Source organism: Nocardioides sambongensis (genome assembly GCF_006494815.1).
Lineage (GTDB): Bacteria > Actinomycetota > Actinomycetes > Propionibacteriales > Nocardioidaceae > Nocardioides > Nocardioides sambongensis.
The window spans coordinates 2,399,937-2,457,394 of sequence record NZ_CP041091.1 but is presented as its reverse complement, the minus strand read 5'-3'; the positions used below and the strand labels follow the sequence as shown (position 1 = coordinate 2,457,394).

Genomic DNA, 57,458 nt, shown 5'->3' with positions numbered 1-57,458 from the left:
GTAGGCGAAGTTGACGTCGCCCTGGTAGGAGACCATCGCCCCCTGCTTGGCCATGAACGGCTCGGTGATCCGCACCCGCAGGAGGCGGTTGTTCTGCAGTACGGCGCCCTCGCCGCCGACCTCGCTGTAGCGACCGTCGATCAGGTCGCCGGTGATCCCGCCGAACTCGGCGGACGGGACCGCGGCGCCGGGCTGTGCCGGGTGGTGCTGCGGAGCCGCCTGCGGAGGTGCCGCCTGCTGCGGCGTGTAGGCGGGCGGCTGCGCGCTCGCCGGCGCCTGGGCGACATAGGCCCGGGTCACGGCCTGCTCGGCGGGCTGCTCGGCGGGCTGCTCGGCGGGCTGGGCCGCGGCCGGGTGCGCGACCTGGGTCATCCCAGCGAAGGGCGCGTCCGCAGGCTCCTCGGCCGGAGCGTCGTCGGCCAGGGCGTCGTCGGCCAGAGCGTCGTCGCCCGGGGAGTCATCGGCCTGGGCGTCGGTCGGGGCGTCGTCGCTCAGCAGGTCGCCGGAGGAGGACTCGTCGGTCGCCGCCCCGGTGTCGGCCGCAGCCTCGGTGCCGCCGGACTCAGCGCCCGCTCCCGGGCCGAGCAGCGGGTCCGCGCTCACCTCACCGTTGTCGGCGACGTGGTCGGTCCACTGGGACCCGTCCCAGTAGCGCATCTCGTGGCGGCCGGTCGGGTCCGGGTGCCAGGCGGCAGGGTTCATCGTCGTACCTTCCTCGGGTGGGGTGCGCGGACGCGCGCTGTCCATCGTTGCAGGGTGCCCAGCACCGGCGGAAGCAATCCACGGGCGGAAGGCATCCGGCGCCGACCCGAGTGATCGGGTCTCCCGTGCGGAGGTGACCGGATCGCTACGATCGGGGGGTGGTCGATTGGAAGCGCGGGGTCCGCAAGGTGCTGTATCCCGCCTACGAGGCGCGCATGGTGCGGCGCCTGCCGGACAGTCTGCCGCAGCACGTCGGTGTGATGCTCGACGGAAATCGGCGGTGGGCCAAGGCCGTGGGCCGGGACACCGCGCACGGCCACCGCGCCGGGGCCGCCAACATCGAGCCGCTGCTGACCTGGTGCGACGAGATCGGCATCCAGGTGGTCACCCTGTGGCTGCTCTCCACCGACAACCTCAACCGCCCGGCCGCGGAGCTCGAGCCGCTGCTGGACATCATCGGCGACGCCGTCGATTCCCTCGCCGACCAGCAGCGTTGGCGGCTGCACCCGGTGGGTGCGCTCGACCTGCTGCCGGCCGCCACCGCCGAGCGGCTCAAGGCCGCCGCGGACCGGACCAGCGAGATCGACGGGATCCTGGTCAACATCGCGGTCGGCTACGGCGGACGCCGGGAGATCGCGGACGCGGTCCGCTCGCTGATCAACGAGGCGGCCGCGAAGGGGACCTCGATGAGCGAGCTGGCCGAATCGATCGACGTGGAGGCGATCTCCGAGCACCTCTACACCAAGGGCCAGCCGGACCCGGACCTGGTGATCCGCACCTCCGGCGAGCAGCGGCTCGGCGGGTTCCTGCTCTGGCAGAGCGCGAAGTCGGAGTTCTACTTCTGCGAGGCGTACTGGCCGGACTTCCGCCGGGTCGACTTCCTGCGCGCCATCCGCGCCTACGCCCAGCGCGAGCGCCGCTTCGGAGCCTGATCCGGGCGTCCCCGGCGAAGCCAGGGATCGGGATCAGTACGCCCCGCGGTGGCTCAGCACGGCGCCGACCGTGCGCGCCACGATCCGTGCGTCGAGGCGCAGCGACCAGTTGTCCACGTAGGCCAGGTCCAGCCGGACCGACTCCTCCCAGCTGAGGTCGGAGCGACCGGAGACCTGCCACAGGCCGGTCAGCCCGGGCTTGACCGCGAGCCGCCGGCGTGGGTCGTGCTCGTACTGCGCCACCTCCTGCGGCAGCGCCGGCCGCGGGCCGACCAGCGACATGTCGCCACGGACCACGTTGATCAGCTGAGGCAGCTCGTCCAACGAGTAGCGCCGCAGCACCGCGCCCACCCGGGTCACCCGGGGGTCGCAGCGCATCTTGAACAGCACGCCCGATCCCTCGTCGCGGTCGCTGAGACTCGACTTCTCCCGCTCCGCGGTGGTGCTCATGGTGCGGTACTTCAGCATCACGAACTCCCGCCCGTTGCGGCCCACCCGGACCTGGCGGAACAGCGCTGGGCCGGTCGAGTCCCTCCGTACGGCGACGGCGAGTCCGACCAGCACCGGCAGCATCGCCAGCAGGGCCAGCGTCGCCAGCGCCCGCTCGCCGAGGTCCTTGGCGACCCGGACCAGTCCTCGCTCCGGAAGCGAGCGCACGTGCAGCAGGCGCAGGCCGGCCACGCGGGTCAGGGCGGTGCGTGCCGGGTCCGTGTCCAGCAGGCCGGTGCCCAGGAAGAGCTGTGTGCCGGACGGCTCCAGTGCCCAGCCCAGGCGCTGCACCTCGCGCGGGTCCGCCCCGGTCCCGGGCACCACGAGGACGGCGTCCGCGGCGCTCGTCCGGGCCAGGTCGGTGATCGACGACCAGCCGTGCTGCACCGGAAGCCCGGCGAGACCTTCGGCCTGGTGGGGGGTGAGGCCGGCGGGGTCGAGGGGCTGCGGATCGAGGCTGCACACCGCGACCGGGGCGAACGTGTGGGGGGCACGGGCCAGCTCGTCGAGCGTGGCCGCCACCTGCGCCGCGGAGCCGGCCACGAGCACGCGCTGCGGTCGCGGCGGGATGCGCTCGGTGAGCGCCCCGACGGCCGAGACGGCGGTGAGCGTCGCGGTCAGGGCGACCAGCAGCGCGGGCTGCACCGGATGGCCCAGCAGGGACTCCACCCGGCTGCCGAGCAGCGCCTGGAGCACCCAGCAGCCCAGACCGTAGACGGCACCGGCGCGGACCACGCTGCGTGCCTGGAGGCGAGCAGTGCCGGGGACGTTGCGCAGTCGCCGGCGCCCGGTCAGGTCCAGCACGACGGGCCAGCTGACCGCGACGGCGACCGCCATGACCGGGTCGATCGAGCCGGCGGCGAGAGCCAGCAGCAGCAGACCCAGGGCGACCGCGGTCGCATCGGGGAGCCGGTGACGAGCGCGCTCGGCGACGGCGACCAGGGCCGACCAGCCGGTGGTGGTGCCGCGGTGCCGGCGGGCGCCGGGGACGAGGAGCTCGCCGGCCGCACCGCCCAGTGCGGCGTTGACGTCACCGGTCACGTCGCCAGGCAGCATGTCGCTGCTCGACGGGAACGTCAGCGTCGGCGTCGTCATCCTTCAATCCCCCGGGTCCGTCGGTCGTTGTTCCACCTTCGGCGGCCACCGCGCTGCCTTGCATGCCGCATTTGAGGCAACCGCGCAGGGTCGCCAGGGCGCCGGGCGCCGGCGCCTTCACCGGACCACCTCCGGCGTCGCACGCTGCTGCTGGGCGGCCAGCCACTGCTGCCCGCGGTCCCGGCGCAGCTCGCGCCACATGTCCCGCCCCAGGTCCCGGTCGAGGTGCACCACGCTCTGCCCCCGGACGTACCCGAATCCGGTGACGGGTGCGGTGAGGAAGGTGATGTCGGCGCTGCGCAGGTCGCGCAGCGAGAGCGCGAACGAGGCGATCTCGCGCAACGACCAGGTCTCGTCGACCGACACGTGCTGGAGCAGGTCCTGCACCACCTCGCCGAGCATGGCGGGGTTGGACCGCATCTCGGTGTGGAGCAGCGACCGGACCATGGTGCGGACGACGGCCTGTTGGCGACGTACCCGGTCCAGGTCGCCCTCGGGCAGGCCGTAGCGCTGACCGACGTAGTCCAGCGCATCCTCGCCGTCGAGGTGGTGTTCTCCCGCGCGCCACACCCGGTCGCGGGCCCGGTCCCGCACGGTGGCCGGGACCGTCACGTCGATGCCGCCGGCCTGATCGACGAGCGCGGCGAACCCGGTCCAGTCGACGAGTGCGACGTGGTCGATGCGGGTGCCGGTGAGGTCTTCGATGGTCTCCACCGTCAGCGGCAGCCCGCCCCACGAGTAGGACGCATTGACCTTCGCACGACCGTGGCCCGGGACCTGCACCCAGCTGTCCCGCGGGATCGAGACCACCTGCACGGTGCGCCGGTCGGCGCTCACATGGACCACCATCAGCGTGTCCGCACGCTGCTCGCCGGGGAGCCAGGACTCCGCGAGCGCGTCGGTCCCTGTGGTCGCCACGTCCGAGCGTCGGTCGGTGCCGACGAGCAGGATGTTCATCGCCTCGCCCGCCGTGCCTTCCGCCCGCGGTGGACGGTCGGTGAGCCCGGCGAAGGCCGGCTCGGTGCGGTGCACCTCGGGGACCCGGCTGTGCGCCCAGGCAAGTCCGGTGGCAAGGCCGCCGGCGGCCACCGCGGCGCAGACCATCATCCCGAGCAGGGCGGTGAGGTCGTGGCGGGCGTCGTGACTGAGCATGCGACGAGGGTCGGGTCGCCGTCCGGACCTGCGGACCGGGTTCGGGTGGGGTTACCCAGAAGTGGTCACCGGACCGGTCGGCGCAGCGGGCGGGGAGCCGCGGGGGCTCCCCGATATCGGTGATCGCGGGCCGCCGGGGGGTCGGCCGCGTGATTCCGGGGTCGATGCTGAGCCGGTCGGGCCGGGCGAAGGAGGCGATGGTGATCGCACGCACGGCCCGACGTCCATCGAGAAGGGACGACCATGATGGATTCCGAGCCTTGTGAGGCGCACGCATGAAGCGCATCCACGTGATGCAGTCATGGCTCGGGGAGGAGGAGATCGAGGCCGTCCGGGAGGTCCTGGAGTCCGGGTGGGTGGCCCAGGGGCCGCGCGTGGCCGAGTTCGAGGAGCAGTTCGCCGAGGCCCAGCAGATCAACCACGCGGTGGCCACCTCCAGCTGCACCGCCGCCTTGCACCTGGCGCTCGTGGTCGCCGGGGTCCCACCGGACGCGGACGTGGTGGTGCCGTCGTACTCGTTCATCGCGACCGCGAACGCCCCGACCTACCTGGGTGCGCGTCCGGTCTTCTGCGATGTCGACCCGGTCACCGGCAACGTCACCGCCGAGACCGTGGAGGCGGTGCTGACGCCGCGGACGGCCGCGGTGATCGCGGTTGACCAGGGGGGTGTCCCGGTCGACCTCGCGCCGTTGCGCGCGCTGTGCGACCCGATGGCGATCCCGGTGATCGAGGACGCCGCCTGCGCGGCCGGCTCCCTCTACGAGGGGCAGCCGGTCGGCGCCAAGGCCGAGGCGGCGGCCTGGTCGTTCCATCCGCACAAGATCCTCACCACCGGTGAGGGCGGGATGCTCACCACCAGCAACGCGGCATGGGCGGTGCGCTCGCGTCGGCTGCGCGAGCACGCACTGTCGAGCTCCGCCGGCGATCGGCACGGGGCGACGTCGACCGGGGCCGAGGAGTATCCGGAGATCGGCTTCAACTACCGGATGACCGACCTCCAGGCCGCCGTCGGCCTGGTCCAGCTCGGCCGCCTCGAGCAGGTGGTACGACGCCGCCGCGAGCTCGCCGCGGTCTACTCGGCGTCGATCGCCGGCATCCCCGGGCTGCGGGCGGTGGCCGATCCTCCGCACGGTCGCACCAATTTCCAGTCGTTCTGGGTCGAGGTGGGGGAGGAGTATCCGCTGAGCCGCGACCAGCTGCTGGCGACCCTGGCCGAGGTCGGCGTCTCGGCGCGGCGCGGGATCATGGCGGCGCACCTGGAGCCGGCCTACGCCGCCCCGGGCGGCCCACCGCTGCCGGCCACCGAGCACCTGACCCGGACGACGTTGATCCTGCCGCTGTTCCATCAGATGCTCCCGGCGCAGCAGCGTCGGGTGATCGACGTGCTGCACGCCCCGCTCGACATCCGGCGCCGGCGCGCTGCCTCGCGCTGAGCGCGGTCGCTCCACTCGAATGACCCCCAAATCTGGCGACGAGTGGCCCGCGCCCGTTGCGGTTGCGTTCTGACAGGCGAGAAAGGCCGAACGACCAGTACCGTTGACTCTGACGGTGCCGGCCGACCGGAGTCGTGTTCCGCCTCGGCGATGGAGCGGAGGGCGTTGTGTTCGACCCACCGCTCCGTCGCGCGCCGTCCGCAGCCGACCCGAGGTCGCCGTACCACGCGAGCCAGCACACGCGACAGGCGCCGAGGAGGCACGTCGTGGAGCCCGACGGGCCCGCCGGACGCGACGTGCCCGACGGGCCCGAGGAACGCGACGAGACCGAGGAGCCCGAGCCTGCGGTCGTCGTCTCCGACCAGGCCCTCCTGGCCGAGGCGATCGCCGCCGGGCTGAGCAGCTGTGGGCTGGCCGCGGTGCCGCTGGCCTGGCCTCCTGCGCGCGCCGAGGTCGACGCGGTCCCGGGTCGTCGGCCGGCGGTCGGGGTGGCCCTGTTCGAGAGCGACCGCTCGGACGTGCTGGGTCACGTGCGGGAGGTGGTCGCCGCCGTCGGCGACCTCCGCTGGATCGTGCTGACCGCCGTTCCCGCCGGCCCGCTGTGGGGGGCCTATCTGGAGGCCGGCGCGACCGCGGTGCTGGCGCGCAGCAGCTCGTTGGATGAGGTGGCCCAGGCCGTGCGGGCGGCGGCCGTCGGCATCGAGCCCCCGGGGGTGGACGTCGCGGGCTGGCGGGGCGCCTGGTCCCGGGTGCACGACGAGCAGCGAGCGATCCACGTGACGCTCGCCTCGCTGACCCCCTCCGAGCGCGAGGTGCTGGACCTCCTCTTCCTCGGGCGCAGCGTGCCGGAGGTCGCCGAGGTCCGGGGGGTCACCGTCTCGACCGTGCGCCACCAGGTGCGGTCGGTCCTGCTCAAGCTCGACGTGACCTCACAACTGGCCGCGGTCGCCCGGTACGCCGCGCTGCGGGAGATCGCCGAGGACGACGCCGGCCGGACCTGAGTCCCACCCCTGGTGGGGGCGTGACCACCCGGTCCGCCTGCGCCGTCCTCGCCTGCCTCAGAGTGCGCCCTGCTCCGAGGGGGGCGACCAGCCGACCTGGCGGGCCAGTCCGACCGCGGCCAGCTGGGAGGAGACCTCCAGCTTGGCCAGGATCGCCTTCACCTGGGTCCGCACGGTCGCCTCCGAGACCACGCTGCTGCGGGCGATCTCGCGCACCTGGTGACCTGCCACCAGCTGGCCGAGCACCTCCCGCTCCCGGGGCGTGAGCCGGTCCAGCCGGTCACGGATGTCCTGCTCGGCCTTGCGGTGCTCGGACCACAGACCGATCAGCTCCTCCCGCTCGGCGGCGTCCATCACCGGCAGCCCCTGACAGATCTTGCGGACCACGGAGAGGATCTCGTTGAGCGGCTGGGTCTTCGGGATCGCCTTGCGGGCGCCCTGGCGGATGCAGTCCCCCCAGCGCGACCGGTCGGTGGATGCGGTCAGGACCACGACGTTGGCGCCGTTGCGAGCGATCGGGTTGATCAGCCGCACCCCGTCGCCGAGCGGACCCAGGTCGAGGTCCAGCAGGACGACCCGGGGCTGGTAGCGGCTCACCGCTGCCAGCACCTGCGCCGGCGTCGTGCTCGCCGCGGGCACCCGTCGTACGTCGTAGCCCTCCATGGTGAGGCTGAGCTCGATCGACTCCGCGAACAGCACGTGGTCGTCGATGATCAACACTCGCTGGCGGCCGTTGGCCCCCCTCACGAGAGGGCACCCGTGGGTCCGGGTGCCACGGCGGGAGACTCACTGCGCTGCGCGGGTCCGTGCGCCGGCGTCAGCCGGACCACGAACCGGGCACCGCTGGTGCCGCGGACCAGGTCCAACCGTCCGCCGGAAGCGGCGACCCGCTGCCGCGCCAGGCACAGGCCGAGTCCCTGACCGCCGGACTCCTCGCCGCGGCCCTCCCAGGAGAAGCCGCGCTCGGCGATGCTCGCCGGCACCCCCGGGCCGTCGTCGCTGACGACGATCTTCGCGATGCCGTCGGTCTCCTCGGCCTCGATGGTGGTGGTGGCGCCCGGAGCGTGCTTGCGGGAGTTGTCCAGCAGCACGTTGAACGCCTCCGCCAGTCCGTCCGCGTCGCCGTGGATGCGCAGCCCGGTGGGTGCGTAGACGACGTCGCGCCCGAGCGCCTGCTGCGCGCAGACCAGCGGCTCGAGGACCGTGTCCAGGTCGAGGACGGCCAGCGTCGGACCGACGGGTTCGTCGACCGGCGCCGGTTCGGAGTGCATCGGGACGGACTGTGCCGCGGCACCGCGCCGCGGACGGCCCAGTGCCGGAGGCAGGTGGGCCGGGGCGGTGCCGCCGGCCGCGGTGGTGGCGGCGATCGCGGCGCGATCGTCACCGAGGATCCGGACCAGCCGTGCGGCCTCCCGGTCCAGCATGCCTTCGAGCCGGGCCCGGTCCTCGCGGCGCAGGTCGCCCTGGTCGTGGATCAGCCGTGAGGCGCAGGCGATGCCGGCCACCGTGTTGGTGATCTCGTGCATCCGCGAGCGCTGGTCGACCTGTTGGGCCTCCATCAGCGCCACCTTGGTGCCCAACGACTCCAGCCACTCCTCGTGGTGCTGGATCTCGTTGCGGAGCCCGGCCAGCGTCGCGCAGAGCAGCAGCGTGGCGCCGAGGATCGACGCGGTGACGATCAGCACGCCCTCGACGTACGGTTCGCCGTTGGGTACGACGTCGACCCTGCTGATGGTCAGCAGCACCATGGCCGCGATCACCCGGCGGGTGAGCCACGCAGGCAGCGGGCCCGTGGTCCTGGCCGCCTGGTACGCGGCGAAGCCCCACAGCGCCACCACCAGGAAGCTGACCCCTGCCACGGGCGGCAGGTGCTCCAGGATCGACGGACCGCCCACGTCCAGGCGCAGGTGAGCCGTGCCGATGAGCAGACCGAGCACCAGGCCGGCCGCCAGAGGATCGACGCGACAGATCCGGTTGCGGACCACGAGCGCGGTGAGGGCGACCCCGAGCGCCACCGTCAGGTCGACGATCAGCGCCCACCCGGGCGCTGGTAGTGACCGGCGTTGTTGAGCCGGATCATCGCCAGGGCGACCGACTGCACGCTGTACAGCGTCAGGAAGAGCGTCAGCCAGGCCAACGCGGTCTTCCGGCAGATCCGGTACTGGAAGTAGGTGACCGCTGCTGCGAGCGTGCAGAGCGGCGCGACGGAGAACTGGGCGACCGTGGTCGCCTCGGTCCAGGTCCCGTTTGCCGTGTCGAGCATCCGGAACGCGAGTTGTGGTGTGGCGGTCGCCACGAGCACCAGGATGGTGGCCGGTCGTCCCCACACGGTCGGCGGATATGGGTTGTGCATAGGAAGTCCTCCCTGGACGTCCCCAGTCCAGGTAGTGAAACCTCAAACGTGTCCCCGATTGGGTGGATTCTCCTTGGAGCAGATTCCCCCGAGTTCACTCGTTCTGCCACGGGTCCATGAGGAGCCGCGACCAGACGTCCCCATACGCCGTGTCCCCTGGTCGTGTTGCCACAACCGCATGCCGGCAAGTCCCTGCTTCCCGACAGGCGCCCCGAGTTGCCTGGCTGAAAACCTAGGGGCGGTCGTGCCCCGCGTCCCACCAGGACTGGGAGCCTATACCACATTTCGGGGACGCGTCAGCACCTTCATCCGATCGGTCGCCCACCGGGACAGCGTCCCGGTTCGGGAGACGTTCGGACCGGGGAAGGCGACCGGCCCCGTCGCCGGCATCCGCGGACAATTGGGGGATCACGGGTGGGGCCGAACGGTGGTCGGTCGTCAACCCAGGGCGTATGACGGCCGATCCTCGACCCGGAACCCGGCGACGGGGTCGGTGCCTGGTCCAGCATGAACCGCTCCAGCAGCGGACCGCATCGCCAACCTGTGGGAGAACGAGCGTTCGGGAGGAAACGCCCGCCTCGGTGTGCGCGACCCGGTGCGCGACCTGGCGGGACCCGCAGGGTGGCGTGGAGCACGCTCGCCGCGATGGCCGGCTCCCTGGAGGTCCCGGCTAGTGTCGAGTGTTGTGAGCAAGCCGTTGACCGAGCTGATCGTGACCGCCTCGGAGAGGTTGTCGCCGGGCATGGTCCGGCTCCGCTTCCGCAGCGAGGACCTCTCCGCCTTCGTCGGCAGCGAGGACACCGACCGCTACGTGAAGCTGGTGTTCGGGGACCCGGCCGCGCTCGAGAAGGGGGAGCGGCCGCTGATGCGCACCTACACCGCGCTCGACCCCGACCCGGTCACAGGCACGCTGGCGATCGACTTCGTGGTGCACGGGGACACCGGCGTCGCCGGCCCCTGGGCCGCCGCGGCGGCGCCCGGCGACCGGATCACCGTGCGAGGTCCCGGCGGCGGCTACGCGCCGGATCGGGAGGCCGCCTGGCACCTCCTGGTCGGCGACGAGGCCGCGCTGCCCGCGATCCGCCAGGCCCTGACCACCCTGCCGAGCGACGCCGCCGGCCACGTGGTCGTCCAGGTGGACTCCGCCGCCCACCAGCAAGACCTCGGCGTGCCGGCGGAGATGTCGCTGACCTGGCTGCACCGCTCCGCCCCGGACCACCCGGACCTCGAGGCGGCCACCCGCGCCCTGCCCTGGCTGCCCGGCCGCGTGCACGCGTTCGTGCACGGGGAGGCCCAGGACGTGATGCACGGCATCCGGCCCTACCTGCTGAAGGAGCGGGAGGTGCCGCGCGCCGACGTCTCCATCTCCGGCTACTGGCGCCGTGGTCGCACCGAGGAGACCTTCCGGGCGTGGAAGGCCGAGCTCGCCGCCGCCGAGGCCGACGGCTGATCCCGCGCGAACCCGCGCGAACCCGCACGAACCCGCACGAACCCGGAGAGAACGAGATGAACCCCGAGAAGCTGTTCCGCCGCGTCGCTGTTGCCGAGGCGATCACCTGGGCACTGCTGCTGATCGGGATGTTCCTCAAGTACGGCACCGAGACCACCGAGCTGGGGGTGCGGGTCTTCGGGATAGTGCACGGTGCCGTCTTCGTCGCCTACGTGGTGGTGACGGCGCTGGTTGCGGTCGACCGCCGGTGGGGCGTCGGCCGCACCCTGGTCGCGCTGGTCGCCGCGATACCGCCCTTCGCCACTCTCCTGCTGGAGTGGTGGGCGGTGCGCCACCGGTGGCTGGCGCCGACCTGGCGGCTGCGCGCCGAGGCGCCGTCGGGACCGCTCGACTGGATCGCCGCCTGGGTGCTGCGCAAGCCGGCGCGGGGCGCCGCCGTGGGCGTCTGCGCCGTCGCGGTGCTGACCGGTGCCGCGCTTCTGGTGGGTCCGCCGACCTCCTGAGCCGCCCAGCTCCCTCTAGGGTGGGGCCGTGGTGGCGCGAGGAAGGCTCAGCGAGCGCGCCGCGGAGTTCTTCGCGGTCGACGACCAGTGGGTCCGCCCCGGTGGGATCGGGCCGCAGGACCTCGTCGTCGGCGCGGCGACCTTCGCCTTCGGGGTGGTCTCGGTCGAGCTGTTGCGCTCGGTCGGCACCTTCGAAGGCGTCCGCGGCACCTGGTGGGTGCACTGGCTGGTGATCGCCACCGCCAGCGCGCTGCTGGTGGTGCGTCGTCGCTGGCCGCTGACCGTGCTCGCGCTCGCCGGGGCCCACATGTTCCTCACCGGTGTGCTGATCCCCACCCTGATGGGGCAGGTGCCGCTGCAGATGGCCTACTTCTTCGCCATCTTCTCCGGTGTGGCCTGGGCCCGGAGCCGGCGCCAGATGCTCGCCGTGGTGGGCGTGGTGATGGCCTTCATGGCGCTCTGGCTGGCCTGGCAGTTCTCGCTGGGACGCTCCCTGGAGACCCTGGCCGACGAGCTGGGCCTCGTCGACGACCGGCCCGGCCTGCTCGGGCCCGCCACCGCCGCGGTGCTGCTGACCGCGCTGATCAACGTCCTCTACTTCGGCGGGGCGGTGCTCGGCGGCCAGGTCGCGTGGCGCAGCGCCCGGCAGACCACCCGGCTCGCCGCGCAGGCCGCCACGATCGCCCGCCAGACCGCAGCACTGCAGGAGCGCGCCGTGCTGGAGGAGCGGCTGCGGATCGCACGCGAGCTTCACGACGTGGTCGCCCACCACGTGTCGGTGATCGGTGTGCAGGCGGCCGCCGGTCGGCGGATGCTCGGCCGGGACGAGCAGTCGGTCGCCACCGCGTTGGCACAGGTGGAGGAATCGTCCCGTGACGCCGTCGACGAGATGCGTCGGCTGGTCGGCACCCTGCGCGCACCGGCCGGTGACGCCCCGTCGGCCGGGGCCCCGCGGGCACCCGAGCCGTCCTGGTCCGAGATCGGTGCGCTGGCCGAGCCGAGCCTCGGTGACCGGCTCCGCGTCGGCTACGACCTCGTCGAGAGCCCGCCCGGGGCCGCCGGCACTCTGCCCGCTGCGCTCGGCACCTCCCTCTACCGGATCGTCCAGGAGGCCGTCACCAACGTACGACGCCACTCCACCGCCACCCGTGCGCAGATCGTGCTGCGGGTGGACCGGGTGGCCACCCCGCCCTACGCGGAGGTGGAGGTGACCGACGACGGCCGTCCCCGCAACGGCACTTCCGGCAGCGGGCTCGGCCTGCTCGGCGTACGGGAGCGAGCGGCCGCGCGGCGGGCGGTCGTCGACATCGGGCCGCGCAGCGTCGGCGGCTTCCGGGTGCGGGTGCGGTTCCCGCTGGCGGACGGGTCACCGGCCGCCGCACCGGCTCCCGCACCCGCCGAGGCGGGAGCCGAATGACCGGTCCGATCCGGGTGCTCGTCGTCGACGACCAGCACCTGGTGCGCTCCGGCTTCCGGCTCATCCTCTCGGTGGAGGACGACCTGGAGGTGGTCGGTGAGGCCGAGGACGGCGCCGCCGCGCTCGTCCAGGCCCGGGCGTTGCGTCCCGACGTGGTGCTGATGGACGTCCAGATGCCGGGCATCGACGGCATCGAGGCCACCCGGTCGCTCGTCGCCGAAGACCTCGGCCCCGTCATCATGCTGACCACCTTCGACCGGGACGACTACCTCTTCGAGGCGCTCGGCGCGGGAGCCACCGGCTTCCTGCTGAAGAACGCGGATCCCGATGCGCTGGTCGACGCGGTGCGCGCGGCGGCCTCCGGCCACGCACTGCTCGCCCCCGAGGTGACGCTGCGGGTGATCGAGCGGATGACCGGCAGCGTCCGGGTCGACCCGCCCGGCCGACCTGCGCCACCGGGCTGGGAGCGGCTCACCGAGCGGGAGCGCGAGGTGCTGCTGCTGGTGGCCGAGGGACTCAGCAACGGCGAGATCGCCGAACACCTGGTGCTGGGCGAGGCCACGGTGAAGACCCACGTCTCCAACTGCCTCGCCAAGCTGCACCTGCGCGACCGGGTGCGCGCCGTGGTCTGGGTGCACCAGCACGGCCTCCTCCCCGCGGGGGAGGAGCGGACCGGTCAGGATCCACCGACGGACTGATCCGTGGCGGCCCGGCCGCGCGTAGCGTCCCGGACATGCTCGAGATCAACGGACTGACCCGCCGCTTCGGCGAGCTGGTCGCCGTCGACGATGTCTCCTTCACCGTTCCGGCCGGTGGCCTGACCGGGTTCGTCGGAGGCAACGGCGCCGGCAAGACCACCACGATGCGGATGGTGATGGGGGTGCTGGCGATGCACGCCGGGGCGGTGCGCTGGCAGGGACGGCCGGTGACCGCGGTCGACCGTCGCGGCTTCGGCTACATGCCCGAGGAGCGCGGCCTCTACCCGAAGCAGCCGATCGCCGACCAGCTGGTCTACCTGGCCCGTCTGCGCGGGATGGATGCGGCTGCCGCCCGGTCCCGGATCGTCGACCTCCTCGACCGGTTCGGCCTGGGGGACCGGGTCAAGGAGCCGCTGGAGAAGCTGTCGCTGGGCAACCAGCAGCGGGTGCAGATCGTGGCCGCGCTGGTGCCCCAGCCCGACCTGCTGATCCTCGACGAACCGTTCTCGGGCCTCGACCCGACCGCCATCGACGCGATGACCGACCTGCTCCGCGAGCAGGCCGGCTCCGGGGTCCCGGTCGTCTTCTCCTCCCACCAGCTCGACCTGGTCGACCGGCTGTGCGACCGGCTGGTGGTGATGGCGCGGGGACGCGTCGTCGCCGAGGGGACCGCCGACGAGCTCCGCGCCGGTGCGCCGGTGCGCTACCGGATCCGGCTCGGCGGCGACGCCGGCTGGGTCCGGGAGCTGCCGGGCCTGCAGGTCGACGACGTCGCCGGCGCCGATGCGCTGGTCGACGTGACCACCGAAGGCGCCGAGCAGGAGCTCCTCAGCCGCGCCGTCGCCCGCGGCCCGGTCCATGACTTCAGCCGGGTGGTGCCCCGGCTCAGTGAGATCTACCGCGAGGTGACCGCATGAGTACGACGGAGCAGGACCGCGCCGAGCAGTACCCGACCGGCCACGACCGGGTCGGACGGGACCGGGCGGGCGCGCGTGGCCCGGCGGTGTGGGCGGTGGTCGCCGCGCGGGAGGTGTCGGTGAAGCTGCGCGACCGCACCTTCGTCCTCGGCTCCCTGTCCACCCTGGTGGTGATCCTGGGACTGGTCGGCCTCCAGGTCTGGCTGGACGGTCGCACCGACTCCTACCAGGTGGCCTCCAGCAGCGCGGGCGCCGAGGTGCTGGTGGAGGCGGCCGAGCAGCAGGCCGGCGAGATCGACGAGAACGTCGAGGTCACCGCGGTCGCCGAGTCCGACGACGACACCGCCCGGACAGCGGTGCGCGACGAGGAAGTCGACGCCTGGCTCACCGAGGATCCGGACGGCTCCGGCGGGTGGATACTGGTCACCCGGGACGGTGCCGACAGCTCCCTGCAGACCGTCGTCGAGTCGGTGGTCCGCAGCGAGATGCTGGCCGCCAACGCGGCGAGCGCGGGCACCAGCGTCGAGGAGCTCACCGACGGCACTTCGGTGACGGTCGAGCAGCTCGAGGGCGACGCGGCGCTCTCCACGCTCCAGGACATCCTCGGCTTCGGACTCGCCTTCCTCTTCTACCTGGCCTCGATCATCTTCGGGATGACCCTGGCCCAGAGCGTCACCGAGGAGAAGCAGTCCCGGATCGTGGAGATGATCGCGGCGGCGGTGCCGCTGCGCGACCTGCTGGCCGGCAAGGTGCTCGGCAACACGGTCCTCGCGGTCGGGCAGATGGCGGTGTACGTCGCCGTCGGCATGGTCGGACTCAGCCTCACCGACTACGGCGCCTTCATCCCCGGTCTGACCGGGGACGTGCTGTGGTTCCTCGCCTTCTTCCTGGTCGGCTTCCTCGCCCTCTCCTGCCTGTGGGCCGTGGCCGGGGCCCTGGCCAGCCGGAACGAGGACCTGCAGTCCACCGCGACGCCGGTGACCATGCTGGTGCTGGCGATCTTCCTGGGCTCGGCGTTCCTCGACGGCACCGCGGAGGTGATCGGCTCCTACATCCCGCCGCTCTCGGCCGTGGCGATGCCGGTGCGGCTGGTCAACGGGGACGCGCAGTGGTGGGAGGCGCTGATCTCGCTCGGTCTGCTGGCCGCCCTGGCCGCGGTGCTGATCCTGCTCGCCGAGCGGGTCTACCGCCGGGCGCTGATGCAGACCGGCGGCAAGCTCACCATCCGGCAGGCGTGGCGGCTGGAGGAGTGAGCGTGGGCTCTGTCGGCGACCCGGAGTAGCCTGGGCACACCACCCCCGGTCCGATCACGACCGGGGGTCGTGGTGCTGTCCAGCCCTGCCCCAGGAGTTTCCCGATGAGCCTCGCCGGCCTCGCCGACGCCGTCCTCGCCGACCCGCTGCTCGCCACCCCGATGGCCGACGCCGTCGAGGGTCGGCTCACCTCTCACGAGCTGACCGGGCCCGAGCCGCTGCGGCCGTTCCTGGTCGCCGGCCTGGCCCGCGCTGGGCGCCCGGTGCTCGCGGTCACCGCCACCACCCGGGAGGCCGAGCAACTGGTCGCCGAGCTCGGTGATCTGCTCGACCCGACCGGCATCGCCTACTACCCGAGCTGGGAGACGCTCCCGCACGAGCGGCTCAGCCCGCGCAGCGACACGGTCGGCCGTCGTCTGGCCGTGCTGCGCCGCCTGTGCCACCCCGGCGACGACGCCACGACGGGACCGGTCCAGGTGGTGGTGGCGCCGGTGCGTTCGATCCTCCAGCCGCAGGTCAAGGGTCTGGGCGACCTGGCGCCGGTCGAGCTGCGGGTCGGCGCGACCGCCGTCCTCGAGGAGATCGTCACCGGGCTGGTCGACGCCGCCTACACCCGCGTCGACCTGGTCGAGAAGCGCGGCGAGTTCGCGGTGCGCGGCGGCATCGTCGACGTCTTCCCACCGACCGAGGAGCACCCGGTCCGGGTGGAGTTCTTCGGCGACGAGGTCGACGAGATCCGCTCCTTCGCCGTCGCCGACCAGCGCACCATCGAGACGCTGGACCGGCTCTGGGCGCCGCCCTGCCGCGAGCTGCTGCTGACCGAGCAGGTGCGCGGCCGGGCCGCCGAGCTGGGCCGCGAGCACCCCGAGCTGCTGGAGATCACCGACAAGCTCGCCGAGGGCATCGCGGTGGAGGGCATGGAGGCCCTGATCCCGGCGCTCGTCGACGAGCTCGAGCTGCTGGTCGACCTGATGCCGGACGGCTCCCAGGTGCTGGTGCTCGACCCGGAGCGCGCCCGCGCCCGCGCCCACGACCTGGTCGCCACCTCCGAGGAGTTCCTCGGGCCTCCTGGGCGGCGGCCGCCGGGGCGGGTCGGCGCCGGTCGACCTGCAGGCGGCGTCGTACCACGAGCTGGGGGACGTGCGCAGCCACGCGCTGGAGGGCGGTCTGTCCTGGTGGAGCTTCAGCCCGTTCGGGCTGGACCTGGACGGGGACGCCGCGGCCGCTGCCGAGCAGCAGGCCAGGGTGACCGCGGCGCCGGTGTATCGCGGCGAGGTGGAGCGGGCGCTCACCGACATCGCCGCCTGGCGTGCGGAGGGTCGGCCGGTGGTCGTGCTGCACCCCGGCCACGGACCCGCCCAGCGGATGGTCGAGGCGCTCGGGGAGCGCGACGTACCCGCCAGGTTCGCCGAGGAGATCGCACCCGGTGCCGCCCTCGACCCGACCGTGGTGACGGTCTCCTGCGGAGGGCTCGCCCACGGTCTGGTGCTGGAGCCGGGGGAGGGCACCGTGGGACTGGCGGTGCTGACCGGCGAGGACATCGTCGGGCAGAAGGCCTCCACCCGCGACAAGGGCGCGATGCCGACCCGCCGCAAGCGGCAGATCGACCCGCTGGAGCTGAAGACCGGCGACTACGTGGTCCACGAGCAGCACGGCGTGGGCCGGTTCGTGGAGATGAGGCAGCGCGTCGTGCACGGCGCCACCCGCGACTACCTGGTGCTCGAGTACGGCGCCTCCAAGCGCGGCGCCCCGCCGGACCGGCTCTACGTGCCGGCCGACGCGCTGGACCAGGTGACGCGCTACGTCGGCGGCGAGCAGCCCAGCCTGGACCGGTTGGGGGGCGCGGACTGGACCAAGCGGAAGAACCGGGCACGCAAGGCGGTCCGCGAGATCGCCGCCGAGCTGATCAAGCTCTACGCCGCCCGGCAGGCCACCAAGGGCCACGCTTTCGGGCCGGACACGCCCTGGCAGCGCGAGCTCGAGGACGCGTTCCCGTTCCACGAGACACCGGACCAGCTGAGCACCGTCGACGAGGTCAAGGCCGACATGCAGCGGGTGGTGCCGATGGACCGGCTGATCTGCGGCGACGTCGGCTACGGCAAGACCGAGATCGCCGTGCGGGCGGCGTTCAAGGCGATCCAGGACGGCAAGCAGGTGGCGGTGCTGGTGCCGACCACGCTGCTGGTCACCCAGCACCTGGCCACCTTCGCGGAGCGGATGAGCGGATTCCCGGTGGTGCTCAAGGCACTCTCGCGGTTCCAGTCCGACGCCGAGGCCCGTGAGGTGATGGAGGGGATGGCCGACGGGTCGATCGACCTCGTGGTGGGCACCCATCGCCTGCTGAACCCCGACGTCCGGTTCAAGGACCTCGGCCTGATCATCGTCGACGAGGAGCAGCGCTTCGGCGTGGAGCACAAGGAGCAGATGAAGCGTCTGCGGACCTCGGTGGACGTGCTGTCGATGTCGGCGACCCCGATCCCGCGGACCCTGGAGATGGCCATCACCGGGATCCGGGAGATGTCCACGATCACCACCCCGCCCGAGGAACGGCACCCGGTGCTGACCTACGTCGGCGGCTACGAGGACCGCCAGGTGGTGGCCGCGGTCCGCCGCGAGCTGCTCCGCGACGGCCAGGTCTTCTACATCCACAACCGGGTGCAGTCGATCGAGAAGGCGGCGGCCAAGCTGCGCGAGCTGGTGCCGGAGGCGCGGGTGGCCACCGCTCACGGCCAGATGGGGGAGAAGCAGCTCGAGCAGGTGATGCTCGACTTCTGGGAGAAGCGCTTCGACGTGCTGGTCTGCACCACCCTGGTCGAGTCCGGCCTGGACGTGTCCAACGCCAACACCATGATCATCGAGCGCTCCGACACCCTCGGCCTCTCCCAGCTGCACCAGCTGCGCGGTCGGGTCGGCCGGTCCCGCGAACGGGCCTACGCCTACTTCCTCTACCCGACCGAGAAGCCGCTGACCGAGACCGCCCACGAGCGGCTGGCCACCCTGGCCCAGCACTCCGACCTCGGCGGCGGCATGGCGATCGCGATGAAGGACCTGGAGATCCGCGGCGCCGGCAACCTGCTCGGCGGCGAGCAGTCCGGGCACATCGCCGACGTCGGGTTCGACCTCTACGTCCGGCTGGTCGGCGAGGCGGTGCGCGACTTCCGCGACGACACGGTCGAGCACCTGGAGGAGGTGCGGATCGAGCTGCCGGTCGAGGCGCACCTGCCGCACGACTACATCCCCAGCGAGCGGCTGCGGCTGGAGATGTACAAGCGCCTCGCCGAGGTGCGCAGCGACGAGGACGTCGACGCCATCACCGAGGAGCTCACTGACCGGTACGGCGAGCCGCCCGAGCCGGTGGTCGCGCTGCAGCTGGTGGCGCGGTTCCGGGCCCGGGCGCGGCAGGCCGGCGTCAAGGAGATCACCACGGTCGGCAAGAACATCCGCTTCGCCTCGGTGGTGCTGCCCGAGTCCCGCAAGGTGCGGCTCAACCGGCTCTACCCCAAGTCGATCGTCAAGGAGCAGGTCGAGGCGATCCTGGTCCCCCGTCCCGGCATCCCGGGCAGGACCGGGACCCCGATCGAGGGCATCGCGGTGCTGGAGTGGGCGCGCGGGGTGATCGACGCGATCATCGACCCCAAGGACTGAGCCTGGAGTCACCGATTCTCGGCTACTGCGCGCCCCCATCCGGGCGCCCTGGCCGCGTCACCGACGCTCGACGGGCATCCAGCCCGCCTTCGCGCCGGATTCCTTGCCAGCGCACCCGTCTGGGGACGCTCGCTACGCCGACCATCGGTGACTCCAGGCTGAGCCTGGCCTGCTTGAATGGGCCGGGGCCGGGTGACCTGGGTCACCTCGGCCGTGGTGTGCTTGCACCAGCATCCGTCGTTGATCGCCGTCGAGGAGAGAACGTGCCCCACGCCCGCCGACTCGTGTCCGCCACCGCCGCCCTGGTCGCCGCGGCGTCCCTCACCGGCTGCGGCCTCGGCGACTCCGCGCCCCGTCCCGGCCTCGCCGCCGAGGTGGAGGGCACCACGCTCTCGCTGGTCGACCTGGAGGCGCTGCTCGACGCTGCCTGCATCAACGCCTCGGCCACCGAGGACGCCGGCGCGAGCAGCCGTGACACCACCCAGCTGAGCCTGCTGCAACAGTGGATCGGCTCCTCGGTGCTGCTGTCCTACGCCGACGACGAGGGGCTGGAGACGGTGGCCCCCGCGCTGGACGAGAGCCAGATCGCCGGGTGGGAGGAGATGGACGAGCACCAGCAGGAGGTGCTCGCCGACTACCTGGCCCGCCAGCAGCGTGCGGAGCGGGCGCTCCAGGCGGCCGGGGACGACGTACCGGATCCGGCGGGGTTCGACGTGGAGATCAACCCGACGTTCGAGCTCACCATCAGCGAGGGCAGCTTCGCGCTCGCCGACGAACAGCTCTCGGTCGCGGTCAGCGACGAGGCCGTCGCCGCCGGCGAGCAGACCCAGCTCACCGACGAGCAGCTGGCGGCGCTGCCCGACAGCCAGCTGTGCGGCACCCGACCCGACCCGAGCACCGCAGCCGGGTTGGGTGGCTAGTGCGGTGGACGATCCGGAGCCGGGGGAGCCGCTCGAGGCGTTGACCGAGTTCGTGGCGGTGATGCGGCGGCTGCGCACGGAGTGCCCCTGGAAGGCCGAGCAGACCCACCGCTCATTGCAGCGGTTCCTGGTGGAGGAGACGGCGGAGACGCTGGAGGCCATCGACGGCGGTGCGGCCTCCGGTGACTGGTCGCACCTGCGTGAGGAGCTGGGCGACCTGCTGCTCCAGGTGGTGTTCCACGCGGTGATCGCCGAGCAGGCCGGCGAGTTCGATCTCGAGGACGTCGCCGCGGGGATCACCGCCAAGATGGTCCGCCGCAACCCGCACGTCTTCGCGCCCGCGGCCGACGGCAGCCACGCGGACCTCGACCCGGACGCGGTCAACGACCTCTGGCAGCAGGCCAAGGCGCAGGAGAAGGAGCAGGAGAGGGGAGCGCGGTCGGCTCCGCGGGACCTCCCGCCCGGCCTGCCCGCGCTGCTGCTCGCGGACAAGACGCTGGACCGCCGTGAGCGCGGCGGCGAGCCGATCGAGGTGGACACCGGCTCCGACGACGTCGGGGAGCAGCTGCTGGCGCTGGTGGCCCGAGCCCGTGCGCAGGGGGTCGATCCCGAGCAGGCACTGCGCGACGCCGTACGTCGCCGCGGGTGAGTGACGTGGGTCCGCGGCCCGCGAGTGGCTGTCCGACGGCGGCGCCTCCCCGCTAGCGTGGCAGTGGCCGCATCCTCGTCCGCACCTGCTCGACACCAGGAGGAAGCACGATGTCCGACCCCGTCGTCCCGCCCGCCGGCCCGCCGCCAGGCGGCCACTCCTCCGGCTATCCCGCCGGGGGAGCCGTCCCCGCACCGGCCGGTCCGGCCCCCGAGGAGCCGTCGCTGCACTCCGAGCGCAAGGTGACGCTCGTCGTCGGCCGCGTGCTCGGCTACGCGGTCTACGCCTACGTGATCGTGGCGGTGATCATCCTGGGCCTGGGATTCGTGCTGCTGCTCCTCGGCGCCAACCCGAGCGCCGGGTTCGTGGAGTGGGTCTACCGGGCGCTGGACCGCGCGATGCAGCCGTTCGCCGACATCTTCGCGCCGATGGACCTCGGCCTGGCCGGCGGCAACGAGGTGGACTCCGTCCTGGACACCTCGGTGCTGTTCGCGATGCTGGTCTACGCGATCGTCGGCTTCGCCGCCCGCGCGCTGCTGGACTGGCTGGCGGTCCGCATCCAGCGGCTGGACCACGAGTACGCGACCTACCAGTACGAAGCACAGGCCCGGGACCGGTACCAGGCCCAGTACGGGGCGCAGCAGGCTCCCTACGCACCGCGGTACGACGTGACCGGTGGGTCGGGCGCAGGTGGTGGCGCAGTGCCGCCGACGGCACCGCCCGGTCCGCCCGCCTGACGCTGGCCCGAACGGTCCCGGACAACGGGCGACGGGGCCGGTCTCTCCCTCCCGGAGACACCGACCCCGCCGGTCCGTGGTGATGCGGGTCGAGGCCCGATCAGCGGGCGGTGAACGCCTTCTTCGCCGAGCTGCCCTTCACGTTCGCGCTGCCCTTGTAGGTCGCGATCGCGGTGTACTTGCCCTTCTGCTTGATCTTGAAGCTGGCCCGCGCGGTCTGCTTCTTCAGCGCCACCATGCGCTTGCCGACCGTCTTCTTGCCCTTCTTGATGAGGATCTGGACCTTGCCGGTCGCCGGAGCGCCGTTGCTCGAGAACTTCGCGGTGACCGCGGCGTTCTTCGACTTCGCGGTGTACTTCACGCCGACGGCTGCCTTCGAGGTGGCCTTGACGATCTTGGTGGAGCCGATGGCGAAGTCCCCGTCGGGGGTGCAGGAGACCGAGAACGGCGTGGCGGCGCCGGCGGCGTCGTAGAAGTTCATCGCCAGCTCGTGGGGGCCGGCCGCGACTTCGACGGTGCTGCCGACCGTGCCCGGCACCTTGGCGGTGCCCTTGCCGGCCAGCGGCACGTCCCCGCTGGTGGGGATCTCTTCCCGCTTGATGTTCAGGCTCGAGGGGCTGGCCTTGCTGCCGGCGGTGTTGGCGCCGGTCGCCTTGCCGCCGACCTCGGTGGTCCCCAGCACGCCCCGCATCAGGTCGGCCAGGCCGGACGGGATGGTGAAGGTCGCGTTCATCGGCGTGTTGCCACCGGCGATCGTGGTGGCGCCGATGCTGATCTCGGCGGCGAAGGTCTGGTCGCCGATCGGCGTGCCGCAGATGAAGCTGCCGGCGTCGGCGGAGGCCGGAGCGGCCAGGCCGACGACCGCTGCGGTGCCGGCGGTCAGGCCGAGGATGCTGCTGGCGGCGATGGTGCGGACACTGCGCTTGCGCAGGCTCATGAAGGATCCCTCCCGTTGGTGGTTCGATGAGACGTCCGTCCACCCTCCCGTGACGTCCGTCACCCGCACCCCACCACAAAACTGAGACAAGTTCTAGTTCTGTCTTGGGTGTCGATCCTGTGGTTCCTGCGTGGGGCCGCTCCGTTCAGGCCCACCCGCGCGAGCGACGTGCGGGGTCGGCGGGTTCGCGCCACCCGCGAAACGGCGAGGGCCCGACGACATCGAGTGTCGTCGGGCCCGTGCAGCATCTGCGGCGGAAGGTGCCTCAGTTGTGCAGCCAGATCGCCGTCTTGCCGTCGACCGTGAGCGGCCCCTTGGTGAACTGCTTGGTCATGTTGTCGAACGTGACCATCACCGCGGAGTAGCGGTTGAACGGGCTGCACGCCTTGTACTCGCGCATCACGTACACCCACCCGCCGGAGCGCGTGGTGGAGACCACCTTTCCCTTCGAGCCGATGATCGTGGCGACCTTCTTGGGGGACTGGCCGTTCTTGACCTTCTTGAACTCCGCCTTCGTGATGCAGGCAGGGTTCTTGCCGGCAGCGTGCGCAGCGTCGGTGACTGCGATCGGTGCCGAGACGGCGGCCACCGTCAGGGCGGCGGCGATGAGCTTCTTCACGGACTTCCTCCAGGGAGACTCGCCCGGCGCGGGTTCGGCCGGGCATGCAGGATCGACGTCATCACCGAGGCCCAGCCCGCATGATCGCCCGGTGCCTCACGAGCGGCTCGTGGAACGGGGCGTGCACATGGCTGTCGGGGAGCTTTGCGCCGAAGCGGCTTTCCACCCTCGTGCTGACGTCCTCAGAAGTGTCACACGAGGGTCCGACGGTGTCCTCGGTTCGGCCGACATCGGATGCAGGTCACAGGGTCGGCCGGCCGCGCACCCTGTGGACAACGTCTGTCACCGGCGCGGATCACCCTTTACGGTGGTCCGGCCACTGCCGATCTCATCTCGGGGAGTTGTCATGGCGGTACTGGCCGACGCCCAAGCGCCGGACGAGGTGGTCCTCCACCTCGACGCCATGCTGCGTGCCGCCGTGCGCAGCGAGGGGCTCGACCCGCAGCACGAGGTCGCTGCCGTACGACGCCTGGCCGGCGCCCTGGTCCGCGAGCACGACGAGCGGAGCCTGACCGGCATGGTCGCCCCGATCGGTGACCCCGACGCTCTCGTCGCCGAGCTGGTCGCCAGGGTCGCCGGATTCGGACCGCTGCAGCCGCTGCTCGACGACCCGAGCGTCGAGGAGATATGGATCAACAGCAGCGACCGGGTCTTCTGCGCACGCAACGGGCGACACGAGCTGACCAACATCGTGCTCACCGACGCCGAGGTCGCCGAGCTCGTCGAGCGGATGCTGAAGACGACCGGACGCCGGATCGACCTCGCCCAGCCCTTCGTCGACGCCATGCTGCCGGCGGGTCACCGGCTGCACGTCGTACTGGAGGGGATCAGCAGAGGGTTCTCGGCCGTCAACATCCGCAAGTTCGTGGTCCGTGCTGCCCGACTGGGCGAGCTGGTCGACCTGGGCAGCATGCCGCCGGAGGCGGCGGCGTTCCTGGAGGCCTCGGTGCGCGCGGGCCTGAACATCCTCGTCGCGGGAGGCACGCAGAGCGGGAAGACCACGCTGCTGAACTGCCTGGCTGCGGCGATACCCGGTTCGGAGCGGGTGATCTCGGCCGAGGAGGTCTTCGAGATCCGGTTCCCCCATCCGGACTGGGTGGCGATGCAGACGCGGCAGGAGGGGCTCGAGGGGACCGGTGAGATCCGGTTGCGGGACCTGGTCAAGGAGTCGCTCCGGATGCGCCCCTCCCGGATCATCGTCGGCGAGGTCCGCGCCGAGGAGTGCCTGGATCTGCTGCTGGCGCTGAACTCCGGGCTTCCGGGCATGTGCACCATCCACGCCAACAGCGCGCGTGAGGCGCTGACCAAGGTGTGCACGCTGCCGCTTCTGGCGGGGGAGAACATCTCCGCGCGGTTCGTCGTGCCGACCGTCGCCGCCTCGATCGACCTGGTCGTGCACCTGGGGATCGACGCGCGCGGCGCGCGCCGGGTCAACGAGATCGTCGCCGTCCCGGGACGGATCGAGAACGACCTGATCGAGACCGAGCCGGTCTTCGAGAGCGTCGACGGACGGCTGCGGCGGGGGATCGGTGTGCCGCCCCGGCTGGAGAACTTCCAGCGGGTCGGCATCGACCCGCTCCGACTCCTCAACGCCGGCGGCTGAGGAGGCACGGGTGGGAGCGCTGGTCGGACTCGGGGCGGGCTTGGGTGCCCTGCTCGTGTGGGCTGCGTTCGCCTGGCCCCGGCAGCCCCGGACCCCGCGTCCGGGCCGGTTCGCCGCCCTGCTCGCCGAGGCGGGGATGCAGGACGTGCGCGAGTCCTCGCTGTGGGCGTTGTGCATGGCCAGCGGAGCCGGTGGCGCGTTCGTGGTGCTGCTGCTCACGGCCACCCCGCCGCTCGCGGTGGTGCTCGGGCCCTGCTGGCCACACTGCCGGTGGCGATCGTCTCGGGGCGGGCGCGGAGACGACGTGCCGAGCTGGGCCAGGTCTGGCCGGACGCGGTCGACGACCTCGCCTCGGCGGTCCGGGCCGGCATGTCGTTGCCCGACGCCGTCGCCGCGCTCGGCGTGCGCGGCCCGGAGTCGCTGCGGGGAGCCTTCGAGGCGTTCGCCCTGGACTACCAGGTCACCGGTCGCTTCGGGGAGTGTCTGGACCGGCTCAAGGATCGCCTCGCCGACCCGATCGGCGATCGGGTGGTCGAGGGTCTCCGGATCGCGCGGGAGGTGGGCGGCGGTGAGCTGGGACGGCTCCTGCGCAACCTGTCCGGCTACCTGCGGGACGACCTGCGGACCCGTTCCGAACTGGAGGCGCGGCAGTCCTGGGCGGTGAACAGCGCTCGCCTCGCCGTCGCAGCACCGTGGGTCGTCGTGTTGCTGATGGCCTCCGAACCGGACGTGGTGGAGCGCTACCGCACCCCCGCCGGCGCCCTGGTCCTGGCGTTCGGCGCGGCCGCCTGCGTGGTCGCCTACCGGGTGATGATCCGGGTCGGGCGCCTGCCCGCCGAGCGACGGATCCTCTCGTGAGCCCGGCACTCGCCGGCGGCCTGCTCGGCGCACTGGCCGCCACCGGCATCGCCCTGGTCGTGGGACGTGCTCTCGCGCTGCGTCGCCCGGACCTCGAGGGCCGCGTTCTTCCCTACCTGCGCGATGTCGTGCCCGGCCCCGGCGACCCACGGCGCCCGGCGCAGGTGCCCCGCTCCGCGGTGGCCGCCGTCTACGGCCCCGCGTTGCGCTGGACCGCGGACGCCGTCGAGCGGGTCCTCGGGGGCGCCCCGTCGATCCGCAGGAGGCTGCAGCGCGCCGGCCTCGAGACGAGCGTGCCCGACTTCCGCGTGGAGCAGGTCGTGTGGGGACTGATCGGATTCGCGTCCGCGGCCGGCCTGTTGCTGCTCCGCTCGTGGAGCCAGCCGGTCGACCCGCTCGCCGCGATCCTGCTGGCGGCCGGCTCGTTCGTCCTGGGGGTGATGCTCCGGGAGAACCGGCTGAGCGCCCAGGTGCGCCGGCGGGAGCGGGCGATCGTCGCGGAGTTCCCCACGATCGCCGAACTGCTGGCGCTCTCGGTGGCGGCCGGCGAGGGGCCGGTGGCAGCCCTGGACCGGGTGGTGCGTCGCAGCAGCGGCGAGCTCGGACGGGAGCTCGCCGGCGTGCTCGCCGGGATCCGCACCGGGGAGCCGGTCAGCGATGCCTTCGACCGCCTCGGTGCCACCACCGGCGTCCCGGTGGTCGCCCGGTTCGCCCACGGTGTCGCCGTCGCCGTGGAGCGCGGCACCCCGCTGGCCGACGTGCTGCACGCCCAGGCGGCCGACGTGCGGGAGGCCGGGCGTCGCGAGCTGATCGAGCACGCCTCCCGGAAGGAGATCGCGATGATGGTCCCGGTCGTCTTCCTGATCCTCCCGGTGACCATCCTCTTCGCCTTCTGGCCCGGCTTCGTCGGTCTCAGCCTGACCGCCGGCCCTGAACCTCTGCTGCGTCTCACTCTCGGGAAAGGAACCACCATGGAACCGTTGACCACGCTGCTGATGCTCGGCACGCGGCTGCACCTGGCCGTCCAGGAGCGGCTCGCGTCGAGGGACCAACGCGGGGACGTCCCCGGCTGGGTGCTGGTCACCGTCATGACGATCACCATCGGCTACGGCCTGTTCCGGATGGCGGGTCCGGAGCTCAACCAGATGCTGCGCTCCGCCCTCAACTCGGTGCAGTGACCGCCCGCCCGGGCACCAGAGGGCCGCGGCGCTCCCAGCGGGGGAGCGCGCTGGTCGACTTCACCCTGGCGATGGTGATCCTGGTGCCGGTCTTCCTCGGCCTGGTCCAGGTCGCGCTGGTGCTGCACGTGCGCTCCACCCTCGCCTCCGCCGCCTCGGAGGGCGCACGGCTCGCGGCCACAGCGGACCGCGGTCCCGCCGACGGGGTGGCCCGCACCCGCGAGCAGATCGCCGCCGCGGCCGGCGGCGGCTACGTCACCGCGGTCACGCCGCGGCGCACCACCCTCGACGGCGCCGCCGCGGTCGAGATCGTGGTGCACGCGGAGGTGCCGGCGCTGGGCCTGGGCGGCCCCGCGGTCTCCTTCGACGTGAGCGCCCGCGCCGTCGAGGAGCAGCCGTGAGCGTGCACCAGCGCCGGCACGGCCGCCGCGGCGATCGGGGCAGTGCGCTGGTCGAGATCACCTGGGTCGGCATCCTGCTGCTGATGCCGCTGCTGTGGATCGTGGTGTCGGTGTTCGAGGTGCAGAGCGGGGCGTTCGGCACCAGCGGCGCCGCACGAGCGGCCGCCCGCGCCTACGCCCTCGCGCCCAACGACCTGGTGGGTGAGCAGCGGGCGGTGGCGGCGGCGCGGCAGGTGCTGGCCGACCAGGGGGTCGAGTCGCGGCCGGTCGTGCGGGTGACGTGCACGCCGTACCCGAGCGACTGCCACAGCGGCACCTCGGTGATCACGGTGCGGGTCGCGACCGAGGTCGCGCTCCCGCTCTTCCCCGACTTCTTCGGTGGCGGCGCGCCGAGCTTCGCGCTCGACGCCTCCCACACGGTGCCGATCGGTCAGTTCCGGGAGATCACCGGTGCGGGCTGACCAAGGTGCGCGGCGTGGGCAGCGGGGGTCGACGATGCCCCTGCTGATCTTCTTCGCCGCGATCGTGCTGCTCCTGGTGGTGGTCGTGGTCGACGCCGGGACGGCGTACCTGCGCCGGCAGGAGCTGGACGCGCTCGCCGACGGTGCCGCGCTGCGGGGCGCCGACCTCGCCGCGCAGGGGGCCGACGCCTATCGGCACGGGATCGGTGGCGAGGACCTCGACCTGTCGGTCGCGGCGGCCCGCCGCGCGGTGCGGGACTACCTGACGGAGGTGGGCGCGTTGCGCGACCACCCCGGACTGTCGGTGCAGGTGCGGGTCGCCGACGACGAGGTCGTCGTCGATCTCAGCGCGCCGGTCGACCTGCCCCTGACGATGCCCGGAGCGCCGGTGCGGCCGGTGGTGCGGGCGAGTGCGGCGGCCGTCGTGCGACCGGAGAGCTGAACGGAGAGCTGAATGGGGGTCGGGGTCCCGAGCGGCCCGGGACCCCGACCGCCATCAACGCCGGCTGATGGTGACGACGTACGTCGACCTCCGCTTCGGCCCGGTCTGCCAGGTGACGGTCCGGGTGCCCGTGCTGCTCGGCCCGGACACCCAGATGCGGAAGTTCTTCGCCGTCCTGCCGCGGTTGGTGATCCGGACCGCGACCCGGTCGGCGAAGCCGCCCGGGACCACGACCGAGGAGACCCGTGGCGAGCGCCGCGGGTCGACCCGCAGCCGGTAGCCGGCCGCCCCGAGGTGCTCGGAGACCCGGGTGCCGGCCAGCGCCAGCGGGTAGGGGCGCCAGGCCGCGGAGCGTCCGGGGTCGAGGTTGCCCTCCTCGTCGGAGAAGATGCAGTAGCCGCCGCCGTTCTCGGAGATGCAGCCGTACCAGATCGTCCAGCCCGAGGCGAAGCGCGAGAAGCTGGCCGCCTGCTGCTTCACCAGCTCGACGTTGCCCGGGTAGCCGTCGCGGGCGGCGATCGGGCCCCACTCGCCGACGATCACCGGCATGTCGTTCTTGCGCGGGTAGGCGGTGATGGCGCGCTCGTAGGTCTCCACGAAGCCGCTGTCGGTGTCCCAGTCGTCACCGTCCTCGACCGCGGTCGAGTAGGCGTGCGGGGCGTACCCGATCCGGTCGGCGCCCGGTCGTGGGTCGTCGAACGCCGGCAGCTGCGTCGGCAGGCCCTCGCCGACCAGCACGGTGGGCTCCACCCACAGCCACGACGTCGAGTCGACGGTGCGGATGCCGGCGATCACCCGGCGGTACATCGCGGCCAGCTCGCCGCGCTCGAAGGCCAGCGCCTTCACCGCGACCTGGGTGAGCGACGGATCCGCGAGGTCCTCGGGCTCGATGGTCCCGGCCATCGGCTCGTTGAACAGGTCGTAGCCCAGCAGTGCGGGCTCGCCGGCCAGGTGCTCGGCCAGGTAGGTCCAGGTGTTCACCTGGGCCTGCCGGAGGTCCTCGTCGTTCCACAGGTGGTCGAAGGCGGCCTGGACGGCGGGCTGGAAGTAGTTGTCGAACCAGTTGCCGGGCCACCGCTCGTAGGGCAGGTCGTCGTCGCGGGTGGCCCACGCGGGGATGCCGTCGAAGCCGAACGCCGGACCGAAGACGTCCTGGTGCCAGTCGACCATCACCAGCAGCCCGTGCTCGTCGGCCCAGCCCAGCACGTCGCGGATGTGCTGCAGGTACGTGGCGTCGTACTCGCCCTGGACGGGCTCGAGCTTGCGCCACTGGATCGGCAGGCGCAGCAGCGTGAAGCCGGCCGCGCCCATCCGGGCGACGTCGGCCTCGGTGATGTCGTCGAACTTGCCGAGGTTGGTGCCGCGCAGGTCCAGCGACCGCCCGGACCGGTCGGCGAGCAGGGTGTTGCCGGCACGGTCGGTCACCGTGCGCGTCGGGAACGTCGCCGTCGCGTGGGTCGCGCGGGGCGGCTCCGGCCGCTCCCGGGCCTGCGCCGCTCCGATCGGCGACAGTACGGCGACCGCAGCGGCCAGTGCCGCGATCGCGCCGGCCAGGCGGCGGGTGCGTCCGGGCTTCCTCGTGGGGGTCGTGCTCACAGTGCTTCCTCCCTCGCCCGGGCATCCGGGCTCCTGCGCCGTCGTCGGCGCCCCGTTGCAGCGGCGCTGCAATCCTCCGGGGGCGTTGTACCACCGATCGACCCCCGCGCGCGGCAACTGTTCACCTGCGGGTCCCCGACGGTCCACGTGCGGGTCGGGCGCCGGTGGGCCGTGCTCAGCAGGGTGAGGTCCGCGGTCGTCGCCCCGGGGTGAGGAGCCGCTCCGACCGTCGACCCGAAAGTCCGTGCTGTTGCCTGCCCTCGCGCCCCCGACCATTCCCGCGTTCATCCCGACCTCGTTCGAGTTCTCGTTCGCGACGGCGCTGGGCGACCGGCTCGTCGGACTGGTCACCGCCCCGGGGTTCGTCCCGGTCGCCTTCCTGATCGCCTTCGCCGCCGGCGCCGCTCACGCGATCGGCCCCGGCCACGGCAAGAGCCTCGCCGCCGCCTACCTGATCGGCTCCGAGGGGCGTGTCCGCGACGCGGCCTGGATGGGCGGCAGCGTCGCACTGATGCACACCACGTCGGTGCTGGTGGTGGCGGTGGCGTGGACCTTCTTCTCCCTCTCCGAGCTGGTCCGCCTGGAGCAGCTCACCGGCACCCTCCAGCTCGTCGGCGGACTCATCGTGGTCGCGGTCGGCGCCGTGCTGCTGCGACGCGCAGCCCGCGGAGGCCACGGCCACGGCCATGGGCACGGCCACGGCCATGGGCACGGGCACGGCCACGGGCACGGCCACGGCCACGGACACGGCCACGGGCACGGACACGGCCACGGAGGCAGCGGCACCGTGGCGACCCTGGAGCGCACCGAGGTCGCGCCGGTGGCCGAGACAGACCCGGCGCCACGTCGTACCCGTCCCGGTGTGGTGCTGCTCGGGATCTCCGGTGGACTCGTCCCGTCGCCGACCGCGTTCCTGGTGCTGGTCACCGGGCTGTTCAGCGGCCGCTCGGGCTTCGCGCTGGCCCTGGTGATCACCTTCGGTCTCGGCCTGGCGACGGTGCTCTTCGGCGTGGGGATGCTCGCCCTCGGCGGTCGCAACGTGGTCGCCCGCGCCGCGGAGTCCCGACGTGCGCTGATGATCGCGACCCGCGTCGGTCCCGCGCTGGCCGCGGTGACGATCACCCTGATCGGCGTCACGATCACCGTCGGCGCCGCGTCCGGCCTGGTCGCCGGATGAGCGCCCGACTCGTGCGCCGGGCGCTCACCCTGCTCGGCGCAGTGATGGTGCTGACCGCGCTGCTCGGCGTCGCTGCGCCGATCGCCACCGCGGGGACCGGCGTCGCCGCCCACCCGTTCGGCAACCCGCAGACCGTCGAGGTCGGACGCAGCGGTGGGACGGTCCAGGTGGTGTGGCGGGTGGGCATGGCCGACGACCTCACCCTGCTCGGCATCTCCCTCGGCGTGCTGCCCGAGGACCGGGTGATGCTCGACGGGGCGATCACCTACGAGGACGGCGACGCGGCGGCCGTCGCGGACTCCGACGAGCTGCACGGCTACCTGGTGGACCGGATCCGTGTCGTCGCGGACGGGGTCGCCTGCCCCGGCGAGGTGGTCGCGGTCGGCGACCTGATCACCGACGGTGCCACCCTGCAGTTCAGCTGTGCGCCCGCGCCGACCGAGGCCGATGTCGAGGTCACCACCCTGCTCGACCTGCACGAGGCCTACCGCACCCTTGCCAGCGGCCCGGCCGGCCAGCGCGCCGTCTACGGGTCCGACGCGACCAGCCACTCCTGGCAGCTGCCGGAGGGCAGCGCGGTGCTCGCCGCGGCCACCGCCCCGGACGCCACCGCCCCGGACGGCGCCGGCGCCGCCGACTCCGACTCCGGCTCGAGCGCCACGGACGGGCCCGGGCTCGGCCGCAGCGCCGTACTCCAGATCGGCGCCGTCCTCGGCGTCCTCCTCGTCCTGCTCCTCGCCGGCGCCCTCTGGCTCCGGCGGCACCACACCGCACCCTCCCACCACTGAAGGAGAACCAGTCGTGACCTCACGACACGTCCGTTCCGACCACGCCCCAAGCCGCAGCGCGTGGCGCCGTACGGCGTTCGCCGGTCTGAGCGCGAGCCTGGCGGCCGCACTCAGTGCCGGTGGCCTGCTCGCGGCCCCCAGCACGGCGGCACCCGCCGCTCCGGTGGCCGCGCCCGCGGCCGCCGCCGTCCCGGCGGCCGACCTGCTCGACGCCGACTTCCAGGGCGGTACGGCGACCGACCGTGCCCAGGGCCTGGCACCGACCGAGTGGGGGACGCCGACCTACGCCTCCGACCCCGACCACGGTGAGACCCTCCGGGTCACCGCGGACGGCGCCGACCCGCAGCTGGCCGATGACGCGGTCTCCTTCGACTGGGCCGGCCAGTGGGCGGGATCACCGACGGCTTCGCGGTCGAGTGCGTCTTCCGGGTCGACACCACCATGCCGATCGGCTCCGAGAAGGACCTGTGCTCCTCCAAGGAGGGCGGCGGCCTCTCGATCTACGTCAGCGGCGGCAACCTCGGCACGATGGCGCACATCGGTGGGGGCTACAAGTCCGTGCTCAGCCCGGTCGAGGGCAACACCTGGTACCACGCGGTCTCCGTCTGGGACGGCGCGAGCCTGACCCTCTACGTGAACGGAGCCCCGGTCGGCACCACGGCCGCGAGTGGGGCCTTCCTGGCCCGCCCAACGCGGCCGCCCACCGGTTCGTGGTCGGCGGCGACGCCTCCCCGAGCGGGGTCGGGCAGTGGGCGCCGCCGGCGTCCTTCGCCGGTGCCCGCGTCTGGTCGTCGCCGCTCAGCGCGGCGGAGGTCTCCGACGCCGCCGCCGAGTACGGCTTCGCGGTCACCGTGCCGGACGCCGACATCCTCGACGTCGACTTCGCCGACGGCACCGCGACCGACCACGCCCAGGGTCTGACCATGAAGACCTGGGGGACGCCGGTGATCGAGGAGGACACCGCCCTGGGACGTCAGGTCGGCGTCTTCGACGGCGTGGACGACGCCTACGGCTACGCGTTCTACGAGCAGTGGGACGCCCTCGCGGACGGGTACACGATCGAGTGCACCTTCAAGTTCGACGGTGAGCTCCCGGCCGGTCAGGAGGAGGACCTCTGCTCCTCCAAGGAGGCCGGCGGCACCACCATCGCCATCTACGGCGACCAGCTCACCTTCAACCCCCACACCGGCGGCTCCTACCGCGGCACGGGGGCCACGATGCAGGCGGGTCGCTGGTACCACGCGATCGGCGTCTGGGACGGCGCGAACGCGCACCTCTACCTGAACGGCCTGCTGCAGAAGACGACGACGGCGCCCGGCCCGCTGGGCAAGCCGAGCAGCACCGCCACCCAGTGGGTCCTCGGCGCCGACGCGGCCAACAACGCCAACGCGCAGTTCTTCGCGCCGGCCACGATCGCGGCCTCCCGGGTCTACTCCCGGGCGCTGGACTCCGCTCAGGTCGGGGCCCGGTACGCCGCCGAGCTCGGCGACGTGCCCGGCGCCCAGGTCGCGCTGACCTCCACCACGCCGGCCGACGGCGATCACCTGACCGAGCCGACCACCTTCGAGGTCGAGGTGACCAACCCCGACCACGCGACCGGGTGGACCTATCGCCTCGACGGCGAGGAGATCGCGCCGGGCGACGAGATCGGCCCCGGCATGAGCGCCGGCGACCACCGCATCGAGATCTCCGCGACCGGGGTCTTCGGCGAGCCCTACTCCTGGACCGTTCCGTTCACCTCCTCCGCGATCCCGACCGGCGGCGGCACCGACAACGGCCAGGGCAACGGCACGGTGTCGCTCTCCGCGATCGCCGACAGCCCGGACGGCTCGGAGGTCACCACCACCTTCCGTGAGGCCGAGGCCACCGTGGCCGGCGACGGGTACCAGGGCGTGGTCACCGCACTGCCGACCACCCTGGAGTTCGACTACTCCGAGCAGGCCGACGTCGCGGGCGAGCAGGTGGCCGACGGCGAGACCAGCGAGACCGTCTCCACCCGGCACATCCCGTTCCAGCGCTACGACGTCGAGGTGAGCGGGGCGGTCTCCGGCCAGCGTGCCGTGTGGAGCGGCGTGGCCGACCCCGAGCGGGCCGTCCAGCTCTACGCCTGGGACGCCGCGGCGGCCGGCTGGGTCGAGATCGCGGAGTCCCGCGGCACCGACACCGGCGACACCGTGGTCAGCGGCCGGATCCGTCCGGCCCTGGTCGACGACGGCACCGTCCACCTGATGGTGACCGGGATCGACCCGTTCGCCGACGACCTCTCGCCGCGCGACGAGTCGGCGCAGCAGGACAAGGACTCCTTCGAGGACCCCTCCGACTACGACTTCTCACTCGCGCACTTCACCGACACGCAGTACCTCGCCGAGGGCGCTGCCGGCGGCACGTACAACGACTTCGACGGCAACGAGGAGTCCAGCGACGTGATGCACGAGATCGAGCAGGAGGTCTGGGCCTCGGCGTACGAGGCATCCACCCAGTGGATCGCGGACAACGCCCAGGACCGCAAGATCGCCTACACCGCGCACACCGGTGACGTGATCGAGAACGACTACAACGACCCGCTGGCCGTCGACGGCGTCGGCAACCTGCGCTGGCCCGGGCTGGACGAGCAGGTCACCGCCGAGTTCGACTTCACCTCCGCCGCCCAGGAGACCCTGGACGACGCGGGGGTGGTCAACCAGGTGATCGCCGGCAACCACGACAACCAGCTCGGCAACGAGACCGGACCGGAGTCGCGGTTCAACCAGTGGTACGGCCCCCAGCGGTACTACCAGGCCTCCCAGGCCTGGCCGGACGGCGCGTCCTACCACGCCTACGACGAGGTCACCGACGACAGCGGCGCCGTCGTCACCGAGGGCCGGGACAACCAGAACAACTACATCCTGTTCTCCGCCGGTGGCCTGGACTTCGTCGCCGTGGGCCTCTCCTACGGCGTCACCCAGGAGGAGGCCGACTGGGCGAGCAGCGTGTTCGAGCGGTACGACGACCGCAATGGCATCCTGCTCACGCACGCCTACCTGGCGCCGTCCTCGGCGGCCGACGGTCGCGGTGCGGCGTTCTCCGCGGACGGCAACCGGCTCTTCGACGAGGTGGTCACCGACAACCCCAACGTGTTCCTGGTGCTGGCCGGCCACGAGCACGGCGTCGGCACCAACGTGAAGTCCGACGTGGGCGTCACGGTGCAGCACGGTGTCGTCGAGCTGCTCGCCGACTACCAGTTCTACACGGTCGCGGCCGGTGAGCTGTGGCCCGACAGGGTGGTCAACGGGCAGATCGACCTGGACGGCGACGGGGTCGCCGACCACGCCGCCGGCGACCAGCTCCAGTTCGGTGCCAGCTTCTTGCGGCTGCTGCAGTTCGACGTGGCGAAGTCGCAGGTCAGCATCGACACCTACTCGCCCTTCTTCGACAACTTCGGAGCCACCGAGTACGACAACCGGGGACGCTACAACGGAGCCGAGGACAACCTCGTCCTTCCCGTCGATCTGGAGACCCGCACCACCTCGTTCGAGACCGATGCGCTCACCGTGGTCACGCCCACCGAGACCGTGATCGGCGAGGACACGGCGCGGTCGGGGTGGCCGGCCACCGTCGAGTGGACCGGGCTGGACGAGGGTGAGACCTACGCGTGGGTGGCCGACAGCCGCACCGCGGACGGTGAGGTCGTCCGGGGCCTGCGGCAGTTCGGCGGCGTCTTCGTCGCCACCGCCGCGGGCACCGACGTCACCGCGCCGGAGCTGACCCTGCCCGCCGACGGCGAGGTCGAGGTCGGCGTCGCGTTCGACCCGATGGCCGGCGTCAGCGCCACCGACGACACCGACGGCGACGTGACCGACGCGGTGGAGGTGGTCGGCCTGGTCGACACGGCCCGGACCGGCAGCTACGGCCTGACCTACCTGGTGGAGGACACCAACGGCAACCAGACCGTGGCCACCCGGGTGGTCCGGGTGGTGGAGGCCGTCGAGCCGGACCTGACTCCGGCCACGGTCACCGCGCGCAACGTCAAGGCGGCCTTCGGCGAGGACCTCACCCTCACCGCGGAGGTCGACCCGGCGGCGGCGACCGGCACGGTGGAGTTCCTCAACGGCGAGGACGCCCTGTGCACCGCGACCATCGAGGACGGCGTGGCCAGCTGCCAGGTCGGCGTGATGCCGGCGCCAGGCCAGTACGTCCTCTCGGTGCTCTACTCCGGCGACGACGCGCACGAGGCGGCGCAGAAGAACGTCGTGCTGACCATCACCGAGAGGGCCAAGGCCGACGCCCGGCTGAACGCCAAGGCCCAGCCGGGCACGGTCCGGGCGGGCAAGCCGGTCCGCCTGGTCGCCACCGTCGACCGGCAGGCCAGCGGCAAGGTCACCTTCACCAGCAACGGCAAGCGGCTGTGCGTGGCGACGGTCCGCAAGGGGCGCGCCACCTGCACCGTCGGCCCGCGCCTGAAGGCCGGCAGCTACCGCGTGGTCGCCAGCTACGCCGGTGACCGCGACTTCCGCTCCGACCGGGACGTCTTCCGGTTCCGCAAGCTGAAGCGCTGACCGGGTCCTCGTACCCATCCCGGACCCGGGACGTTCGCACGAGAACGTCCCGGGTCCGGTGCTTTCCATGGACCCCGACGATCGGGCGTGACTAGCGTCGAACGATGACCGACGTCTACCACCTGCACCGGGCTCTGCTGGTACTCGTCGTCGCCCTCGCTCTGGGGTGGGCACTGCCCGCCCCGGCCACCGGGGTGACGCCGGACGGGCGAGGGGAGGTGCAACGGACCACCACCGCGTCGTACGTCACCGGGACCGTGGCCCACACCAACCGCCGCCGGGTCGCGCACGAGCGGCGCCAGGTGCGGGTGCACCGGTGCCTGACCCGGATGGCGCGGAAGCAGGCGCGGCGGATGGCTGCCCAGGAGCGGATGTTCCACCAGGAAATGGGCGCGGTGCTGCGCCGCTGCGACCTGAGCCGGGTGGGGGAGAACGTCGCCTACGGCTATCCGACGGGAAAGTCGGTGGTGAAGGCCTGGATGCACTCGCCGGGGCACCGCCGCAACATCCTGGACGGCCGTTTCCGGCTGATCGGTGTCGGCGCGGCGCGGTCCGACGACGGCGTCTGGTACGCCGCACAGGTCTTCGGACGCGGCTGAGCCTGACCCGCGCCGAGCCGGGGAGCCCACCCCGCACGCTCGTGTTTCGCCACGCCGCCCCGGCGACCCGTAGGGTGGCTCCTTGTGGCAGGCCCCGACTTCGACGCCGAGATCAAGCAGCTGACTGCGACGATGCGCACCATCGAGCAGGTCCTCGACCTGACCAAGATGGAGTCCGACATCGCCGACCTCGAGCAGCAGGTCGCCGCGCCCGATCTCTGGGACGACCAGGCCAACGCCACCAGGGTCACCGGCCGTCTCTCCGCCCTGCAGGGGCAGCTGGAGCGGTTCAACAACCTGCGCGGCCGGATCGACGACCTCGAGGTGCTCGCCGAGCTGGCGGCCGAGGAGGCCGACGCCGACACCCTCGCCGAGGCCGAGAACGAGCTGACCAAGGTGAAGAAGGACGTCGAGGCGCTCGAGGTCCGCACCCTGCTCTCCGGGGAGTACGACGAGCGCGAGGCCATCGTCACCATCCGCTCCGGCGCCGGCGGGGTGGACGCCGCCGACTTCGCCGAGATGCTGATGCGGATGTACACCCGCTGGGCCGAGCGCAACAAGTACCCCGTCGAGGTCTTCGACGTCTCCTACGCCGAGGAGGCCGGCATCAAGTCGGCCGAGTTCGCCATCCACGCGCCCTACGCCTACGGCACCCTCTCCGTCGAGGTCGGCACCCACCGGCTGGTCCGAATCAGCCCGTTCGACAACCAGGGCCGGCGCCAGACCTCGTTCGCCGCGGTCGAGGTCGTTCCGCAGCTGGAGCAGACCGACGAGATCGAGGTCGACGAGAACGAGATCCGCACCGACGTGTTCCGCTCCGGCGGTCCCGGCGGGCAGTCGGTCAACACCACCGACTCCGCCGTGCGGCTGACCCACATCCCGACCGGCATCGTGGTCTCCTGCCAGAACGAGAAGTCCCAGCTGCAGAACAAGGCGGCGGCGATGATCGTGCTCAAGGCCAAGCTGCTGGCCAAGAAGAAGGCCGAGGAGGCCGCGCTCAAGAAGGACCTGAAGGGCGACGTGGCCGCGAGCTGGGGCGACCAGATGCGCAACTACGTGCTGAACCCCTACCAGATCGTCAAGGACCTGCGCACCGGCTACGAGACCGGCAACCCGCAGCCCGTCTTCGACGGCGAGATCGACGACTTCCTCGAGGCCGGCATCCGCTGGCGCCGCGGCGCCGAGCAGCCCGCCGACTGACGCTCACGGGCCGCTCCCGCGCCGCTGCCGCAGCAGTGGCGGGCGCAGACGTAGGGTGCCCGGGTGGTCGGATCGCGTCTTCTCGGGCTCTGCACACTCCTCCTCGCCGTCGCCGCGGCTGCCGCCGTCGCGCCACCGCCGGTCCAGGCCGCGGAGCGGACCGGGCTGACCGCCGACTCGCCGCCGGCGCGGGTGCAGCAGGTGGTCGAGGTGACCTTCACCCTCGACGCCGGCACCGGACCGTTGGCCGGCGCGACGCTCGGCATCGAGCGCCGGGTGGGCGGTGAGTGGCGCCCGCTGGCCGACCGGGTCACCGACGAGGACGGCGTCGCCGCGGTCGAGATCTCCCAGCACCGGCGCCCGGCCGACAACGTGGTGCGGGCCCGCTACGCCGGCGACGAGATCCACGACCCCGCCGTGGCGACCCACCGGGTGCGGCTGCTGCGCCGCACCGGCCGGGTGACGCTGAGCGGCCCGACGAGCTTCGTCGACGAGACCACCACGCCCCTCACCGCGCGGTGGCGAGGCGGACGCATCCCGGTGCAGCGAGGACGGGTCGAGCTGCAGCGCAAGGACGGTCGCAGGTGGGTCACCGCCCGCCGCGGGCGCACCGACGCCCGTGGTCGGGTCTCCTTCACCGTCTCTCCGCGCACCGACACCCGGTGGCGGGTGGTGGCCCGGCGGCTCGCCTGGGTCACCGGGGACCGGAGCCCCGTGCACGCGCTGGACAACCTGCCGCCGGGGACCCCCGTCCGCCTCCCCGCGGCTGCACCGCGGCCGCGCCCCCTACCGGCCCAGGCCCACGCCGTCGGGTCCGGACCGAACGCACGGATCACGACCGTCCCCGACCGGGTCTGGCGTCAGATGACCGGCCGCAGCTGGCACGCAGGCTGCCCCGTCGGGCGCGGCGGCCTGCGGCTGCTCCGGATCAACTACTGGGACTACGACGGCTACCGGCGCCGGGGCGAGCTCGTCGCCGCCTCCGGTGCGATCGGGAAGATGGCCGGCGCGATCGCCGCGATGTACCGGCGCAAGCTCCCGATCCGCTCGATGTACCGGGTGGACCGGTTCGGATGGTCCTCCCGCCTGCACGGGGCCGACGACTACCGGTCGATGGCGACCGGCAACACCTCGGCGTTCAACTGCCGCGACGTGGTCGGCCGACCGGGAGTCCGCTCCCCGCACTCCTACGGGCGGGCGCTGGACATCAATCCCTGGGAGAACCCCTACACCTCGCCGCAGGGCGTCTACCCCAACCGCTGGTGGAAGAGCCGTTCGCACCCGCGGGTGGCCTGGCGGTCCCGGGACCACGCGGTGGTGCGGATCATGACGGCCAACGCCATGGCCTGGACCTACGGCGCCAGCGACCTGCACCACTTCGACGCCCGGGTGAGCGGGCGGGTCGTGGCGATCCCGGGCTGCGGCGAGACCGTCTGCCACTGAGCGTGGGGGCGGGCGCTGCCACCCGGGGCCTGCGCTGTTCACTGCAGGTGCTGGCGCGCTCGGCTCAGGGCGCAGGGGCGGTGGCCGTCGCCGCCCGGGCCACGGCGACGCACCAGCGCCCCGCCCGATCGACCAGGTCCTCCTCGTCCAGCCCCTCGCCGGAGCCCAGCTGACAGGTCAGCCAGGCGTCGCCGAAGAGGCCGCGGAAACTCACCGTCGGCCGCTTGCCGGTGCAGGAGAGCGCGACCGACGGGTCGCCGTACGACGGAGTGTCGGCCAGCCGGGTGCAGCCCTCGTCCGGGGTGGAGCGGACCAGCTCGCGGGCGCGCTGCTCGGTCACCGGGGGCGCGAAGAGCCAGGCGGCGGCGTTGCCGCGGCCGCCGCGGAAGGAGCAGCCGAACTCGTGCATCACGTCGCGCCCGCCGGCGACCGTGGCCTTCTCGCCGTTGCCGTAGTCGCGGGCGACCACCTCGGCGTCCCCGTCGTCGGTGATGCCGAGCGCCGCGTCGACGGCCTCCGTGGGCAGCCGGTCGCAGAACGCGGAGCGCGCCAGCGCCACGGTGGAGGTGTCGTAGTCGGCCAGCGGCGTCCCGGTGTACGGCGGCACCGGGGCCTCCTCGGGCGGGCCGGCCACGAGCACGCCCACCGTCACCGGCGCCACGGTCAGCAGCACGGCGAGCAGCAGCGCGCGCAGGACGGTCGGCACACGTGCACTGTAGTGGGGGTGGCACACCCGTCCGGGTGGGCCGCCGGCGCAGGGTGATCCGCGCCACCCGCCCACCCGCCGCGCCCGCAGATTTCCGGTCCCGCTGGTCTCGTCGCGTACCGTCCGGAGGGTGATTCGCTTCGAGAAGGTCACCAAGAAGTACCCGGGCCCCGGCAACCCTGCCCTGGACCAGGTGACGCTGGACATCGACAAGGGCGAGTTCGTCTACCTCGTCGGGACCTCCGGTTCCGGCAAGTCGACCGCTCTGCGACTGGTGCTGCGCGAGCTGCGCCCGACCGCCGGTCGGGTCTACGTCGCGGGCAAGGAGATCAACCGGATGGCCGGGTGGAAGGTGCCCCGGCTGCGGCGCCAGGTGGGCACCGTGTTCCAGGACTTCCGGCTGCTGCCGAACAAGACCGTGGCCGAGAACGTCGCCTTCGCGCTCCAGGTGATCGGCCGGTCGAAGCGGGAGATCACCCGCACCGTGCCCGAGACGCTCGAGCTGGTCGGCCTCAAGGACAAGTCCGAGCGGATGCCCGACGAGCTCTCCGGCGGTGAGCAGCAGCGGGTCGCGGTGGCCCGCGCGTTCGTCAACAGGCCGATGATCCTGATCGCCGACGAGCCCACCGGCAACCTCGACCCGAGCACCTCGGTCGGGATCATGAAGCTGCTCGACGACATCAACGCCACCGGCACGACCGTGGTGATGGCGACCCACGACCACGGCATCGTCGACCAGTTCCGCAAGCGCGTCATCGAGCTCGAGCACGGCCGCGTCGTGCGCGACGAGGCGGCCGGCAGCTACGGCTTCCAGCACTGAGCCGGGTCCAGCACCGAGTCCAGCCCTGAGTCGGCTCCCGCACTGAGCCAGGCCTCCGCGCCCGCTCCTCGCCACCTCCCAGGAGAGTTTCCACACCCATGCAGCTGCGCTACGTCTTCTCCGAGCTCCGCACCGGCCTGCGTCGCAACCTCACGATGCATCTGGCGGTCATCCTCACCCTCTTCGTCTCGTTGACCCTGGCCGGCTGCGGCATCCTGCTGCAGCGCCAGGCGGACAAGACCTCGGAGACCCTCGGCAACGAGCTCCAGATCCTGGTGAACCTGTGCACCGTCGACGACCCGTCCGGTGCGCCGCAGTGCGCCGGGGGAGAGGTCACCGACCAGCAGCGGGAGCGGATCGAGGAGGAGATCGAGGCCAGCCCCGAGGTCGCCTCGTACGATTTCCAGACCAAGGAGGAGGGCTACGAGGACGCCAAGGAGATCCTCCCCGAAGAGGTCTTCGAAGGCTCCGACCCCGTGGTCACGGTCGAGGACTGGCCCTCGGCGTACTGGGTCACCCTGAAGCAGCCGGCCGAGGCCGACGGCGTGATCAGCGCGGTCGAGGGCCTGGACGGTGTCGCCTCGATCAAGGACCAGCGCGAGGCGCTGGGACAGATCTTCGGCATCATGACCGCCCTGAAGTACGGCTCGTGGATCGGCGCGGGCTTCCTGCTGCTCGCGGCGCTGCTGCTCGTCGCGAACACCATCCGCCTGGCCGCGATGGCCCGCCGGCGGGAGATCGGCATCATGCGGCTGGTGGGTGCCTCGACGCTCTACATCGCCCTGCCGTTCCTGCTCGAGGCCCTGGTCACCGCCGTGATCGGCGTGGCGCTGGCGGCCGGGGCGCTGGCCGCGTTCCAGTACTTCGCGATCCAGACCGGGATGGCCGAGGTGGTCACCTTCCTGCCCTGGATCGACTGGACCGACTGGGTGCAGGCGGTCTTCGGACTGGTTCCCCCGGGCATCGCCCTGCTGGGTCCCGCGCTGACGCTGATCCCGACACTCCTGCTGACCCGGAAATACATCAAAGTCTGATCCGCGGCGGATACGGTCGACGGGTTCTCTTCCCCGAACACTGAAGGTCAGATTCGTGCGCTTCTTCCCCAGCGCTCGACGGCTGCCCGCCAGCCGTCCGTGCCCGTCGACCCCGCCGACCCGCAGCCACCGCTCCCGGTGGCTGGTCGCCTGGTCGCTGTCCACCCTCGCCGTCGCCGCGCTGATGGTGCCGGTGGCCCGAGCCGACGACACCGACAAGCTCGAGGACCAGCAGAGGAAGGTCCAGGGTCAGATCGACAAGGCCCACGACCACCTCGACGAGTCCAGCAAGCGGCTCACCCGTCTGAACGGGAAGCTCAGCGACGCGCGCGGCAACCTCAGCTCCGCCCGCACCCGACTCGAGCGGGTGCGCGGCGACCTGACCGCCGCCAAGAAGGTCAGCGCTCAGCTCCAGCGGAAGCTGGAGCGGGCCGAGCAGCGGTTCGACACGGCGGTCGCCGAGCTCAAGGCCGCTCGTCTCGAGGTCGCCGCGCAGCGTGAGGCCACCCGGGGCACGGTGATCGGCATCGCCACGGGCGGCAACCCCGAGCTGCAGATGGTGAGCTCCTACCTCGAGTCCGGCTCGGTCGCCGAGATCATGATCAACGAGACCGGCAACGGCGTCGTGGTCGGTCGCGAGCAGCAGGCCCTGGACGCCCTGGTGGCGGCCGAGGAGGCGTTGGAGGAGCACCGCGACGAGGTCAAGAAGGCGCGCAACGCCGTTGCGTCGTCGAAAAAGGCCGCCGACGAGAACCTCGCCGACATCAAGGTGCTGGCCACCCAGGCCGCCGACACCCGCAACCGGATCGCGGGCCTCGTCGTCAGCACCCGCAAGACCCGCGCCGCCGCGGTCCGCGCCAAGGCCGCCGACAAGGCGGCGCTGGAGCGGCTGGAGGCCCGCGAGCAGCGGATCAAGCAGCAGATCCTCAACGCGTCCCGCAGCCAGTCCGGCAGCTACAGCGGTGACACCGGCGGGCTGCTGCACCTGCCGTCCAGCGGCCCGGTCACCTCGCCGTACGGCTACCGGACGCACCCGATCTACGGCTACTACAGCCTGCACAACGGCACCGACTTCGGCGCGCCCTGCGGGTCGCAGCTGTGGGCCGGGGCCGCCGGCACCGTGATCAACACCTACTACGACGAGGTCTACGGCAACCGGCTCTATCTGGCCATCGGCCGGGTCAACGGCGCGGTGATCACGCTGGTCTACAACCACCTCAGCAGCTATGCGGTCGGTCAGGGGGCGCGGGTGAGCCGCGGCCAGGTCGTCGGGTACGCCGGCACCACCGGCTGGTCCACCGGCTGCCACCTGCACTTCACGGTGCTGCGCAACGGCGAGCCCGTCGACCCGATGGGCTATCTCTGACGCTCCTCGCCCGGGCGTCCCCACGAACGGCCGGCCACCCGCATGATCGGTGCGGGTGAGCCGGCCACCAATCCGGTTGACCCCGACTGGGAGAATGGGATCCATGTCCGCGAAGTCAGGTGGAGCCAAGGCCGCCAAGAACGATCTGGCCGAGGGGCGCAAGCTCATCGCCTCCAACAAGAAGGCCCGCCACGACTACCTGATCGAGGACACCTTCGAGGCCGGGCTGGTGCTGCAGGGCACCGAGGTGAAGTCGCTGAGGATGGGCCGCGCGAGCCTGGTCGACGGCTTCGTCGACATCGACAACGGCGAGGCCTGGCTGCACGCCGTGCACATCCCCGAGTACGCCCAGGGCACCTGGACCAACCACGCCGCCCGCCGCAAGCGCAAGCTGCTGCTCAACCGGGTCGAGATCGACAAGATCGAGCGTCGGGTCAACGAGAAGGGCCTGACCGTCGTCCCGCTCAGCCTCTACTTCGTGAAGGGCCGGGCCAAGGTCGAGATCGGCTTGGCCAAGGGCAAGAAGACCTGGGACAAGCGGCAGAGCATCGCCTCCCGCGAAGCGGACCGCGAGAAGCAGGTCGAGCTGGGGCGACGGCTCAAGGGAATGCGTGACTGACGCTACGGCGTCGGCGCTCTCGGCGCCGGCGAGCACCGACGCCGCCCCGGTACGGCAGTTCATCAGTGACCTCGGCCTGCCCGGCCTGATCGACCTGCACGTGCACTTCCTGCCGCCGCCGATCGAGAAGGCGGTCTGGCGGGAGTTCGACGGTGCCGGGGAGCTGATCGGGCGTCCGTGGCCGATCCGTTACCGCGGCTCGGCCGAGGAGCGCGTCGGGTTCCTCCGCGCCGCCGGCGTCCGGCACTTCTCGACCCTGCCCTACGCCCACAAGCCGGGCGTGGCCGACTTCCTCAACGGGTGGTCGGCGGAGTTCGCCGCGACGGTGCCCGAGGCACTGCGCTCGGCCACCCTCTACCCCGAGCCGGAGGCGGCGACCTACGTGCCACGGCTGATCGCCGACGGCGTCCGGATCTTCAAGGCCCACCTGCAGGTCGGCGGGTTCCACCTCGACGACCCGCTGTTGGACCCGGCCTGGGGTGGGCTGGCGGAGGCCGGTACGCCGATCATGGTGCACGCGGGGTCGGGACCGGTCGGCACGTCGTACACGGGTCCGGAGTCGACGGCGCGGGTGCTCGCCCGCCACCCCCGGCTGCGGTTGGTGGTCGCGCACATGGGCGCCCCGGAGTGTGCGGAGTTCGTCGCCCTCGCCGAGCGGTACGACGAGGTGCGGCTGGACACGTCGATGGCCTTCACGCCGTTCTTCGCCGACGACGACCACGGTCACGGCGGCTTCCCCCACGACCTGGTGTCCCGGATGGCCGACCTCCAGGACCGCGTGGTGTGGGGCTCGGACTTCCCCACCCTCCCGTTCGGCTACGCCGATCAGCTCGGCTGGTTGGCCGAGCTCGGGCTGGGGGAGGAGTGGTTGCGTGACGTGTGCTGGCACAACGCGGCGCGGCTTCTCGGCGTCGGTGCCGCCTGACCGCTCTGTTGTGCGCCCTGGTGTCACCGGGTGACACCAGGGCGCACCAGAGGGCACCGTAGGCGCCCGCGAGGGAATCCCGGGGCGGTGATGACGTTGTGTCCCCTAGACTGGGCCACAACAGACTGGGTCCATCACTCGGTTTGACAACTCAAGAGGGGCTGATCGGTTTCGACTTGGGACGTTAGTTCCAGGGGAAGCGGGTCGAGGAGCCAGCGTCATCTCGTAAACGATCGCTGGAAACCAATAACTGCCGACGCTAAGCGCAGTTCCTTCGCTCTCGCCGCCTGAGCGGTGATCGAAGCGTCTGACCGGGCATCCGTCTCCGTCCCGGACCCAGGCGTCATCTAGGAGACTTGCTGATCCGCTGCTGTCAGGGCGGTTGATCGGGACTCAAACCTGACTGAGCCTGTCGGTGACGTGTTCGTGCGAGCACCGGGGCTGAGAAAACGACATCACGGACTGCACCCGGAGAAGACCTGGTTCGACGCTCGAGGACGCGGGTTCGATTCCCGCCAGCTCCACTATTGTGGTCTAAACGCCACTGACCTGCACATTTACAGCAGGTCAGTGGCGTTTAGGACGCAACACTTTGACGCAACAATCTGCCGAACCTGTTACGTTGCGTCCATGCGCGGCGAGGGCAGCGTGTACCAGACGAAGGTGCGCGGCAAGACGATGTGGTGTGCTCAGATCACGGGCTTTGATTCCACCGTGCTCGATGCCGACGGCAAGGCCAAACGCTGGTACGTGCGAGGCTTCGGCGCGACGCCGCAGCAGGCCATTCGTCGTCGCCAAGCCAACCTGCTCAAGCGGGCGCAAGGCGGTGCCGTAGAAACGCGCTCACGCTCTCCAAAGCTGTCCGCCTACCTCGACACCTGGCTGGACGACTACCCGCCCGAGAAGCTGTCGCCCGAGACTCGCCGCAAGTACCGCCGCGACCTCGAACACCACGTGCTGCCGTACTGCGACAAGCAGATCGCCGACCTCTCCGAATCAGACCTCAAGCGCCTCTTCTACTTGACGCTTCCTCCGCTCGCGTCTCCTGCGGCTCGCTGGAACGCATACAAGACGCTCCGCACGATGCTGAACCACGCGGTCAAGCACGGCGTCATCCGAAGCAGCCCACTCGTCCACGTCTCCATCCCCAACCGCACCACGGCCGTCCGCGAGGGCGACAAGAAGTGGATCAACCGCCGCGTCAGCATCACCAAGCGCATGCTCGACTGGCTCGAAGACCCCGCCAACCCGCACCACGAGCACTTCCCGAGAACGCTGATGATGTTCCTCGGGCTGCGCCGAAGCGAGATCCTCGGCCTGGAGTGGAACTGCATCACGAACCTGCACCGCAAGGGCAAGGCACACATCATCGTGAAGCAACAGCTCAAGCGTCACGAGGACGGGAGCGGCTGGTACATCTACCCCGCCACGAAAAACCGCAAGGATCGCATCGTTCCGCTTCCCGAACGCTGGCGGCTCGCGCTCGTCGCTCAGAAGGAGAAGCAGCGGGCGGCGACAGAGGAGTGGGCGAAGGATCTCGTGTTCCTGACACCGCACGGCCGTCGTACCGACTACAACACGCACGCGAACGCTTGGACCCGTGTGCTCACTGCGTATGTGAATAAGAAGCAGCCCGACGAGCCGATCAACCCTGACTTCTACTGGCGACCACACGCGAGTCGGCACATCACCGCATCACTGCTCTTCGATCAGGGCGTAGCGCTCGAAGTCGTGCAGGACATTCTCGGCCACAGCGACACAGCCATCACGCTGTACTACACCCATCTGACGCGGGCGAAGAAGCAGGCAGCAGTGCAGGCACTTGAAGCCGGCCTGAAAGGCGGTAGTCAGCAGCACCAGCGAGAAGGAGCGGGTTGACGCACAAACCCGCATGCCGATGCTGCCACCTCATCAGGCTGCGGCTACTGACGCGAGAGTGATGGCTTTCGGTTGGACTCCGGAGCAGTGAGCACAAGGTCGCGGCACCAACGCAGATTGGCTGGAAGCGACAGCACAATCACGAGCGCCACGAAGCCGCTTACAAGCTTGTCGGCCTGTGAGACGAGCGTGTTGGAGGTCAAGATGCCCACGAGGCTTGACCCGGTCATGTCCCGCACAGTCTGCGTGATGAAGTCGGTGCCGTTGCCGTTGAAGCCGCCGAAGACCACATACAAGATGGGCACGGCAGTCGCGGTGCAGGCGAGGCCAGTCGCCATGCAAAGCAGCAGATAGCGCTGCAGGCTTCGTCCCATGTCGTAGCGGTGTACTCCATAGCCCCAGACAAGTGCGCCGATGATGTTCACCGGTATGAAGTACAGCGAGGCGATGCCCGAGCTGATCACTCCGAGCACGTTGGTAGCGCTTCCGACGAGTGCGCCGCGCCAAGGTCCAACGGCAACGGCAGCAATGGCCGTGCCGACCATGTCCATGTAGCCAGGCAGGTGCAGAACGTCGACCAGGAAACGACCGACCAGGTTGAGCCCGATGCAGGCTGCAAGGAGTAGCGCTACCTTGCGCAGAGGGGGCGGCTCGATCTGTTGGACGCTCGCTGGTTGAAACTCAATGTCGCCCTCGGTGGTCTTCGCTAGCGCCGTTCCGTGGCAGCGAAGGAGCCAGTCGTCTACGTGAGCGTCGGTCGCTCCGAGGGCAAGAGCGATCTCACGTACAAGCGGAACGTTGACCCGCCGTCGACCCGTACGAAAACAGTCATAGACCGTCGTACGCGCGACTCGGGCCACGTGTGGCTCGGCTCCCTGCGCGCTGCGACGGTCGGTCACGAGCTGCGCCACCTTGTCGAACGACGGATTGCCGACGCGCAGGCGCAAGCGGGACAGCTCGTCAGCTAAGAGGTCCCACGACGCTGCTGCGTCTTCGGCAGGTGCCTCCTGTCCCTCCAAGCTGACCGTCCTTCCGAGATGCCGCACCTCTACGACGGGCGCAAGCGTGACTGTTGAAGCAGTGGCTGATGCTACTTGCTAATCCGTTTGTTCGGGGTCAATCGGCGGGTGTTCGACGGGTGTACGGGGTTCACGTTCGTGCTGCTCAGACGGCATTGGAGGCCGTAAGAAGAGGTGGCGGGCCGACCGGCTCGACGCCATGACGAAAGGCAGTCCCAAGCGATGGTTCAAGAGACCAAGACCGTGTACCGACGAGGCGAGGGTGCCGCTCACTACTTCAGCTCGAAAGAGAGCAAGCCTGACCCGAAGGAGCTGGATGACTTGGCCGGATACGCTCGACTGTTCGACCAGGCTGCCTACGAGAACGCCGTCGCCAAGCTTCATGCCGAGCACGACAACGGGGAGGCGCAGGCGCACAGCATCGACGTCCTGCGCCTGGTGACAAAGCGTTACGAGTTCCTGTCACCGAAGGCGCGCGAGACTCGCAATGCCCAGGTCGACATGGTAGTCGCGCTGCTGAACGACGATCCAGCTCCCCTTACGCCCGAGGACGAGGCGTTTCCGGAGGACAAGCGGTACACCTCGGCCCTGGACAAGCACTTGCAGCAGGTGCAGCGCGCCACGGGCGAAAGCTGGGGCAAGCTCTATGACTGGTGCGCGGTGCCCGCGAAGGGGCCTGGCCAGAAGAAGACTGGCGAGCTTCGTGTGCCGTCTCAGGTGGCGCGCGAGATCGAGCGACGCAAAGAGGCGGCATCGGCGAAGGCACCCGGTCGTAGAAGCTCTGGAGCGTCAAGCTGACGAGCGGCCTGGGTGTCGACGGGCCAGATCATGAGCCCGCCTACGCCGCGCTCGACTTCGCCCAGCAGATGGCGCAGGACGATGCCACTTTCGACCTGATCCGGTGGGAAGACGGCGAGCGACCGATCTGGTGGCGGCGTAGCGACGTCTTGTGGAAGTTCAAGACTGACCAGGGACGACTGTTTGTAACGACGGACCTCGACCATGCTTATACGCAGCTGCTCGCCAATGAGGCGCGAGCGACGGTGCACGCGACTCGCCGCGCCCTGTTCCTACAGCTTCCGACAAGTCAGCTCGACTTTCCAGTGCGCATTCCTGGGCTTAGGGTGACGGCAGAGCTGACGCTCGCAGCTCCGGCATTGCGTACCCAACTGGAGCTGCTTGGCAAGTTCAAGAGCTGGCTCAAGTCGTACGAAGAGACGACCCGCTTTCAGGTGCTTGAAGTTGCACAGCTGTTCGCGGAACGGCTCGTTGCCAAGGCTCTTGAACAAGGAAGATCTGAGCACGAAGCCTACTCCGCGGATGCTGTCGCTTGCCTATTCGACTTAAGCGTTGACGATGGCTTGCACTGTCTCGGTGTAACCCCAAAGCAGCTTCAGCGATGGGCTGCCGACACGCAGCACTTCGAGCTACGGCAGTTGTGCGCTGCCGAAGTCAAGCGTCGCGATGACACCAGGCTGGCAAGAGTGGGAGCAGCAGCCGAAACCCGAGATGGGCGCGCCCGGCGCGCGGCCGACGAGCGCGGCCTACGGGAGTTCCTACGGTGGCTGAAGGAACCGGACTTCGTGCCGGAGAACGAGGCAGAGCGCTACGCCCTCCTGTTGCACCACCAGATCGACCTTGAGACAGACGGAACTAAGCGTGACGCCCTTACTGCGAGAAGAGATCGCTTCATCGTGGAGTTCGTCGTAGGTGCAGCCCCCATCGACACCTGTATGACTTTGCCGCGCTTGCTAAAGCATCTCGAAGAACTATGGACGCCGAAGGATAAACAATAACGATGGAGCAGCGAATGTCTAAGCTGACTTTGACGTACCGCTCCGACGAGGAGTCATTCGCAGAGTTTCTGAAGCGAGTCCGTTTAGGGTTCGGCATTGAGTTGGATGCCTTCGCGGCATTTCTGGGTGTGAAGCAGGAGGTGCTCGACCGCTGGATGACGGGCGATACTCGTTACATCCACGCCACCCGACTCTCGAAGTGGCAGACGATGGGCATCGTTGTGCGCGACACAGAGGTTCAGCCGGACCGTTCGGCCTTCGAAGAGTTGAAGGACGAAGTGGAGTCCTTAGTCGATGACGACGGAAACGTGCTGTACGACGAGCAGGACATTCGTGACACCACCGAGTGGATCCGCTTGTTCAAGGCGAGCAAGGAGTCGAAGTCGGTGAGCGATGCTGAGATCCGCAAATGGGCCCGAGCGCAGGGGATGAAAGTGCCGGTGCGCGGCCGGTTGGCTGCTCGCCTGCGTGTGGCACATCAGCTGGCAAACAACTAGCTCTCGTGGCTCTGACCCGCCCCACGGGGACGAGTCAGGAGCAGGTTGGATCAGGCCTCGCGCTTCGCGCTGTCGACCATCTCGATGAAGGACTCCAGCGCCTTCAGCACGGCGTCACGCTTGGCGACAGCGCTCGCGCCGTCCTTCGAGAACAGAGGACGCTTCTTCTCGGCGTCGAGCACCACGGAGGAGCACTCCGACCGCACTCGCGAGAAGAGGCGGGAGAACTCGGCACGGTCGAACGCGGCCTCGTCCTTGGTAGCGGCGGCGGTGCTCTTGGCACCCTTTTCGGTAGTGGTGTTCGTCATGGGTGGAACCATTGCCGGTCTACTAGAGAGCGCAATGGGCTAGCGCAAACTTCTTCGAGGAGTTTGTCTTGGCGGGTCTAGCGGCCAGCGTGAGCCAGCCGGGACTCGCAGTGAGACGGGCGGTCGCACAGTCCCGATGGTTCCACCGCGAAACGTAACAAGACCGCTGAGATGTCAGCCCTGGCGTCGTAGGTGCCGCGGTTCGAGCTGAGGCGCTCAAGATTTGCCTCCGGTCTCAGGGCACGGCGCGAGATTACGCGTAGGCGAGGCATCACTCACCTCGCGCTACACACGCCATCGGATAGCGTTAGGTGCCCCGTTGATGCTCGTTGAAAGGTTCCTCATGGCTCGCACCACACACGTCGTCATCTCCGATGACATGGACGGCTCCGATGACGCGCAGGAAGTCAGCTTCGCGCTGCAAGGCACGAGCTACACCATCGACCTCACAGCCAAGAACTTCGCCAAGCTTGAGAAGGCGCTCGCACCGTTCATCGAGAACGCGCAGCGCGTGCCTGCCTCCAAGCGCGCACGTCGACCGTCCGCGAACGGGCAGAGCAAGTCTGCAAAGGTCCGCTCGTGGGCGAAGGACAACGGCTACGAGGTGCCGAACCGTGGGCGCGTGCCGCAGGCCGTTGTTGAGGCCTACGACGCCGCCCACTGACAGCTGACTACCAGCCTGAGCCTGCCGAGTTTTCGGTAAGACTGCACAACCCCGCAGTAGCGACGTTGCCTGCGCAAACACGGCTCGAACGCCGTGAGCCGTCAGCTACGGCCGCACAAAGGTGCGTCACGGAGCCGACGCGCTCAGGATCGCTTCTCGCTCGCGCTTGGACCGCAGTAGCGCTGCGCCTCGAGGAGGCGCAGCGCTACTAGTCGGTCGCTGGAAGGGTCAGCGGGAAGCGATGACCTTCTCCGCAGCGGCGGCGAACAGCCAGCCGGCCTTGCCGTCCTTCCAACCGAGGATCGACACCCACACGTACTTGCCGCGAAGGCGACGCGGAATCTTGACCGAAAGCACGGGCCTGCTGGCGTTGTACTTCGACACGAGGTCACCATTGTGCCGAGTATTGGTAGCAAAGTCGTGGGAGGTGAAGCGCTTGGTCTTGCTGACCCACACTTGGGTGGAGTAGCGCGTGCCCTTCTCCCACGTGCCTCTGAAGGAGAACTTCGCTGTGCTTCCCGCGCGGTAGGAGTACTGCCCACGCACCCTCTTGCTCGAAGTCGAGAATGAGCGGGGGTGCTTCACAAACTGGTATGTCCATGATCTCGGCGCGCTGGTGCTTATGACCTCGCCCTCGTCGTTGGTCTCTTCGACCGTGAAGTCATAGCTGGTGCCAGCCTGCATGCCGTCGTGGGGAATGAGCGCCTTGAACTCGCCCTCGGTGCCGGAATCGTAGGCTGACTCGAACGAGCCGATGTCACTGACGACGATGCGGTAGTGCCGGTGGTTGCTCGGGGTGGAGTCGGTAAACGTCAGCGCTGCGTGGGTATAGAGCGGGACGTAGGGCGTGAGCCCCCCGCAGCGTTCTCGGTCGTGATCTGGCCGATCACGGGTGCCTCGTCTTGGGCGTGCGCGGGCGCAACGAGGGCGAACGGGGTGAGCACGGCTGCGATGAGCGCGGCCGGGATGAGTCGAGTGAGCATGCTGCCTCCGAAGTTGGGTGGTGGCAGCACCGTATGTGGCGTTCTGCGCTTGCATAACCCCAAATCGACTTCCCGGACGCCGGTCGGACAACGCACGGCGAAGTTCATGCAGATCAGCGCGTGCGGAGTGCGTGGACTCCGATATTGAACGCGCCCGGTGGTGCGAAGGTTGGCAGACCAAGGGTGCAAAGTTCTGCTCCTTGGGGTTCTTGCACCGTGCACCACCGGGTTTTTACGTGGCTCTCGGCACCGGGTCAGCGGCAAGTCGCGTCTTCTCGCGACCGCCGCCGAACTTGTAGGCCAGGTGTTGCAGCCTGTTGCAGTGGTTTTAGAGAAGTCCCGGGGAAAGCTTCTACAGCAACTCCAAAACCACTGCAACAGGCTGCAACGGGATCGGCTCAAGGCAAGGAAGAATCACGGCTAGCGCCGAGTAGAACAGCTAGGTGGGCCCCTGGCGATATTTATTTCGTCACCTCGACTGCCCGAGGCGGTGAAAAACGAACCAAGGAGCCCATTCTCATGCACATGCAGCAACTGGTCGACACTCTATTCGACTCAACCGCCGTCTTTTTCCCCCTTCCCCACGGGAGCAAGACGCCGAAGCTCAAGTGGAAGGAGTTCGACGCCGAACTACCCGCCTCCACAACTACGTACGGCGTCGACTGTGGCCGCTCCAACCTGGTCGTTATCGACCTCGACCGCCATGCCGAAGGCGCCGACGGAGTGGAAGCTTGGAGCCAGCTTGTCGAGGACGTGGACGACAACCCTCCGACGCTCGTCGTGGCTACTCCCAACGACGGCCTGCACCGCTACTACCGTGCACCCGAGGGCGAGTCCCTGCGCAACAGCGCGGGCCGCATCGCACCCGGCATCGACGTGCGCGCCGTTGGCGGTTACGTGGTCGGCCCGCACTCTCAGGTGCGGCGCGCAGACGGCACGATGGGGACATACGAGCTCGTAGAAGTAGAACCCATCGCCGAGCTGCCGAGCTGGCTGCGCGAAGCCATGATGAAGCCGGTGGAGCAACCCGCGACCTTCGCACCCGCCCCCGACGACTTTCCTGACCAGTACGCCCGCGCAGCGCTCGAAAGCGCGACTCTCGCAGTGATGCGCGCACCTTCAGGACAGCGCAACGACACGCTGAACCGGGAATGCTTCGGCGCCGCCAAGGCGGGCGCGCCCGCCGCGGAGGTCATCCGCATGATGACCGGCGCCGCACTGAGCCTTGGCCTGTCCCAGGACGAGGTAGACGCAACGGTCACGCGGGCCGTGGAGGAAGGCGCTCGCCATTATGTGCCTCGCACGCAGAACACGCCTGCTACGGCGTCGTACGCAAGCGCCGCAGTGCTCGGCGCTGGCGCAGGCGGCAGTAAGAGCGTGGGCATCGAGCACTTCAAGGATCTGACGATGGCCGAACGCTTCATCGCCACCAGGCTCACCACTCACCGCTACGTGGCCGAGCGCCGGACCTGGATTCGCTACGACCAGTCGACGGGTGCGTGGGACGTGCTCGACCCTGCCGTCATGCAGGCCGAGGTCATGGCGTGGCTTCGAGAGGAGTGGGAGGCGGCCGCGAGAACGATGGACCACAACATCACGAAAGCCGCCGTCGTCTGCCTCAAGAAGCAGACGGTTGCCAACGTCTGCGATCTCGCAGCCCTCCACGTTGTCGTGGCTAGTACCGAACTGGACGCACACAGCGACCTGTTGCTCGTGGCCAACGGCGTTGTGCACCTGCCCACCGGCACGCTGCGCCCCTTCGACCCTGACCTCCTCATCACCAAGCGCGTGCCCTCCGCTTTCACACCCGGGAAGACCAACTGGGTCTGGTCCAAGATTCTTGAGGCCGTGCCTGTCGACGTGCACTCCTGGCTGCAACTCATGGCCGGTCAGACGCTTACTGGCGAACAGCCCGCTTCCACCGTGTGCTTGTTCCTGCACGGCGGGGGAGCGAACGCGAAGTCGAGCTTCCTCGACGTGATGGAGGCCAGCGCTGGGACCTACGGCGGGCTGCCGCCACAGTCCACGCTCATGCGCTCCACCAGTGGCGGCGAGACGTTCAACCTCATCACCTTCAAGGGGCTTCGCCAGGCGTTGGTCGAAGAACTGCCCGACGAACGCAACCTCGACGTCGGCAGCATCAAGCGCCTCGTCGGCACCAAGAAGATGACCGCCCGCGGGCTGCGCGAAGCGAACCAGACTTTCGACGTTGAGGCCACACTGTGGGTCTCCTGCAACCGCCTGCCCAACGTCAGTGAGACAGACCCAGGCACGTGGAGGCGTCTCCTCGTTGTGCCGTTTCCCTATACCTACAAGAAGAGCGCCGAGGGGTGCACCGACCCGATGGATCGGGTAGCGAACCCCGCTGTTCGGGTCCTCGCGAGCACGGACCCGGATGCCGCCGAAGCATGCTTGGCGTGGCGCATCGAGGGTGCGAGGCGGTGGTACGCCGACAAGCGTGAGGAGGTCAAAGTGCCCGTGAGCGTTACAGAAGCAAGCCTGGCCTGGCGCGAGTCGGCCGACAACATCATCGGCTGGTTCAAGGACTCGGTTGAGGCCGACATCGACTCCTTCTGCCTCACCGAGGACCTCCGTGACAGCTTCAACACATGGGCACGGGCCCACGGCTACCAGCAGTGGAGTCACCGCCTGTTCATGGAACGCCTTACTGGCCACGACGCGCTTCGCGCTAACAAGATGAAGTCGGCTCGCGGCCGCACCGGCGCTCTCACGCAATCGCAATGGAAGGACCCCGCAAAGTTCGACTCACCCCGCCGTGCCGGTGAGTCCTGCACTCACGTCAAGGGGGTGCGGTTCAAGGCGAAGGGCGCGTCTGCAGCAGCGCACGATGACCTGGACGAGGACGGCCTGCGCCATGACGCGGACCTCTACGCCGACCTAGATGACTCGCTCGCAGACGAAGTCTTCTGAGAGGACACCGGATGCGCTAGGGGCGACCTGACCTCTTCCAGTTGGCCAGTGCGCCGTCGCCCATCGAGAAGCTCTCGGCGGGCTTGACCTACCGACCATGCAAGCCGTGGCCGCTCGTCACGGTGAGACAGTGCAGCGCGATGGCGCCTGGAGCGAAGCGAAGCTGCTCGTCGTCCTGCGATCACTGCTTCGCGGTGGTCAAGATCTGACGGCGCGGAACGTGCGGGTCGGCGGCCTACTCCACGACCTGCGCGAGCAACGGCGCCGCGAACCCGCCCAACCGTTCGACCGTGACGTAGGAGGACACCGACCACGCGTGCGCCGCCTCGTGAAGGACTCCAAGCGACTCTGACAGTGTGCCGAGCACCTGCTCAAGCTGCCCGCGCGGGCGGCTTGAGCTGTGAGAGTGAGTTGTCCCGTCGCTAGCGGAGACGGCGCACACTCCGGTTATGCGTTGCTAGCGCAAGGTCATGCGGGCGACGCACCTTGGAGACAATTTTGTGAGGAAGCACCGAAACTTTCAGCGTGAGCCGTCGAGGGCTGAGGTGTGTAGCTGCGCTGCTCAGGGCTGCATTTCCCTTGCTCTTTGCGCGTCGTCTCGGGCAGTCCTCATCGCACTCAGAGGCCTCCGCCCGAGATCATGGGGGAGGCCTCTGGTTCAGAACGGGGACCGTTAACGCGAGGCTGGTGCCAGCAGCACGGTGCGACGGCAGAACGGGCAAAACAACGACTCGCCCCGCCGAAGCATGCGTCCGTGGCGCCACCAGCGGTTTCGGCTCATACGCCAGCAGGATGGCTCATCAGGGCGCGTGGCGCGCCACTTGGGAAGCTTCATGCCGGTCACCACTGCTTCCTCATGCCGCAGGAATCACAGACCAAGAAGTCGCCGTCGGCGCGTAACGGCCCGTGGATAGCTCGGCCGTGCTTGCCGATTCTTACGCAGCGTCGGCCACCGTCGTCACCGTTCCGTTTGCTGTTCTCGAGTAGTCCTCGCCATTGAGGTGACAGCGTCTTCCGGTTGCGCGGACCTCGTGTGTTCGCGCTCATTGCGTAACGCCGTCCTGTCGATGCACAGGTCGGTTGTTCCGCGCGGGGTTCGACGCGGCCAGTGCTCTAACTTCTTCACCGTTGTGCGCTCTAGTGAAGGTGCTAATGCGGTCGCGATTCGATGTGCGAGCATCGATTCTCGGCGGAATAACAGCAGCGGAGTCAGTAGACGTGGCATGGCATAGAGCCCTGAGTTCGTCGTTGTCTCGCTGCAAGCGCATGTGCTCGTCGTAGGCCACGCCCGCACGAAAGCGGGCAATAGCCCAGAGCTCCGCCACGTCCTCGCCGCCGGGTTCGCTGAGTGAGAGCCGCATGAGGCGTTGGACTCGCTCGTTGATCTCGCTTGCCAGCTCCTCGATGAGCTTCTGTCCGTCAGTCATAGCCGCCACGCCCTCTCCGAGAATGGCGCGCCGTTCCAGCCCATGAGGGGTACGACTTTGCAGAAGGAGTCGTCGAGCAACCCCAAGTTCTCTGCGGCCTGGTCGACGCGAGCCGCGGCACTCTTGCTGTTGCAGACCCACACAAGCTTGTCGAACGTGCGGTGGTCGTCCCGCAGAAACGTGTTGATGATCCGCTCGTAGTCGCCGATGGTCTTTATGCTCGTCTCGATTTCGACAGCGACCGAGCCATCGTTCTGCAATAGCACCAAATCAGGGAAGTGGTAGGTGCTCACGCTTCCAGGCTGACTTAGCTTCGGCACGACCGTGAGGAGGCCAGCACGCTCACTGAGGGCTAGCGTTCGCCCCTTGGCGGCGAAGTCATCTCGCTTCCAGTTCCGGGCTCGGCCATCGAGCTGCGAGTGCTCAGATTCCGTACCGTCTCGCCAGCTCCACCAAGACGAGGTGATCTGGTACTCACTCACGAGCTGGTCGATGCTCGCGCATTCCTTCTCGTCTTCTGAGCGCAGAGGATTCCAGCCGATGAGCAACTGGATGGCCACCTGGTTAACTGCAAGGAAGTGCCCGAATTGACTTGTCTCCACGTCCTGGGCAGTGACGCGTCGCATAGCCGCGGGGTCAAAGCTTTTAGTAGTAGCAAGCAGGCTCAGGCCGCGCTGCGTGATGAACCAGGGCAGTTTCACGCCGAAGACGTCGCGGTGAGAAGCCACGAGCCCTGCCTCTCGGAGGCCGAGGAGCCGCTTGTGAGTGCTCTTCGGTTGCACGCCTGCGAGGTGCGCGAGCTGTGTTGAGTTGCTGAACTTGAAGCGAGCGAGGAACGCGAGAAGCAGCTCATCCCGCTCGGTGAAGGTGCGGCGCCGGTACTTCTTGCTGGTGTTCTTCTTAAAGCTCGTCGGCTTAGGCGTTCCCGCTAGGTTGCCGAGACGGGGATCGTCGGGGTTGCGCTCGCGGGTAACTTGTTCGTCATCGTCGTTGCAGAAGTACTCGGCATAGGTCGTGTCGAGCCTGTCTTCGCCTGGCGGCGTTACCGCGTCGCCCTGGGAACAGACTGCGAAGGCAGTGCCTCCGGCGTCTGCCAGCGGCAAGCGAATGCCGTTGAAGCGTGGGGTGTCGGTCATGGTGGTGGTGCCTCCTCGTGGGTGAGCCGCGTCCTGCTGGCGGCGAGGAGTGGAATATCGGAATGTCGTCGCTCCACTGGGCGAAGTGCTTGACGCCTACTTGGGGACCACCTATGACGTAGACCTCGACGTGGCGCTTGTCGTGCGGGTACGTCGACCCACCCCC

The 57,458-nt window shown here is 70.2% G+C and carries 50 protein-coding genes, 1 other RNA gene and 2 pseudogenes (1 of these 53 only partly in view); 38 read left to right on the top strand and 15 right to left on the bottom strand.

The window, feature by feature from the left end; all coding sequences use genetic code 11:
- Positions 1 to 747: the 5' portion of an AIM24 family protein gene (locus FIV43_RS11570; protein ID WP_231123082.1), read on the bottom strand. The gene continues 510 nt to the left of window position 1, outside the view; only the first 747 of its 1,257 coding nucleotides appear in the window; the start codon lies at positions 745 to 747; the stop codon falls past the left edge of the window.
- 113 nt (positions 748 to 860) lie between these two features.
- Here FIV43_RS11570 and FIV43_RS11560 point away from each other — a divergent pair, with 113 nt between their 5' ends.
- Positions 861 to 1,634 carry an isoprenyl transferase gene (locus tag FIV43_RS11560; protein WP_141014253.1) on the top strand — a complete coding sequence of 258 codons (774 nt, stop codon included), beginning with the start codon at positions 861 to 863 and terminating at the stop codon, positions 1,632 to 1,634.
- A 33-nt stretch (positions 1,635 to 1,667) separates the two neighbouring features.
- Here the strand turns inward: FIV43_RS11560 and FIV43_RS11555 are convergent, their stop codons facing one another.
- Together FIV43_RS11555 and FIV43_RS11550 are read right to left on the bottom strand one after the other, a co-directional pair.
- Entirely contained in the window at positions 1,668 to 3,218 is a 1,551-nt protein-coding gene (locus tag FIV43_RS11555) for a sugar transferase (protein ID WP_196780770.1), read from the bottom strand.
- Between the two features lie 117 nt (positions 3,219 to 3,335).
- Positions 3,336 to 4,370 carry an LCP family protein gene (locus FIV43_RS11550; protein ID WP_141014252.1) on the bottom strand — a complete coding sequence of 345 codons (1,035 nt, stop codon included), beginning with the start codon at positions 4,368 to 4,370 and terminating at the stop codon, positions 3,336 to 3,338.
- A gap of 275 nt (positions 4,371 to 4,645) precedes the next feature.
- On the opposite strand from FIV43_RS11550, the gene FIV43_RS11545 reads away from it, so the two are divergent.
- Both FIV43_RS11545 and FIV43_RS11540 read left to right on the top strand, forming a co-directional pair.
- The gene (locus FIV43_RS11545) at positions 4,646 to 5,803 is read left to right on the top strand and encodes a DegT/DnrJ/EryC1/StrS family aminotransferase (protein ID WP_141014251.1); all 1,158 of its coding nucleotides are present in this window, start codon (positions 4,646 to 4,648) and stop codon (positions 5,801 to 5,803) included.
- A 266-nt stretch (positions 5,804 to 6,069) separates the two neighbouring features.
- Positions 6,070 to 6,804 carry a helix-turn-helix transcriptional regulator gene (locus FIV43_RS11540; RefSeq protein ID WP_181407462.1) on the top strand — a complete coding sequence of 245 codons (735 nt, stop codon included), beginning with the start codon at positions 6,070 to 6,072 and terminating at the stop codon, positions 6,802 to 6,804.
- A 57-nt stretch (positions 6,805 to 6,861) separates the two neighbouring features.
- On the opposite strand, the gene FIV43_RS11535 is transcribed toward FIV43_RS11540, so the two are convergent.
- The 3 genes from FIV43_RS11535 to FIV43_RS11525 are packed head-to-tail and all read right to left on the bottom strand — an operon-like array spanning position 6,862 to position 9,157.
- Positions 6,862 to 7,524, bottom strand: a complete 663-nt coding sequence (locus FIV43_RS11535; RefSeq protein WP_231123075.1) for a response regulator transcription factor — start codon at positions 7,522 to 7,524, stop codon at positions 6,862 to 6,864.
- A gap of 23 nt (positions 7,525 to 7,547) precedes the next feature.
- Positions 7,548 to 8,819: a sensor histidine kinase gene (locus FIV43_RS11530; RefSeq protein ID WP_141014249.1), complete on the bottom strand. Its 1,272-nt coding sequence runs from the start codon at positions 8,817 to 8,819 to the stop codon at positions 7,548 to 7,550.
- A 14-nt stretch (positions 8,820 to 8,833) separates the two neighbouring features.
- Complete coding sequence (locus tag FIV43_RS11525; RefSeq protein ID WP_141014248.1) at positions 8,834 to 9,157, bottom strand: hypothetical protein; 324 nt, start codon at positions 9,155 to 9,157, stop codon at positions 8,834 to 8,836.
- 685 nt (positions 9,158 to 9,842) lie between these two features.
- Between FIV43_RS11525 and FIV43_RS11520 the strand changes: the two genes are divergently transcribed.
- From FIV43_RS11520 to FIV43_RS11475, 10 genes and pseudogenes are all read left to right on the top strand, one after another.
- A complete protein-coding gene (locus tag FIV43_RS11520) occupies positions 9,843 to 10,607 on the top strand; it encodes a siderophore-interacting protein (RefSeq protein WP_141014247.1) in 765 nt (254 codons plus the stop codon).
- A gap of 56 nt (positions 10,608 to 10,663) precedes the next feature.
- On the top strand, positions 10,664 to 11,110 hold the full coding sequence (locus FIV43_RS11515; protein WP_141014246.1) for a DUF3817 domain-containing protein: 447 nt from the start codon (positions 10,664 to 10,666) through the stop codon (positions 11,108 to 11,110).
- Between the two features lie 28 nt (positions 11,111 to 11,138).
- Positions 11,139 to 12,527, top strand: a complete 1,389-nt coding sequence (locus FIV43_RS11510; RefSeq protein ID WP_141014245.1) for a sensor histidine kinase — start codon at positions 11,139 to 11,141, stop codon at positions 12,525 to 12,527.
- Entirely contained in the window at positions 12,524 to 13,225 is a 702-nt protein-coding gene (locus tag FIV43_RS11505) for a response regulator (RefSeq protein ID WP_141014244.1), read from the top strand. Before FIV43_RS11510 ends, FIV43_RS11505 begins: the two co-directional genes overlap by 4 nt.
- A gap of 35 nt (positions 13,226 to 13,260) precedes the next feature.
- A complete protein-coding gene (locus FIV43_RS11500) occupies positions 13,261 to 14,142 on the top strand; it encodes an ABC transporter ATP-binding protein (RefSeq protein WP_141014243.1) in 882 nt (293 codons plus the stop codon).
- Positions 14,139 to 15,395 carry an ABC transporter permease gene (locus tag FIV43_RS11495; protein ID WP_141014242.1) on the top strand — a complete coding sequence of 419 codons (1,257 nt, stop codon included), beginning with the start codon at positions 14,139 to 14,141 and terminating at the stop codon, positions 15,393 to 15,395. Before FIV43_RS11500 ends, FIV43_RS11495 begins: the two co-directional genes overlap by 4 nt.
- Positions 15,396 to 15,499: 104 nt before the next feature.
- Positions 15,500 to 19,040 (top strand): annotated as a pseudogene (mfd, locus tag FIV43_RS11490) (transcription-repair coupling factor).
- A 263-nt stretch (positions 19,041 to 19,303) separates the two neighbouring features.
- Positions 19,304 to 19,960 (top strand): hypothetical protein, encoded by a 657-nt coding sequence (locus FIV43_RS11485; RefSeq protein WP_141014241.1) that lies wholly within the window; start codon positions 19,304 to 19,306, stop codon positions 19,958 to 19,960.
- Between the two features lie 4 nt (positions 19,961 to 19,964).
- Positions 19,965 to 20,609 (top strand): MazG nucleotide pyrophosphohydrolase domain-containing protein, encoded by a 645-nt coding sequence (locus tag FIV43_RS11480; protein WP_141014240.1) that lies wholly within the window; start codon positions 19,965 to 19,967, stop codon positions 20,607 to 20,609.
- 110 nt (positions 20,610 to 20,719) lie between these two features.
- Positions 20,720 to 21,346 carry a YggT family protein gene (locus FIV43_RS11475; protein WP_141014239.1) on the top strand — a complete coding sequence of 209 codons (627 nt, stop codon included), beginning with the start codon at positions 20,720 to 20,722 and terminating at the stop codon, positions 21,344 to 21,346.
- A gap of 100 nt (positions 21,347 to 21,446) precedes the next feature.
- On the opposite strand, the gene FIV43_RS11470 is transcribed toward FIV43_RS11475, so the two are convergent.
- Positions 21,447 to 22,283, bottom strand: a complete 837-nt coding sequence (locus tag FIV43_RS11470) for a hypothetical protein (RefSeq protein WP_141014238.1) — start codon at positions 22,281 to 22,283, stop codon at positions 21,447 to 21,449.
- A gap of 265 nt (positions 22,284 to 22,548) precedes the next feature.
- Positions 22,549 to 22,902 carry a hypothetical protein gene (locus FIV43_RS11465; protein WP_141014237.1) on the bottom strand — a complete coding sequence of 118 codons (354 nt, stop codon included), beginning with the start codon at positions 22,900 to 22,902 and terminating at the stop codon, positions 22,549 to 22,551.
- A gap of 346 nt (positions 22,903 to 23,248) precedes the next feature.
- Between FIV43_RS11465 and FIV43_RS11460 the strand changes: the two genes are divergently transcribed.
- The 6 genes from FIV43_RS11460 (at position 23,249) to FIV43_RS11435 (ending at position 27,845) form a co-directional block, all read left to right on the top strand.
- Positions 23,249 to 24,505: a CpaF family protein gene (locus tag FIV43_RS11460; RefSeq protein ID WP_141014236.1), complete on the top strand. Its 1,257-nt coding sequence runs from the start codon at positions 23,249 to 23,251 to the stop codon at positions 24,503 to 24,505.
- 270 nt (positions 24,506 to 24,775) lie between these two features.
- Positions 24,776 to 25,363, top strand: coding sequence for a type II secretion system F family protein (locus FIV43_RS11455; protein ID WP_231123073.1), 588 nt, complete (start codon positions 24,776 to 24,778; stop codon positions 25,361 to 25,363).
- Entirely contained in the window at positions 25,360 to 26,541 is a 1,182-nt protein-coding gene (locus FIV43_RS11450) for a type II secretion system F family protein (protein WP_141014235.1), read from the top strand. The genes FIV43_RS11455 and FIV43_RS11450 overlap by 4 nt, the downstream gene beginning before the upstream one ends.
- Entirely contained in the window at positions 26,538 to 26,942 is a 405-nt protein-coding gene (locus FIV43_RS11445; protein ID WP_231123061.1) for a TadE family protein, read from the top strand. The genes FIV43_RS11450 and FIV43_RS11445 overlap by 4 nt, the downstream gene beginning before the upstream one ends.
- Positions 26,939 to 27,403, top strand: a complete 465-nt coding sequence (locus tag FIV43_RS11440; protein ID WP_231123059.1) for a hypothetical protein — start codon at positions 26,939 to 26,941, stop codon at positions 27,401 to 27,403. Before FIV43_RS11445 ends, FIV43_RS11440 begins: the two co-directional genes overlap by 4 nt.
- A gap of 34 nt (positions 27,404 to 27,437) precedes the next feature.
- Complete coding sequence (locus FIV43_RS11435; protein ID WP_141014234.1) at positions 27,438 to 27,845, top strand: pilus assembly protein TadG-related protein; 408 nt, start codon at positions 27,438 to 27,440, stop codon at positions 27,843 to 27,845.
- Positions 27,846 to 27,899: 54 nt separating this feature from the next.
- On the opposite strand, the gene FIV43_RS11430 is transcribed toward FIV43_RS11435, so the two are convergent.
- Positions 27,900 to 29,441: a glycoside hydrolase family 5 protein gene (locus tag FIV43_RS11430; RefSeq protein ID WP_181407461.1), complete on the bottom strand. Its 1,542-nt coding sequence runs from the start codon at positions 29,439 to 29,441 to the stop codon at positions 27,900 to 27,902.
- A gap of 244 nt (positions 29,442 to 29,685) precedes the next feature.
- Here FIV43_RS11430 and FIV43_RS11425 point away from each other — a divergent pair, with 244 nt between their 5' ends.
- The 7 genes and pseudogenes from FIV43_RS11425 to FIV43_RS11395 all read left to right on the top strand — a co-directional run bounded on the left by FIV43_RS11425 (position 29,686) and on the right by FIV43_RS11395 (position 39,183).
- Positions 29,686 to 30,618 carry a HoxN/HupN/NixA family nickel/cobalt transporter gene (locus FIV43_RS11425; protein ID WP_141014232.1) on the top strand — a complete coding sequence of 311 codons (933 nt, stop codon included), beginning with the start codon at positions 29,686 to 29,688 and terminating at the stop codon, positions 30,616 to 30,618.
- Positions 30,615 to 31,406: a hypothetical protein gene (locus FIV43_RS11420; protein WP_141014231.1), complete on the top strand. Its 792-nt coding sequence runs from the start codon at positions 30,615 to 30,617 to the stop codon at positions 31,404 to 31,406. The genes FIV43_RS11425 and FIV43_RS11420 overlap by 4 nt, the downstream gene beginning before the upstream one ends.
- A 441-nt stretch (positions 31,407 to 31,847) precedes the next feature.
- A pseudogene (locus FIV43_RS23815) lies at positions 31,848 to 32,039 on the top strand (hypothetical protein); the annotation flags it as partial.
- Between the two features lie 77 nt (positions 32,040 to 32,116).
- A complete protein-coding gene (locus tag FIV43_RS11410) occupies positions 32,117 to 35,941 on the top strand; it encodes an Ig-like domain repeat protein (RefSeq protein WP_231123048.1) in 3,825 nt (1,274 codons plus the stop codon).
- Positions 35,942 to 36,045: 104 nt separating this feature from the next.
- On the top strand, positions 36,046 to 36,540 hold the full coding sequence (locus FIV43_RS11405) for a CAP domain-containing protein (RefSeq protein ID WP_141014228.1): 495 nt from the start codon (positions 36,046 to 36,048) through the stop codon (positions 36,538 to 36,540).
- Positions 36,541 to 36,624: 84 nt separating this feature from the next.
- Entirely contained in the window at positions 36,625 to 37,740 is a 1,116-nt protein-coding gene (prfB, locus tag FIV43_RS11400) for a peptide chain release factor 2 (RefSeq protein ID WP_141014227.1), read from the top strand.
- A gap of 63 nt (positions 37,741 to 37,803) precedes the next feature.
- Positions 37,804 to 39,183 (top strand): M15 family metallopeptidase, encoded by a 1,380-nt coding sequence (locus FIV43_RS11395; RefSeq protein ID WP_141014226.1) that lies wholly within the window; start codon positions 37,804 to 37,806, stop codon positions 39,181 to 39,183.
- Between the two features lie 64 nt (positions 39,184 to 39,247).
- On the opposite strand, the gene FIV43_RS11390 is transcribed toward FIV43_RS11395, so the two are convergent.
- Positions 39,248 to 39,889 carry a hypothetical protein gene (locus tag FIV43_RS11390; RefSeq protein ID WP_141014225.1) on the bottom strand — a complete coding sequence of 214 codons (642 nt, stop codon included), beginning with the start codon at positions 39,887 to 39,889 and terminating at the stop codon, positions 39,248 to 39,250.
- Positions 39,890 to 40,019: 130 nt separating this feature from the next.
- Between FIV43_RS11390 and ftsE the strand changes: the two genes are divergently transcribed.
- The 7 genes from ftsE (at position 40,020) to FIV43_RS11355 (ending at position 46,531) form a co-directional block, all read left to right on the top strand.
- A complete protein-coding gene (ftsE, locus tag FIV43_RS11385) occupies positions 40,020 to 40,709 on the top strand; it encodes a cell division ATP-binding protein FtsE (protein WP_141014224.1) in 690 nt (229 codons plus the stop codon).
- 98 nt (positions 40,710 to 40,807) lie between these two features.
- A complete protein-coding gene (gene ftsX, locus FIV43_RS11380) occupies positions 40,808 to 41,743 on the top strand; it encodes a permease-like cell division protein FtsX (protein WP_141014223.1) in 936 nt (311 codons plus the stop codon).
- A gap of 55 nt (positions 41,744 to 41,798) precedes the next feature.
- Complete coding sequence (locus FIV43_RS11375; RefSeq protein ID WP_141014222.1) at positions 41,799 to 43,109, top strand: M23 family metallopeptidase; 1,311 nt, start codon at positions 41,799 to 41,801, stop codon at positions 43,107 to 43,109.
- Positions 43,110 to 43,212: 103 nt separating this feature from the next.
- A complete protein-coding gene (gene smpB, locus FIV43_RS11370; protein WP_141014221.1) occupies positions 43,213 to 43,728 on the top strand; it encodes an SsrA-binding protein SmpB in 516 nt (171 codons plus the stop codon).
- Positions 43,721 to 44,653: an amidohydrolase family protein gene (locus FIV43_RS11365; RefSeq protein WP_181407460.1), complete on the top strand. Its 933-nt coding sequence runs from the start codon at positions 43,721 to 43,723 to the stop codon at positions 44,651 to 44,653. The genes smpB and FIV43_RS11365 overlap by 8 nt, the downstream gene beginning before the upstream one ends.
- A 157-nt stretch (positions 44,654 to 44,810) precedes the next feature.
- Positions 44,811 to 45,180: a transfer-messenger RNA gene (gene ssrA / locus FIV43_RS11360) on the top strand.
- A gap of 103 nt (positions 45,181 to 45,283) precedes the next feature.
- The gene (locus tag FIV43_RS11355; protein ID WP_141014220.1) at positions 45,284 to 46,531 is read left to right on the top strand and encodes a tyrosine-type recombinase/integrase; all 1,248 of its coding nucleotides are present in this window, start codon (positions 45,284 to 45,286) and stop codon (positions 46,529 to 46,531) included.
- 44 nt (positions 46,532 to 46,575) lie between these two features.
- On the opposite strand, the gene FIV43_RS11350 is transcribed toward FIV43_RS11355, so the two are convergent.
- Positions 46,576 to 47,550, bottom strand: coding sequence for an ECF transporter S component (locus FIV43_RS11350; RefSeq protein WP_141014219.1), 975 nt, complete (start codon positions 47,548 to 47,550; stop codon positions 46,576 to 46,578).
- 222 nt (positions 47,551 to 47,772) lie between these two features.
- Between FIV43_RS11350 and FIV43_RS11345 the strand changes: the two genes are divergently transcribed.
- The 3 genes from FIV43_RS11345 to FIV43_RS11335 all read left to right on the top strand — a co-directional run bounded on the left by FIV43_RS11345 (position 47,773) and on the right by FIV43_RS11335 (position 49,843).
- Entirely contained in the window at positions 47,773 to 48,348 is a 576-nt protein-coding gene (locus tag FIV43_RS11345) for a hypothetical protein (protein ID WP_141014218.1), read from the top strand.
- Between the two features lie 68 nt (positions 48,349 to 48,416).
- A complete protein-coding gene (locus tag FIV43_RS11340) occupies positions 48,417 to 49,346 on the top strand; it encodes a hypothetical protein (protein WP_141014217.1) in 930 nt (309 codons plus the stop codon).
- 2 nt (positions 49,347 to 49,348) lie between these two features.
- On the top strand, positions 49,349 to 49,843 hold the full coding sequence (locus FIV43_RS11335; protein ID WP_141014216.1) for an Lsr2 family DNA-binding protein: 495 nt from the start codon (positions 49,349 to 49,351) through the stop codon (positions 49,841 to 49,843).
- A gap of 50 nt (positions 49,844 to 49,893) precedes the next feature.
- Here FIV43_RS11335 and FIV43_RS11330 read toward each other — a convergent pair whose 3' ends face one another.
- A complete protein-coding gene (locus tag FIV43_RS11330; RefSeq protein WP_141014215.1) occupies positions 49,894 to 50,151 on the bottom strand; it encodes a hypothetical protein in 258 nt (85 codons plus the stop codon).
- Between the two features lie 343 nt (positions 50,152 to 50,494).
- Between FIV43_RS11330 and FIV43_RS11325 the strand changes: the two genes are divergently transcribed.
- A complete protein-coding gene (locus FIV43_RS11325; protein ID WP_141014214.1) occupies positions 50,495 to 50,815 on the top strand; it encodes a histone-like nucleoid-structuring protein Lsr2 in 321 nt (106 codons plus the stop codon).
- A gap of 228 nt (positions 50,816 to 51,043) precedes the next feature.
- On the opposite strand, the gene FIV43_RS11320 is transcribed toward FIV43_RS11325, so the two are convergent.
- A complete protein-coding gene (locus tag FIV43_RS11320) occupies positions 51,044 to 51,853 on the bottom strand; it encodes a hypothetical protein (protein ID WP_141014213.1) in 810 nt (269 codons plus the stop codon).
- 470 nt (positions 51,854 to 52,323) lie between these two features.
- Here FIV43_RS11320 and FIV43_RS11315 point away from each other — a divergent pair, with 470 nt between their 5' ends.
- Positions 52,324 to 54,729: a phage/plasmid primase, P4 family gene (locus tag FIV43_RS11315; protein WP_181407459.1), complete on the top strand. Its 2,406-nt coding sequence runs from the start codon at positions 52,324 to 52,326 to the stop codon at positions 54,727 to 54,729.
- A gap of 1,043 nt (positions 54,730 to 55,772) precedes the next feature.
- On the opposite strand, the gene FIV43_RS11310 is transcribed toward FIV43_RS11315, so the two are convergent.
- Both FIV43_RS11310 and FIV43_RS11305 read right to left on the bottom strand, forming a co-directional pair.
- Positions 55,773 to 56,156 (bottom strand): hypothetical protein, encoded by a 384-nt coding sequence (locus FIV43_RS11310; RefSeq protein ID WP_141014211.1) that lies wholly within the window; start codon positions 56,154 to 56,156, stop codon positions 55,773 to 55,775.
- Positions 56,153 to 57,292, bottom strand: a complete 1,140-nt coding sequence (locus FIV43_RS11305) for a replication-relaxation family protein (protein WP_141014210.1) — start codon at positions 57,290 to 57,292, stop codon at positions 56,153 to 56,155. The genes FIV43_RS11310 and FIV43_RS11305 overlap by 4 nt, the downstream gene beginning before the upstream one ends.
- Positions 57,293 to 57,458: the final 166 nt, after the last annotated feature.

Excerpts from the sequence above, each read along its gene's own strand:
- FIV43_RS11555 (WP_196780770.1), bottom strand. The coding sequence starts at position 3,218 with ATGACGACGCCGACGCTGACGTTCCCGTCGAGCAGCGACATGCTGCCT.
- FIV43_RS11550 (WP_141014252.1), bottom strand. The coding sequence starts at position 4,370 with ATGCTCAGTCACGACGCCCGCCACGACCTCACCGCCCTGCTCGGGATG.
- FIV43_RS11545 (WP_141014251.1), top strand. The coding sequence starts at position 4,646 with ATGAAGCGCATCCACGTGATGCAGTCATGGCTCGGGGAGGAGGAGATC.
- FIV43_RS11525 (WP_141014248.1), bottom strand. The coding sequence starts at position 9,157 with ATGCACAACCCATATCCGCCGACCGTGTGGGGACGACCGGCCACCATC.
- FIV43_RS11515 (WP_141014246.1), top strand. The coding sequence starts at position 10,664 with ATGAACCCCGAGAAGCTGTTCCGCCGCGTCGCTGTTGCCGAGGCGATC.
- FIV43_RS11505 (WP_141014244.1), top strand. The coding sequence starts at position 12,524 with ATGACCGGTCCGATCCGGGTGCTCGTCGTCGACGACCAGCACCTGGTG.
- FIV43_RS11500 (WP_141014243.1), top strand. The coding sequence starts at position 13,261 with ATGCTCGAGATCAACGGACTGACCCGCCGCTTCGGCGAGCTGGTCGCC.
- FIV43_RS11495 (WP_141014242.1), top strand. The coding sequence starts at position 14,139 with ATGAGTACGACGGAGCAGGACCGCGCCGAGCAGTACCCGACCGGCCAC.
- FIV43_RS11475 (WP_141014239.1), top strand. The coding sequence starts at position 20,720 with ATGTCCGACCCCGTCGTCCCGCCCGCCGGCCCGCCGCCAGGCGGCCAC.
- FIV43_RS11470 (WP_141014238.1), bottom strand. The coding sequence starts at position 22,283 with ATGAGCCTGCGCAAGCGCAGTGTCCGCACCATCGCCGCCAGCAGCATC.
- FIV43_RS11460 (WP_141014236.1), top strand. The coding sequence starts at position 23,249 with ATGGCGGTACTGGCCGACGCCCAAGCGCCGGACGAGGTGGTCCTCCAC.
- FIV43_RS11435 (WP_141014234.1), top strand. The coding sequence starts at position 27,438 with ATGCCCCTGCTGATCTTCTTCGCCGCGATCGTGCTGCTCCTGGTGGTG.
- FIV43_RS11420 (WP_141014231.1), top strand. The coding sequence starts at position 30,615 with ATGAGCGCCCGACTCGTGCGCCGGGCGCTCACCCTGCTCGGCGCAGTG.
- FIV43_RS11405 (WP_141014228.1), top strand. The coding sequence starts at position 36,046 with ATGACCGACGTCTACCACCTGCACCGGGCTCTGCTGGTACTCGTCGTC.
- ftsX (WP_141014223.1), top strand. The coding sequence starts at position 40,808 with ATGCAGCTGCGCTACGTCTTCTCCGAGCTCCGCACCGGCCTGCGTCGC.
- smpB (WP_141014221.1), top strand. The coding sequence starts at position 43,213 with ATGTCCGCGAAGTCAGGTGGAGCCAAGGCCGCCAAGAACGATCTGGCC.
- FIV43_RS11355 (WP_141014220.1), top strand. The coding sequence starts at position 45,284 with ATGCGCGGCGAGGGCAGCGTGTACCAGACGAAGGTGCGCGGCAAGACG.
- FIV43_RS11345 (WP_141014218.1), top strand. The coding sequence starts at position 47,773 with ATGGTTCAAGAGACCAAGACCGTGTACCGACGAGGCGAGGGTGCCGCT.
- FIV43_RS11340 (WP_141014217.1), top strand. The coding sequence starts at position 48,417 with ATGGCGCAGGACGATGCCACTTTCGACCTGATCCGGTGGGAAGACGGC.
- FIV43_RS11335 (WP_141014216.1), top strand. The coding sequence starts at position 49,349 with ATGGAGCAGCGAATGTCTAAGCTGACTTTGACGTACCGCTCCGACGAG.
- FIV43_RS11330 (WP_141014215.1), bottom strand. The coding sequence starts at position 50,151 with ATGACGAACACCACTACCGAAAAGGGTGCCAAGAGCACCGCCGCCGCT.
- FIV43_RS11325 (WP_141014214.1), top strand. The coding sequence starts at position 50,495 with ATGGCTCGCACCACACACGTCGTCATCTCCGATGACATGGACGGCTCC.
- FIV43_RS11320 (WP_141014213.1), bottom strand. The coding sequence starts at position 51,853 with ATGCAAGCGCAGAACGCCACATACGGTGCTGCCACCACCCAACTTCGG.
- FIV43_RS11315 (WP_181407459.1), top strand. The coding sequence starts at position 52,324 with ATGCAGCAACTGGTCGACACTCTATTCGACTCAACCGCCGTCTTTTTC.
- FIV43_RS11310 (WP_141014211.1), bottom strand. The coding sequence starts at position 56,156 with ATGACTGACGGACAGAAGCTCATCGAGGAGCTGGCAAGCGAGATCAAC.
- FIV43_RS11305 (WP_141014210.1), bottom strand. The coding sequence starts at position 57,292 with ATGACCGACACCCCACGCTTCAACGGCATTCGCTTGCCGCTGGCAGAC.